53 protein-coding genes (2 of these 53 only partly in view) are annotated in these 56709 nt (G+C 66.6%); 35 read left to right on the top strand and 18 right to left on the bottom strand.

The genetic code is table 11. The features are described from left to right. The 6 genes from ABH915_RS16850 to ABH915_RS16825 form a co-directional block, all read left to right on the top strand. Positions 1–654, top strand: partial view of an ABC transporter ATP-binding protein gene (locus ABH915_RS16850; protein ID WP_370123421.1) — the 3' portion only. The gene continues 450 nt to the left of window position 1, outside the view; only the last 654 of its 1104 coding nucleotides appear in the window; the start codon falls outside the window, past its left edge; its stop codon occupies positions 652–654. After that, positions 654–1394, top strand: coding sequence for an ABC transporter permease (locus ABH915_RS16845; protein WP_370123418.1), 741 nt, complete (start codon positions 654–656; stop codon positions 1392–1394). The genes ABH915_RS16850 and ABH915_RS16845 overlap by 1 nt, the downstream gene beginning before the upstream one ends. After that, complete coding sequence (locus tag ABH915_RS16840; protein ID WP_370123416.1) at positions 1391–2137, top strand: ABC transporter permease; 747 nt, start codon at positions 1391–1393, stop codon at positions 2135–2137. The genes ABH915_RS16845 and ABH915_RS16840 overlap by 4 nt, the downstream gene beginning before the upstream one ends. Further along, positions 2134–3099, top strand: coding sequence for an ABC transporter substrate-binding protein (locus ABH915_RS16835; protein WP_370123413.1), 966 nt, complete (start codon positions 2134–2136; stop codon positions 3097–3099). The genes ABH915_RS16840 and ABH915_RS16835 overlap by 4 nt, the downstream gene beginning before the upstream one ends. Positions 3100–3230: 131 nt before the next feature. Further along, the gene (locus tag ABH915_RS16830) at positions 3231–4451 is read left to right on the top strand and encodes a pyridoxal phosphate-dependent aminotransferase (protein WP_018773782.1); all 1221 of its coding nucleotides are present in this window, start codon (positions 3231–3233) and stop codon (positions 4449–4451) included. A 70-nt stretch (positions 4452–4521) separates the two neighbouring features. After that, positions 4522–5376 carry a polyphosphate kinase 2 family protein gene (locus tag ABH915_RS16825; protein ID WP_370123411.1) on the top strand — a complete coding sequence of 285 codons (855 nt, stop codon included), beginning with the start codon at positions 4522–4524 and terminating at the stop codon, positions 5374–5376. Positions 5377–5401: 25 nt separating this feature from the next. Here the strand turns inward: ABH915_RS16825 and ABH915_RS16820 are convergent, their stop codons facing one another. After that, complete coding sequence (locus tag ABH915_RS16820) at positions 5402–5632, bottom strand: exodeoxyribonuclease VII small subunit (protein WP_370123408.1); 231 nt, start codon at positions 5630–5632, stop codon at positions 5402–5404. A 97-nt stretch (positions 5633–5729) separates the two neighbouring features. Beyond that, positions 5730–7016: an exodeoxyribonuclease VII large subunit gene (gene xseA, locus ABH915_RS16815; RefSeq protein ID WP_370123405.1), complete on the bottom strand. Its 1287-nt coding sequence runs from the start codon at positions 7014–7016 to the stop codon at positions 5730–5732. A gap of 257 nt (positions 7017–7273) precedes the next feature. On the opposite strand from xseA, the gene ABH915_RS16810 reads away from it, so the two are divergent. Continuing rightward, the gene (locus ABH915_RS16810) at positions 7274–8134 is read left to right on the top strand and encodes a hypothetical protein (protein WP_370123402.1); all 861 of its coding nucleotides are present in this window, start codon (positions 7274–7276) and stop codon (positions 8132–8134) included. A 9-nt stretch (positions 8135–8143) separates the two neighbouring features. Beyond that, the gene (locus tag ABH915_RS16805; RefSeq protein WP_018773787.1) at positions 8144–9232 is read left to right on the top strand and encodes a 4-hydroxy-3-methylbut-2-enyl diphosphate reductase; all 1089 of its coding nucleotides are present in this window, start codon (positions 8144–8146) and stop codon (positions 9230–9232) included. A gap of 112 nt (positions 9233–9344) precedes the next feature. Here ABH915_RS16805 and ABH915_RS16800 read toward each other — a convergent pair whose 3' ends face one another. Next, a complete protein-coding gene (locus ABH915_RS16800; protein ID WP_018773788.1) occupies positions 9345–10583 on the bottom strand; it encodes a DNA recombination protein RmuC in 1239 nt (412 codons plus the stop codon). A 198-nt stretch (positions 10584–10781) separates the two neighbouring features. On the opposite strand from ABH915_RS16800, the gene ychF reads away from it, so the two are divergent. From ychF to ABH915_RS16780, 4 genes are all read left to right on the top strand, one after another. After that, on the top strand, positions 10782–11867 hold the full coding sequence (ychF, locus tag ABH915_RS16795) for a redox-regulated ATPase YchF (protein ID WP_028275710.1): 1086 nt from the start codon (positions 10782–10784) through the stop codon (positions 11865–11867). A gap of 338 nt (positions 11868–12205) precedes the next feature. Then, a complete protein-coding gene (locus tag ABH915_RS16790; RefSeq protein ID WP_026537657.1) occupies positions 12206–13987 on the top strand; it encodes an ABC transporter family substrate-binding protein in 1782 nt (593 codons plus the stop codon). Positions 13988–14164: 177 nt separating this feature from the next. Beyond that, entirely contained in the window at positions 14165–15706 is a 1542-nt protein-coding gene (locus tag ABH915_RS16785) for an ABC transporter permease (protein ID WP_370123396.1), read from the top strand. 26 nt (positions 15707–15732) lie between these two features. Next, positions 15733–16851 (top strand): ABC transporter permease, encoded by a 1119-nt coding sequence (locus tag ABH915_RS16780; protein WP_370125032.1) that lies wholly within the window; start codon positions 15733–15735, stop codon positions 16849–16851. Positions 16852–16875: 24 nt separating this feature from the next. Here ABH915_RS16780 and ABH915_RS16775 read toward each other — a convergent pair whose 3' ends face one another. Then, entirely contained in the window at positions 16876–17502 is a 627-nt protein-coding gene (locus tag ABH915_RS16775; protein WP_370123393.1) for a PH domain-containing protein, read from the bottom strand. A gap of 77 nt (positions 17503–17579) precedes the next feature. Here ABH915_RS16775 and ABH915_RS16770 point away from each other — a divergent pair, with 77 nt between their 5' ends. The 5 genes from ABH915_RS16770 (at position 17580) to ABH915_RS16750 (ending at position 25246) form a co-directional block, all read left to right on the top strand. Further along, entirely contained in the window at positions 17580–19406 is a 1827-nt protein-coding gene (locus tag ABH915_RS16770; RefSeq protein ID WP_370123390.1) for a dipeptide ABC transporter ATP-binding protein, read from the top strand. A 304-nt stretch (positions 19407–19710) separates the two neighbouring features. Further along, a complete protein-coding gene (locus tag ABH915_RS16765; RefSeq protein WP_018773795.1) occupies positions 19711–21351 on the top strand; it encodes an ABC transporter substrate-binding protein in 1641 nt (546 codons plus the stop codon). A gap of 223 nt (positions 21352–21574) precedes the next feature. Continuing rightward, on the top strand, positions 21575–22504 hold the full coding sequence (locus ABH915_RS16760) for an ABC transporter permease (RefSeq protein ID WP_018773796.1): 930 nt from the start codon (positions 21575–21577) through the stop codon (positions 22502–22504). Continuing rightward, positions 22494–23489, top strand: a complete 996-nt coding sequence (locus tag ABH915_RS16755; protein ID WP_370123386.1) for an ABC transporter permease — start codon at positions 22494–22496, stop codon at positions 23487–23489. The genes ABH915_RS16760 and ABH915_RS16755 overlap by 11 nt, the downstream gene beginning before the upstream one ends. A gap of 11 nt (positions 23490–23500) precedes the next feature. Beyond that, positions 23501–25246, top strand: a complete 1746-nt coding sequence (locus tag ABH915_RS16750) for an ABC transporter ATP-binding protein (RefSeq protein WP_370123383.1) — start codon at positions 23501–23503, stop codon at positions 25244–25246. A 150-nt stretch (positions 25247–25396) separates the two neighbouring features. On the opposite strand, the gene ABH915_RS16745 is transcribed toward ABH915_RS16750, so the two are convergent. Continuing rightward, on the bottom strand, positions 25397–26350 hold the full coding sequence (locus ABH915_RS16745) for an SGNH/GDSL hydrolase family protein (protein WP_370123380.1): 954 nt from the start codon (positions 26348–26350) through the stop codon (positions 25397–25399). 282 nt (positions 26351–26632) lie between these two features. Here ABH915_RS16745 and typA point away from each other — a divergent pair, with 282 nt between their 5' ends. The 3 genes from typA to ABH915_RS16730 all read left to right on the top strand — a co-directional run bounded on the left by typA (position 26633) and on the right by ABH915_RS16730 (position 30179). Continuing rightward, on the top strand, positions 26633–28561 hold the full coding sequence (typA, locus tag ABH915_RS16740; protein ID WP_018773801.1) for a translational GTPase TypA: 1929 nt from the start codon (positions 26633–26635) through the stop codon (positions 28559–28561). Positions 28562–28588: 27 nt separating this feature from the next. Continuing rightward, a complete protein-coding gene (locus ABH915_RS16735; protein ID WP_370123377.1) occupies positions 28589–28975 on the top strand; it encodes a hypothetical protein in 387 nt (128 codons plus the stop codon). A gap of 394 nt (positions 28976–29369) precedes the next feature. After that, the gene (locus ABH915_RS16730; protein WP_370123374.1) at positions 29370–30179 is read left to right on the top strand and encodes a type IV toxin-antitoxin system AbiEi family antitoxin domain-containing protein; all 810 of its coding nucleotides are present in this window, start codon (positions 29370–29372) and stop codon (positions 30177–30179) included. 577 nt (positions 30180–30756) lie between these two features. On the opposite strand, the gene ABH915_RS16725 is transcribed toward ABH915_RS16730, so the two are convergent. Then, positions 30757–31005, bottom strand: a complete 249-nt coding sequence (locus ABH915_RS16725) for a hypothetical protein (RefSeq protein ID WP_370123371.1) — start codon at positions 31003–31005, stop codon at positions 30757–30759. Between the two features lie 150 nt (positions 31006–31155). Between ABH915_RS16725 and fdxA the strand changes: the two genes are divergently transcribed. From fdxA to ABH915_RS16700, 5 genes are all read left to right on the top strand, one after another. After that, on the top strand, positions 31156–31482 hold the full coding sequence (fdxA, locus tag ABH915_RS16720) for a ferredoxin (RefSeq protein WP_026266493.1): 327 nt from the start codon (positions 31156–31158) through the stop codon (positions 31480–31482). A gap of 12 nt (positions 31483–31494) precedes the next feature. After that, entirely contained in the window at positions 31495–32643 is a 1149-nt protein-coding gene (gene dapC, locus ABH915_RS16715) for a succinyldiaminopimelate transaminase (RefSeq protein ID WP_370123367.1), read from the top strand. A gap of 228 nt (positions 32644–32871) precedes the next feature. After that, complete coding sequence (locus ABH915_RS16710) at positions 32872–34155, top strand: citrate synthase (protein WP_018773807.1); 1284 nt, start codon at positions 32872–32874, stop codon at positions 34153–34155. A gap of 208 nt (positions 34156–34363) precedes the next feature. After that, complete coding sequence (locus ABH915_RS16705) at positions 34364–35047, top strand: TetR/AcrR family transcriptional regulator (protein WP_370123363.1); 684 nt, start codon at positions 34364–34366, stop codon at positions 35045–35047. A 47-nt stretch (positions 35048–35094) separates the two neighbouring features. After that, positions 35095–35706: a hypothetical protein gene (locus tag ABH915_RS16700; protein ID WP_370123360.1), complete on the top strand. Its 612-nt coding sequence runs from the start codon at positions 35095–35097 to the stop codon at positions 35704–35706. A gap of 83 nt (positions 35707–35789) precedes the next feature. Here ABH915_RS16700 and ABH915_RS16695 read toward each other — a convergent pair whose 3' ends face one another. Both ABH915_RS16695 and dapD read right to left on the bottom strand, forming a co-directional pair. Then, positions 35790–36587, bottom strand: coding sequence for a hypothetical protein (locus tag ABH915_RS16695; protein ID WP_370125031.1), 798 nt, complete (start codon positions 36585–36587; stop codon positions 35790–35792). A 164-nt stretch (positions 36588–36751) separates the two neighbouring features. After that, positions 36752–37762, bottom strand: coding sequence for a 2,3,4,5-tetrahydropyridine-2,6-dicarboxylate N-succinyltransferase (gene dapD, locus ABH915_RS16690; RefSeq protein WP_026266496.1), 1011 nt, complete (start codon positions 37760–37762; stop codon positions 36752–36754). 210 nt (positions 37763–37972) lie between these two features. Between dapD and dapE the strand changes: the two genes are divergently transcribed. After that, the gene (gene dapE, locus ABH915_RS16685) at positions 37973–39070 is read left to right on the top strand and encodes a succinyl-diaminopimelate desuccinylase (RefSeq protein WP_370125030.1); all 1098 of its coding nucleotides are present in this window, start codon (positions 37973–37975) and stop codon (positions 39068–39070) included. A gap of 108 nt (positions 39071–39178) precedes the next feature. Here dapE and ABH915_RS16680 read toward each other — a convergent pair whose 3' ends face one another. The 4 genes from ABH915_RS16680 to ABH915_RS16665 all read right to left on the bottom strand — a co-directional run bounded on the left by ABH915_RS16680 (position 39179) and on the right by ABH915_RS16665 (position 42457). Beyond that, entirely contained in the window at positions 39179–40015 is an 837-nt protein-coding gene (locus tag ABH915_RS16680) for an amino acid ABC transporter permease (RefSeq protein ID WP_018773813.1), read from the bottom strand. Next, complete coding sequence (locus tag ABH915_RS16675) at positions 40012–40662, bottom strand: amino acid ABC transporter permease (protein WP_018773814.1); 651 nt, start codon at positions 40660–40662, stop codon at positions 40012–40014. The genes ABH915_RS16680 and ABH915_RS16675 overlap by 4 nt, the downstream gene beginning before the upstream one ends. Positions 40663–40761: 99 nt before the next feature. Beyond that, positions 40762–41646: a glutamate ABC transporter substrate-binding protein gene (locus ABH915_RS16670; protein ID WP_018773815.1), complete on the bottom strand. Its 885-nt coding sequence runs from the start codon at positions 41644–41646 to the stop codon at positions 40762–40764. Positions 41647–41701: 55 nt separating this feature from the next. Next, the gene (locus ABH915_RS16665) at positions 41702–42457 is read right to left on the bottom strand and encodes an amino acid ABC transporter ATP-binding protein (RefSeq protein ID WP_026538555.1); all 756 of its coding nucleotides are present in this window, start codon (positions 42455–42457) and stop codon (positions 41702–41704) included. 214 nt (positions 42458–42671) lie between these two features. On the opposite strand from ABH915_RS16665, the gene ABH915_RS16660 reads away from it, so the two are divergent. The 4 genes from ABH915_RS16660 (at position 42672) to ABH915_RS16645 (ending at position 45779) form a co-directional block, all read left to right on the top strand. Beyond that, a complete protein-coding gene (locus ABH915_RS16660) occupies positions 42672–43565 on the top strand; it encodes a TIGR00730 family Rossman fold protein (RefSeq protein ID WP_370123353.1) in 894 nt (297 codons plus the stop codon). 48 nt (positions 43566–43613) lie between these two features. After that, positions 43614–43970, top strand: coding sequence for a DivIVA domain-containing protein (locus ABH915_RS16655; protein WP_370123351.1), 357 nt, complete (start codon positions 43614–43616; stop codon positions 43968–43970). Between the two features lie 101 nt (positions 43971–44071). Continuing rightward, entirely contained in the window at positions 44072–45358 is a 1287-nt protein-coding gene (locus ABH915_RS16650; RefSeq protein ID WP_370125029.1) for a hypothetical protein, read from the top strand. 253 nt (positions 45359–45611) lie between these two features. Continuing rightward, entirely contained in the window at positions 45612–45779 is a 168-nt protein-coding gene (locus tag ABH915_RS16645; RefSeq protein ID WP_079550332.1) for a DUF3117 domain-containing protein, read from the top strand. A gap of 123 nt (positions 45780–45902) precedes the next feature. Here ABH915_RS16645 and ABH915_RS16640 read toward each other — a convergent pair whose 3' ends face one another. Beyond that, positions 45903–46535 carry an O-methyltransferase gene (locus ABH915_RS16640; protein ID WP_018773821.1) on the bottom strand — a complete coding sequence of 211 codons (633 nt, stop codon included), beginning with the start codon at positions 46533–46535 and terminating at the stop codon, positions 45903–45905. Between the two features lie 272 nt (positions 46536–46807). Between ABH915_RS16640 and sigE the strand changes: the two genes are divergently transcribed. From sigE to ABH915_RS16625, 3 genes are all read left to right on the top strand, one after another. Next, the gene (sigE, locus tag ABH915_RS16635) at positions 46808–47461 is read left to right on the top strand and encodes an RNA polymerase sigma factor SigE (RefSeq protein WP_018773822.1); all 654 of its coding nucleotides are present in this window, start codon (positions 46808–46810) and stop codon (positions 47459–47461) included. A 104-nt stretch (positions 47462–47565) separates the two neighbouring features. Continuing rightward, positions 47566–48783 carry a hypothetical protein gene (locus ABH915_RS16630; RefSeq protein WP_370123346.1) on the top strand — a complete coding sequence of 406 codons (1218 nt, stop codon included), beginning with the start codon at positions 47566–47568 and terminating at the stop codon, positions 48781–48783. 81 nt (positions 48784–48864) lie between these two features. Continuing rightward, positions 48865–49260, top strand: a complete 396-nt coding sequence (locus tag ABH915_RS16625; protein WP_026538551.1) for a twin-arginine translocase TatA/TatE family subunit — start codon at positions 48865–48867, stop codon at positions 49258–49260. Between the two features lie 91 nt (positions 49261–49351). On the opposite strand, the gene ABH915_RS16620 is transcribed toward ABH915_RS16625, so the two are convergent. From ABH915_RS16620 to ABH915_RS16610, 3 genes are read right to left on the bottom strand one after another with little or no spacing between them, the layout of a single operon-like run. After that, a complete protein-coding gene (locus tag ABH915_RS16620) occupies positions 49352–50479 on the bottom strand; it encodes an Mrp/NBP35 family ATP-binding protein (protein ID WP_370123344.1) in 1128 nt (375 codons plus the stop codon). 11 nt (positions 50480–50490) lie between these two features. After that, positions 50491–51306, bottom strand: coding sequence for a DUF1003 domain-containing protein (locus ABH915_RS16615; RefSeq protein ID WP_370123341.1), 816 nt, complete (start codon positions 51304–51306; stop codon positions 50491–50493). Next, complete coding sequence (locus tag ABH915_RS16610) at positions 51287–52570, bottom strand: magnesium transporter MgtE N-terminal domain-containing protein (protein WP_026266502.1); 1284 nt, start codon at positions 52568–52570, stop codon at positions 51287–51289. The genes ABH915_RS16615 and ABH915_RS16610 overlap by 20 nt, the downstream gene beginning before the upstream one ends. Before the next feature lie 77 nt (positions 52571–52647). Here ABH915_RS16610 and ABH915_RS16605 point away from each other — a divergent pair, with 77 nt between their 5' ends. Then, a complete protein-coding gene (locus ABH915_RS16605) occupies positions 52648–53535 on the top strand; it encodes a general stress protein (RefSeq protein WP_370123338.1) in 888 nt (295 codons plus the stop codon). A gap of 122 nt (positions 53536–53657) precedes the next feature. On the opposite strand, the gene ABH915_RS16600 is transcribed toward ABH915_RS16605, so the two are convergent. Further along, a complete protein-coding gene (locus ABH915_RS16600; protein ID WP_370123335.1) occupies positions 53658–55241 on the bottom strand; it encodes an aminopeptidase P family protein in 1584 nt (527 codons plus the stop codon). A 124-nt stretch (positions 55242–55365) separates the two neighbouring features. On the opposite strand from ABH915_RS16600, the gene ABH915_RS16595 reads away from it, so the two are divergent. Beyond that, positions 55366–56211 (top strand): PHP domain-containing protein, encoded by an 846-nt coding sequence (locus tag ABH915_RS16595; RefSeq protein ID WP_018773829.1) that lies wholly within the window; start codon positions 55366–55368, stop codon positions 56209–56211. A 176-nt stretch (positions 56212–56387) separates the two neighbouring features. Here the strand turns inward: ABH915_RS16595 and ABH915_RS16590 are convergent, their stop codons facing one another. Beyond that, positions 56388–56709, bottom strand: partial view of a site-specific DNA-methyltransferase gene (locus tag ABH915_RS16590; RefSeq protein WP_370123331.1) — the 3' end only. 551 nt of this gene lie beyond the right edge of the window; 322 of the gene's 873 nt are visible here — the last part of the coding sequence; its start codon lies off the right edge, out of view; the stop codon is at positions 56388–56390.

Below are 56709 nucleotides of genomic sequence, written 5' to 3'. Positions count from 1 at the left end.
GCCCGGGCGCTCGCGGCCGATCCTCCGGTGCTGCTCATGGACGAGCCCTTCAGCGCCGTGGACCCGGTGGTCCGCGATGAACTCCAGAAGGAGCTGCTCCGGCTCCAGCATGACCTGGCCAAGACGATTGTCTTCGTCACCCACGACATCGACGAGGCTACCGTCCTGGGGGACAAAGTGGCCGTGTTCGCCGTCGGCGGCAAGCTGGCGCAGTACGCCGCCCCGGCGGAGATCCTGCGGGCTCCGGCGAACGAGTTCGTGGCCTCCTTCGTGGGCCGCGACCGCGGGTTCCGGCACCTTGCGTTCAGCCCCTCGGACGGTGTCACCATCCACCCCGTCCCCACCCTCACACCCGATCAGCTCCGGGCAGGGGGCAGCTCCGATGAATGGCAGCTGGTGGTCGACGACGCGCTCCGGCCCCTTGGCTGGGCAGGGCCCCGCACCGGCACCGGAGCCGGTCCGGCGATGGTTCCCGGAGGCTCCCTGTTCCGCAAGGGGGACACGCTCCGCCGGGCACTGGACGCAGCCCTGTCCTCACCCTCGGGCCTCGGCGTCGCCGTGGACGACGACGGCCGGGTGGCCGGAGTCATCGCAGCCGCCGAAGTCCTCGCCGTCATCGAGTCGGACCGCAGCGTCCGGCACGGAGGGCTCTGATGGAATGGTTCCTGGCCAACAGGGCGGAAGTCTTCAACCTCGCCGGCCAGCACCTCATCCTGGCCATCCTGCCGATGGTGTTCGGGGTCCTCATCGCCGTTCCGCTGGCCCAGCTCGCCCGGCAGAGCCGCGGGCTCCGGTCCGTGGTGCTCACCGGGTCCTCGCTGCTCTACACGATCCCCTCGCTGGCGCTTTTCATCATCCTGCCTACCATCCTCGGAACCCGGATCCTGGATCCGGTCAACGTGGTGGTGGCCCTGACCATCTACGCCGTCGCCCTGCTGGTGCGCGCCACGCTGGATGCCTTTGACTCGGTGGATGAAGACCTCCGGCAGGCCGCCGTCGCCATGGGGTTCAAACCCTTCGCCCGCTTCATGCAGATCGACCTGCCGCTGTCCTTGCCGGTGCTGTTCGCCGGGCTGCGCGTGGTCTCGGTGAGCAATATCTCGCTGGTCAGCGTCGCGGCACTGCTCGGCATCGGCAACCTCGGAATGCTCTTCACCTCCGGCCTCCAGCGTGACTTCGTCACCGAAGTGGTGGTGGGCATCATCGCCATCCTTCTCCTGGCGCTGCTGATGGACGCCGTCCTGGTGCTGCTTGAACGGCTGCTGACGCCCTGGACCCGGGCCGGGGCGGCCACGGGTGCCGGCGCCGGTTCAGCTGCGGGACCGGACAAGACTGGCCCCGCCGCCGCGGCGCTGCGGTTTTCGCGTCCCAAGACCGGAGGGGGAAACGCGTGAATAACGTCGTCACGGACACCTTCGCCTGGCTCAGCGACCCGGAGAACTGGTCCGGCAGTGCCGGAATCCCGGCGCGGCTGGCCGAACACCTGTTCTACACGGGCCTGGTGATGGTGATCGCCATCGCCATCGCCGTGCCCATCGGCCTGTTCGTCGGGCACACGGGCCGCGGGCGGGTTGCGATCGTGTCCTTCGCGGGCGCGCTGCGCGCCCTGCCCACCCTCGGCTTGCTCACCTTGTTCGTCCTGCTCGCCGGCATCGGGCTGATGCCGCCGATCTGGGCGCTCGTGATCCTGACCGTGCCGCCGCTGCTCGCCGGCACGTACGCCGGAATCTCCAGCGTCGACCGCAACGTGGTGGATGCCGCCCGCGCCATGGGCATGACCGAATGGCAGGTCCTGTTCCGGGCGGAATTCCCGAACGCGCTGCCGGTGATGTACGGCGGGTTCCGGACCGGGGTGCTCCAGGTGATCGCCACCGTTTCCGTGGTCGCCTACATCAACCTGGGCGGCCTGGGCCGGTACCTGTTCGACGGGCTCGTGCTCTCCGACTTCCCGCAAATGCTGGGTGGCTCGCTGCTGATCGCCGCCCTTGCCATCAGCGTCGACCTCGTCCTTGCCCTCATCCAGAGGCTGTTCCTGTCACGGGGCGCCTCGTCCAAGCCGAACCGCAGCCAGCAGGCTGCGGTTGATCTCACAGACCCCGTAATCGCGGAGACTGTTGTTCAAGGAGGTACGTCATGAAGGAATCCCGCCAACGAGGCCTTGGCCGGCGCGCATTCGGCGGCCTGGCCGTCGGCGTCGGCCTGGCCATGGCCCTGTCCGCCTGCGGAGGCTCATCAAACCCGCTGAGCTCGGCCCCGGCCAGCAGCGGTGCCGCCTCCGGTTCCGGCAGTGCCCTGGTGATCGGCTCGGCTGATTTCCCCGAGAGCCAGATCCTGGCCGAGGTCTACGCCGGCGCCCTGAACGCCGCGGGCGTCACCGCCAGCACCAAGCCGAACATCGGCTCGCGCGAGGTCTACATCAAGGCGGTCCAGGACGGCTCGGTGGACGTCGTTCCCGACTACAGCGGCAACCTGCTGCTGTATGTAAACAAGGACGCCACCGAGGTCTCCGCCGAGGACATCGCGAAGGCCCTCCCGACCAAGCTCCCACAGGGCCTGGCCGTGCTCGAGGCCTCCAAGGCCGAGGACAAGGACGCCATGGTGGTCACCAAGGCGACGGCCGAGAAGTACCAGCTGAAGTCCATCGAAGACATGGCGAAGGTCTGCGGCGATCTCGTCATCGGCGCCCCGGCGACCTTCGCCGAGCGCGCATACGGCCTGCCGGGCCTGGCGAAGAACTACAACTGCGTGCCCAAGAAACTCGAGCCGTTCAGCGACGGCGGCGGCGCCGTCACGCTCAAGGCGCTGCTCTCGGATCAGGTCCAGGTCGCGGACATCTACACCACCACCCCGTCCATCCCGGACAACGACCTCGTCGTGCTGGAGGACCCGAAGAACAACTTCATCGCCCAGCAGGTGCTGCCGCTGTACAACTCGGCCAAGATGACGGACAAGGCAAAGGAAACGCTCAACGCCGTGTCCAAGGTCCTCACCACGGAAGACCTCATCAACCTCAACCGTGCCGTGAGCGGCAGCCAGAAACAGAACCCGAAAGATGCCGCCGAGGCGTGGCTGAAGGAAAAGGGCCTCGCCCAGCAGTAGACCACTGGTGACCCTGCGACGCCGGTGCCCGGGCTCACAGCCTGGGCGCCGGCGTCGTTGTTGTTACCGCGGCGTCCGCGTGTGAGTCATGTCTCAGCAGAAGTACATCCTCCATATGGCATATTTGATGAATGGCAGAATTCAAGCAGTCCACCAAGCTTCATAATGTCCTTTACGACATCCGTGGACCGATCCTTCAGGCCGCCCAGCAGATGGAGGCGGAGGGTCATCGCATCCTCAAACTGAACATCGGAAACCCGGCCCCGTTCGGGTTTGAAGCGCCGGACGCGATCCTCGTGGACATGATCCGCCACCTGCCGCATGCCCAGGGCTACAGCGACTCGCGCGGCATATTTTCGGCCCGCACCGCCGTCTCGCAGTACTACCAGACCCGCGGGATCCAGAACATCCACGTGGATGACATCTACCTCGGCAACGGCGTCAGCGAACTGATCACAATGTCGCTCATGGCCCTGCTCGACGACGGCGATGAGGTCCTCATCCCCACCCCGGACTACCCGCTGTGGACTGCCTCGGTTGCCCTGGCCGGCGGGAAGCCCGTGCACTACCTCTGCGACGAGGAAACCGGCTGGCAACCCGACCTTGAGGACATGGAAGCGAAGATCACGCCGCGCACCAAGGGCATCGTGGTCATCAACCCGAACAACCCGACAGGTGCGGTGTACCCGAAGGCGACGCTGAAAAAGATCGTCGCCCTGGCGGAGAAGCACGGCCTGGTGCTCTTCGCCGACGAAATCTACGAGAAGATCCTCTACGAAGACGCGGTACACGTAAACCTCGCCTCGCTCACCGGCGACGATGTCCTGTGCCTGACCTTCAGCGGGCTCTCCAAGGCCTACCGGGTCTGCGGCTTCCGGGCCGGCTGGATGGCCATTTCCGGGCCGAAAAAGGACGCCGCGGACTACCTCGAGGGCATCAACCTGCTGGCCAACATGCGCCTCTGCGCCAATGTTCCGGCCCAGCATGCCATCCAGACCGCCCTCGGCGGCTACCAGAGCATCAACGACCTGATCCTGCCCGGAGGACGCCTCCTGGAGCAGCGGAACAAGGCCTACGACATGCTCAACGCCATCCCGGGCGTCAGCACGCAACAGGCCCGCGGGGCCATGTATCTGTTCCCGAAGCTGGACCCCGAGGTCTATCACATCCGCGACGACGAGAAGTTTGTCCTGGACCTGCTGCGCGAGCAGAAGATTCTCCTGTCCCACGGAAGGGCGTTCAACTGGGTCCGGCCGGACCACTTCCGGATGGTGACGCTGCCCAACGTCAAGGACCTCGAAGAAGCAATCAACCGCATGGCGGACTTCCTGAGCCGGTATAAGGGGAACTAGGCTTCGGTCAGCAGCGCAACGGGGCTCCTGCTCCGCCTACTGCGGCTGCGCCAACCGGAAAGAGGCATTGATGGCAGGCTCCGCGACATTCGATGACCGCCCCTGGAAACTCCTGAAGGTCGGGAAGGGCTTTAGCCTGGAGTCGTTGGACCCGGACTCGACGCCGGGCTACGACGGCGACAAGGCCGACGGCGAGCAGCTGCTCGCCGAACTCGACGGCAAGCTCACGCAACTGCAGGAGCAGCTGTTCGCCGAGTCCAGGACCGGCGGCAGGAAACGCGTGCTGCTGGTCCTGCAGGCCATGGACACCGCGGGCAAGGGCGGCATCGTCAACCACGTGATGGGCCAGATGAATCCGCAGGGCGTGCAGCTGAAGTCGTTCAAGGCGCCCACGCCCGAGGAACAGTCCTACGACTTCCTCTGGCGGATCGAAAAGGAAGTGCCGGCGGCCGGCATGGTGGGGGTCTTCGACCGTTCCCACTATGAGGACGTCCTGATCCACCGCGTCCACCGCTGGGCGGACGCCGAGGAACTGGAGCGCCGCTACCGGGCCATCAACGAGTTTGAGGCCCGGCAGGCAGCTGCCGGAGCGAAGATCGTCAAGGTCATGCTGCATATCAGCCGCGACGAGCAGAAAAACCGGCTCTTGGCCCGGCTGGATGACCCCGCGAAACAGTGGAAGTACAGCAGTGGAGACCTGAAGGAACGGGCTTTCTGGCCCGACTACATGGACGCGTACCAGAAGGCCTTTGAGAAGACCAACACGGAGTTGGCGCCGTGGCATGTCGTGCCGGCCAATAAGAAGTGGTACGCCCGCATCGCGGTGCAGCAGCTCCTCCTGGAGGCCCTCGACGACCTGAATCTCCAGTGGCCGGTTCCGGACCTGGACCTGGACCTGGAACGCGAGCTGGTGCAGCGGTCCTGACCTGCGGTCCTGGAAAGGCGGGCGCCTAGTTCTTATCCGCAGCCTGGTCCCGGGCTGCGGCGAGCCGTTTGCGGGCGCCTTCCAGGCATTGTTCGCAGCGCTTGGCGAGGGCCTCGCCGCGCTCCCACAGCGCGAGGGATTCCTCCAGGCTGGCGCCGCCTGCCTCCAGCTTGCCCACGACGGCGACCAGCTGCTCGCGGGCGTCCTCGTAGCTGAGGGCCTCGATGTCGGCGTTCGGGTTGGGTTCTGCTGCCATGTGGGTGCTCCTTGGTTGTCGCGGTCTCTGCCGCGGTGCTGCTGTTCGGTGGCGCCGTTCGGTGGCGCTGACGTGTGGCCGTGTTCGAACGCGGGGGTTATTCCTCGGCCGGTTCCTGGCCGCCGGTGGATTGGGCGGTGAACCGGCCGCCGGCCACCCGAACCGTGAGGTCCGTGCCGGCGGGCGCCTGTGAGGGGTGCCGCACCACATCCCGGTGCGTCGCGGGGCCGGTTCCGGCGCCGGCGAGCTGGACCACCGCGTAGCCGCGATCCAGCGTCTTTTGCGGCGAGAGTGCACGCACCTGCGCCTTGAGGTGGACCAGTTGGTCCGCTGCCCGCACGACGGCGGCGCTGATCGCCGAATGCGAGCGGACCTTGAGCCGTTCGACGTCCTCGTGGCGCTGGCTGATCATGACGCCGGGGGAGAGCAGCACGGGGCGGGAACGCAGGGACGCCAGCCGGTCGCCCTCGCGTTCCACGAGCCGGATGACCCCGCGGCGGAGCTGATCCCGTGCCTGCCGGACCCTGACAAGCTCCTCGGCGACGTCGGGAACAATCCTCTTCGCGGCGTCGGTGGGCGTTGATGCCCTGAGGTCGGCTACGTCATCGAGGATGGGCCGGTCCGCTTCGTGCCCGATCGCGCTCACCACGGGGGTGGACGCGTCCGCGACGGCCCGGATGAGCTCCTCGCTGCTGAACGGCAACAGGTCTTCAAGGGCGCCTCCGCCGCGGGCGATGACGATGACGTCGACCACGGGATGGGCATCGAGCTCCCGCAACGCCGCGATCATCTGGGCCACAGCGGTGTTCCCCTGGACCGCCACTTCGCGGATCTCGAATTCGACGGCCGGCCAGCGCAGGGCGGCATTGCGCAGCACATCCTTCTTGGCGTCAGAGTCGCGGCCGGTGATCAGGCCGATCCGGTGCGGGAGCAAGGGGAGCCGCTTCTTGCGGGAATCTGCAAAGAGGCCTTCGGCAGCGAGGGCCTGGCGCAGCCGCTCGATCCTGGCCAGGAGATCGCCGAGGCCCACGGGCCGGATGTCCTTCACGGACATGTTCAGCCGGCCCGTCTTGAGCCAAAATTCGGCCTTGATCAGGGCCACAACCCGGGAGCCGCGTTCCAGCGGGGCGGCCTGGCGGTCCAGCACTGTGGTCCAGACCGATGCCGGCAGCGAGATTTCGGCGTTGATGTCCCGGAGCGTCAGGTAGGCGTTGCTGCCACGCCGGTTGAGCTCGATCACCTGCCCCTCAACCCATGCCGAGGGCGCGCGGTCGATATGCATCTTGAGCTTCTGGGACAGCAACTGCAGCGGCCAGGGATTGTCCGGACTGGTTTGGGCCGCGGTGGCCGGTAGCGTGGTGGCCGCCGCCGCGTCCTCAGGCATGCGTGGGCTCCATGGCCGGGAATGCCTGGTGGAGTGCCTTGTGCATATGCGTGCGTGTCCTTTGCTGCGTGCCGTTTACGGCAAGTCCTTTACCACCGGGACGGCCGGCGGCCGGGTCCCGGGCGGGTGGGCCGGCCGGCAGCCGGAAGTTGTCTCGTTCAACTCTATCCATAGCTCTACCACCGGGGCCCGACTTTATGGCCGCGCCCGGCACCGCCCTAGGATGGGAGGGATGCCATCAACCTTCTAGGAATCCCTTGCGCACTTTTGTCTCTGCCGTCGCCGTCCTTATCGGGCTCCTGATGACAGCCGTCGCCGTTCCAGCCATGTGGGTGGACCAGAACATCGTCCAGGAAGACGGCTTCGTTGCCTTGACCGCACCGCTGGGCAAGGATCCGGCGTTCCAGCAGCGGCTGGCCGCGGCCGCCGTCGACGGCCTGGCCGCCAGTGCCGGCATTCCCGAAGCCTTCACGGAGCTGGCCCGGCCGGTCCTGGACAGCGCGGCGCGCTCGCTGACGGGACTGCCCGGCTACCCCGAGGCCTGGGCTGAAACCCTGCGTAAGAGCCACCGACTCACGTTCGCGGACCCCAGCACGCTGCCGCCGGAGGTTGACGGCACCTCCTCGCTCACCCTTGATGTCGCCCCGCTGGCCGGGCTGGTGGCCAAACAGGTCACTGAAGCGACCACCCTTCCGCTGGAGGCGCCTGGCCAGGTGCTGGTCCATATCGGGCAGTCCGACCAGCGCCAGATGATCGAACGCGTCACCGTCTACGCCCCGATGGGCTACGCCGTTGCGGTCGGCGCGGCCATCGCGTTCATGCTGGCGTTCGTTGCGGCCCGACGCCGGTGGACCGTGCTGGTCGGAATGGGCGTTGGAGCGCTGGTGCTCGCGGGGGTGTGGAAGCTGGCCAGCGATGCCGCCGGCGCCGCCGTCGCCGGGACCTCGAGCGGCAACGATGTGGCGGAGCTGTTCAAGAACGAGTTCGTCGCGGCGTGCTCTGCCAGTTTCGGCCAGTGGATCGTCGCTGCGGCAGTTGCGGGAGCTGTGCTGCTGGGCGCGGGAGTGGCTGTCCGGGCAGCCGGTGGCCGCAATCGGGGCAGGAGCGAACACCGGTAGCATGGGAGCATGACCACCACCGCTGTTTCCGTTCCGATGCCCTCCGTTCCGCGCCGGCGGCGTTCACCGGAAGACGTCCTGGCGGCGGCCCCGGTCGCCGGTCCCAAGAAGGTCCTCCTTGCAGCCCCGCGCGGCTACTGTGCCGGCGTGGACCGTGCGGTCATCGCGGTGGAAAAAGCCCTGGAACACTACGGCCCGCCGGTCTATGTGCGCAAGCAGATCGTGCACAACGTGCACGTGGTCAGCTCCCTTGAGGAGAAGGGCGCCATCTTCGTCGATGAAACCGACGAGGTCCCGGAAGGCGCTCTCGTGATCTTTTCCGCGCACGGAGTCTCGCCCGCCGTCGTCCAGTCCGCCGAGGACCGCGGCCTGCGCACCATTGACGCGACCTGCCCGCTGGTCACCAAGGTGCACCGCGAAGCCGTCCGGTTCGCCAAGGATGACTTCGATATCCTGCTGATCGGCCACGACGGCCATGAGGAAGTCGAAGGCACCGCTGGCGAGGCTCCCGAGCACATCCAGATCATCAACGGCCCGCACGAGGTCGACAAGGTCACGGTCCGAGACCCGGAAAAGGTCATCTGGCTCTCACAGACCACCCTCAGCGTGGACGAGACCATGGAGACGGTGCGCCTGCTCAAGGAGCGGTTCCCCACCCTGCAAGACCCGCCCAGCGACGATATCTGCTACGCCACCACCAACCGCCAGGTGGCCATCAAGAAGATCTCGCCCCAGGCGGACCTGGTGATCGTGGTCGGCTCCGCCAACTCCTCAAACTCCGTCCGCCTCGTGGAGGTGGCACTGGAATACGGCGCCAAGGCCTCCTACCGCGTCGACTTCGCCAACGAGGTTGACGAGACGTGGTTCGAGGGCGTCGCCACGGTGGGCGTGACGTCGGGGGCCTCTGTCCCGGAAGTCCTCGTCAAGGACGTGCTGCGGCTCCTCGCCGACTACGGCTACGGATCGGTCGAGGAAGTCGTCACGGCCGAGGAGGACCTCCTGTTCTCCCTGCCGAAGGAGCTCCGGGCCACCCTGAAGCAGGCCGGCGACGTCACCCGCGCCCTCGGCGGCCGCGGCACCCGCCCCGAACAGTCCTAGGTACTGAACAGTCCTAGGTACTGAACAGTCCTAGGTACTGAACAGTCCCAGGTACTGGACGGTCCTGGGCCCCGAACAGGCCGAGGTGCTGAGGCTTAAGCGCGCAGTACGCCTAGGCCGCGGACTCTTCTGACTCGTCACGGGGCTGAAGTTCCGGGGCCGCGACTGCCCGCGGCGTGACCTCGACGGCGGGGGGAGTGGCCAGTCCGGCGGCTTCCAGGGCGTTCAGCTTCCTGGCGGTGGGCAGGACCCGGGCCTCAAGGGTCCCGACCATGGAGTTGTACCGCTCCACCGAGGTCTTCAGCGAGGACCCCAGCTTGGTGACGTTCTCGCCGAGCGTGCCCATCCGGTCGTAGAGCTGCCGGGCGAGCTCAAAGAGTTCCCGGGCGCTGTCCGTCAACACGTCCTGCCGCCACGTGAACGCCACCGACTTCAGCACGGCCAGCAAGGTCCCGGGGGAGGCCAGGACCACGTTCTTGGCCAGTGCGTAGTCCAGCAGGGCCGGGTCGGCCGTGAGGGCGGCGGCAAGGATCGACTCCGCCGGCAGGAAGCAGACCACCAGCTCCGGAGAGTTGCCGGGGATGTCCCAGTACTTCTTGCTGCCCAGCGCGTCCACGTGGGCCTTCAGGGCCTTGGCATGGGCGGCCAGGTGCGCCTGCTGGCTGCCGGGCAGCTGCGAGGACTGCTGGCCGGCCTGGGCGGCGCCGAGGTCCTGGGCGGCGAGATACGACGCCAGCGGGACCTTTGCGTCGACCACCAGCTGCTTGTCGCCGGGCAGCTGCACCACGAGGTCGGGCCGGAGGGTGCCGTCCGAGCCGGAGCTGTGGGCCTGCCCGCTGTGGACCTGTTCGTGGAAGTCCACGTGCCGCAGCATGCCTGCCGCCTCGACCACCCGGCGCAGCTGGACCTCGCCCCACTGGCCGCGGGCGCTGTTCGAGCGCAGGGCAGACTCCAGCGCATGCGTGGACCGCAGCAGCTGCTCATCGGACAGGCGGGCCTCCTGCAGCTGCTGGGCCAGCTGGCCGTACTGCTCCAGCCGGTCGCGTTCGAGCAGGGACACCTGCTGCTGCACGGCGGTGAGCTTTTCCGCCACGGGCGCCAGCGCACGGAGCACACTGCCGTCGTGGTTCCGGGACTCGCCGAGCTCGCGGTTTTGGGCTGCGAGCAGGCGCCTCTCGGCGTCGGCGGCGGCGAACTGGGCGCTGACGTCGGACAGCCGGGCTGACACGGCGTCGAAGTCCTGTTCGACGGCCACGTAGCGCCGCCGCAGCAGGACATAGACGACGGCGGCGCCCGTTACGGCGCCCGTGAGCAGCATGAGCAGGGCGAGAATCAGTGAAAAAGCTTCCATGCCTTCACTGTGGCATGCCCCTGTGACAGTTTTGGCTCCGACGCCCGGAACACCCGGGACTCACCCGCTGCAACACCCCGGCGACACCCCGGGAACAACCCACACCGTCCCGCACACCTGACGGCACCCGGCCGCCCCACAGGCGCACGCGCCGGACGCAGCAACGGCCGGCGGCCGGTGCGGGTAGAATATATGCTCGTGGCTCTTACTATTGGCATCGTCGGACTGCCCAACGTCGGCAAATCAACCCTTTTCAACGCACTGACCCGAAACCAGGTCCTCGCGGCGAACTATCCGTTCGCCACGATCGAGCCCAACATCGGCGTCGTGAACCTGCCGGATGCCCGGCTTGAAAAGCTGGCCGGCATCTTCGGCTCCGCGCGCCTGCTGCCCGCCGCGGTGTCCTTCGTGGACATCGCCGGCATCGTCAAGGGCGCTTCCGAGGGCGAGGGCCTCGGCAACCAGTTCCTCGCCAACATCCGCGAGGCCGAGGCCATCGCGCAGGTTGTCCGCGTGTTCGATGACCCGGACGTCATCCACGTCGACGGCAAGGTCGATCCCAGCTCCGACATGGAGACGATCAACACCGAGCTGATCCTGGCCGATCTGCAGACCATCGAAAAGGCCATCCCGCGGATCGAAAAAGAAGTCAAGATCAAGAAGCGGGAGGCCGCCGAGCTGGCAGCCATCCTGGCGGCGCAGGCAGTACTGGAACGCGGCGACACCATCTTCTCGTCCATCAAGAGCGACAAGCTGGAGATGGAGCACCTCAAGGAACTCGGCCTGCTCACGGCCAAGCCCTTCATCTATGTCTTCAACTCCGACGAGGGAATCCTCGGCAGCCCGGAGAAACAGGCGGAACTGCGGGCCCTCGTGGCCCCGGCCGACGCCATCTTCCTGGACGCCAAGCTCGAGTCCGACCTGGTGGAGCTCGACGAGGCAGAAGCCCGCGAGATGCTGGAAATGAACGGCCAGGATGAATCCGGGCTGGACCAGCTGGCCCGCGTCGGCTTCCACACCCTCGGACTGCAGACCTACCTGACGGCCGGCCCCAAGGAAACCCGCGCGTGGACCATCCGCCAGGGCGACACTGCCCCGCAGGCGGCCGGCGTGATCCACTCCGACTTCCAGCGCGGCTTCATCAAGGCCGAGGTCGTCTCCTTCGATGACCTGATCGAGGCCGGTTCCATGGCCGAGGCGAAGGCCCGCGGCAAGGTCCGGATCGAAGGCAAGGAATACATCATGGCCGACGGCGACGTCGTCGAATTCCGTTTCAACGTTTGACGCCCGCCGCCCGGCAGCGCGGTAATTCTGCCAAGTAATTAAGGATTAACTGGAGGAGCCCCGATTCTCGGATCGGGGCTTTTCCTGTATGCGGGCGCTTTTATCTTTTTGTTACGCCGCCGTCAACGTTTTGTGGGAAAGCTCGCCCCGCGGAACCCGCCCAATGTTGCAGCTCCATAACGAACTTTACGGTGAGTCAACTTTGGTGGCTCCGAACGCTCTTTGGGGTTACGCTTCATGCCATGTGAGACGGGCCACACTGCCGCTGGGGGAGTGTGGACGTCTGTCTGGCGCCTTCGGCGCCGGTCTCACCCACACCACAGAAACAAGGAGGCGGAATGCGCTTGGGTCGTATTTCCAAAGCAGTGGGCGTGGCGGCAGCAGCTGCCATCGCCCTCAGCGCCTGCGCGGGCAACAGCGGCGGGACAACCCCGACGACTGCGGCGGCAGCAAGCAAGCAAGGCGGATCGGCAACCGTAGTAGAGGTCAACGCGTTTAATACGTTCAACCCGAATACGGCCGATGGAAACACTGACATCAACTCAAAGGTCAGCTACGCCACGCACTCGGGCTTCTTCTACATCGACAACAAGCTCAACGTTGTCCGCAATGAGAAGTTCGGCAAGATGGAAAAGGTCTCTGACGATCCGCTGACGGTGAAGTACACCATCAACGACGGCGTTAAGTGGTCCGACGGCACTCCCGTCACCGCGGCCGACCTGGTCCTGCAGTGGGCCGCCTTCTCGGGTTACTACAACGACGCCGATGCGGAAGGTAAGACTGGAACGTCCTACTTCTCCTACGCTGGCGACCCCACCGGCATCGCGCTCACCGACTTCCCGGAACTCGGTGACGACGGCCGCAGCATGACGCTGAAGTACTCCAAGCCCTTCGCGGACTGGGAAATCGCCATCGGCGGCCCCGGCATCGACATCCCCGCCCACGTCCTGGCAAAGAAGGCCGGCCTGGCGGACACCAAGGCGTTCATTGACCTGCTGAAGGGCATGCCCCGCGGCGATTCCAAGGCCCCCAAGCCGGCGAACGCCCAGCTCAAGGCTATGGCGGACATGTGGAACACCGGCTTTGACACCAAGACCCTGCCGGCTGATCCGAGCCTGTACCTCTCCAACGGCCCGTTCCTCGTCAAGAGCATTAACCAGGACCAGTCCCTGACCATGGTCAAGAACAAGGACTACAACTGGGGACCGGAAGCCAATCTGGACGAAATCACCGTCCGCTACATCGGTGAGGCACCCGCCCAGGTCCAGGCGCTCAAGAACGGCGAGGCCGACATCATCGCCCCGCAGGCATCCGCGGACACCGTGGAGCAGCTCAAGGCACTCGAAAGCCAGGGCGTGACGGTCGAGGTCGGCAACCAGCTCGCGTACGACCACATCGACCTGAACTACTCGGGCCCGTTTGCCGACAAGAACGTCCGCGAAGCGTTCATGAAGGCCGTCCCGCGTGCGGACATCGTCGACAAGATCGTCAAGAAGCTGGATCCGAAGGCTGCACCCCTTGACTCCCAGCTCTTCGTTCCGGACCAGGCCCCGTACGCCGAGTCGGCCAAGAACAATGGTTCCTCCGCCTACCAGGGTGTGGACATCGAGGGTGCCAAGAAGCTCCTCAACGGCGCCACCCCCGAAGTTCGCATCATGTACAACAAGGACAACCCCAACCGTGTTGACGCTTTCTCCCTGATCAGCGAGTCCGCCACCAAGGCCGGATTCAAGATCGTCGACGGCGGCCTCGGCAAGTCTGACTGGGGCAAGGCCCTCGGTGACGGCAGCTACGATGCCACCATCTTTGGCTGGAGCAACTCGGGTGTCGGCGTGTCCGGCGTCCCGCAGATCTTCAAGTCCGGCAACGACTCCAACTTCAACCAGTTCAGCGACCCTGCAGCCGACAAGCTGATGGACGAACTGATTGTCACCACCGATAAGAGCAAGCAGGACGGCCTCGTTGCGCAGATCGACAAGATGATCTGGGATTCGGCCTACGGCCTGCCGCTGTTCCAGTCGGTTGGCGTGGACGCGTACAGCGACCGCATCACCGGTGTGAAGTACATGCCGAACCAGACCGGCGTTTGGTGGAACTTCTGGGAATGGGCACAGAAGTAGCCCGCGACCCCAAGTAACACTGCTGGAAAGGCGTCGGGACCACAGCTTCTTCGGTCCCGGCGCCTTTCTGGCGATATCCTGGCGATGCCGTGGCCCGCCGCCACATCGGCGGGAACCGGCCAAACTCCGCGACCGGTCCGGGCAATCCCTGGACCCGAATTCCGAGGTTCTATTCCAATGGTGACCTACATCTTCCGGCGGCTCGTCACTGCCGCCCTCATCCTTCTCGGCGCGTCCTACTTCGTGTATCTCCTGACAGCGGCGTCCGGGGATCCCCTCGAGGAATTCCGCGCCAACCCCACGCCGCAGAAGCAGCAGCTCATGGACGCGAGGACCGAGCTCCTGCAGCTGGACACTCCGGCCCCGCTGCGGTACTTCAAATGGTTCGGCGGCGCTGTCCAGTGCCTCGTTCCGTTCGCCAACTCCTGTGACCTCGGGAAGAACATCGCCGGCCAGCCCATCACGGATGCCCTGGGCAACGCGCTAGTCCAGACCCTGACGCTCGTCACCGCGGCAACGGTGCTCGCCATCCTGATCGGGATCACCCTGGGCATCATTACTGCCCTGCGGCAGTACAGCACCCTGGATTACGGCGTGACGTTCATGGCATTCCTGTTCTTCTCGCTGCCGATCTTCTGGGTGGCCGTCCTGCTCAAGGAGTTCGGCGCCATCGGCTTCAACAACTTCTTGCGGAACCCCGAGGTGCCGCTGCCCGTGGCGCTCGGGATCGGCGTCGTCGTCGGCGCAGTGACAGCCGTCGCGTTGGGCGGGCCCATGCGGCGCCGGCTGCTCGCCGGCGCCGTGGTCTTCGGCTTCGTCGCCGCGGTGCTCATTTACTTCTCCGCCACCGAGTGGTTCAAGACCCCGGGCCTGGGCCCGGTGGTCATCGCCATCGCCGGCGTCGGCATCGCCTTCGCCGTGACCCTGCTCTCCGCCGGGCTGAAAAACCGCAAGGCCCTGCAGTCGGCCCTCATCGCCGTCGGCGTAGGCGTCGTGCTGTACTTCCTCCTCCAGCCGCTGCTCAACGAGGCCACCTTCCTGATGATCGTGGTGCTGTCGGTCGCCTTCGTCCTGATTGGCGCCGGGATCGGCTACCTGGTGGGCGGCTACGACCGCGGGCAGTCCATGCGGGCCGCGGGCATCACCTCGTTCCTCGTCGGTGTCCTGATCCTGCTGGACCGGTACATGCAGGCATGGCCCACGTACTTCAACAACAGCCGTGTGCGGGGCCGGCCGATCGCCACCATCGGTGCCAGCACGCCGAACATTGAGGGCGACTTCTGGGTCCTGGGCCTTGACTCCTTTACCCACCTGATCTTGCCCACCCTGGCCCTGATCCTCATTTCCCTGGCCAGTTACACACGCTTCACCCGGGCCTCGATGCTCGAAATCATGAACATGGACTACATCCGCACGGCCCGGGCCAAGGGTCTGAGCGAGCGGACCGTCATCATGCGCCATGCCTTCCGCAACGCCCTGATCCCGATCGCCACGATCGTGGCCTTCGACATTGGGGCATTGATCGGCGGTGCCGTCATCACCGAAACCGTCTTCTCGGTCCGCGGCATGGGCTTCCTCTTCCTGGACGGGATCGCGCACGTCGATCCCAACCCGGTCATGGGCGTCTTCATCTGCGTCGCCATCACGGCCATGGTCTTCAACCTCATCGCGGACCTCGCCTACTCCGCACTGGATCCGCGCGTAAGGGTAAAAGCATGAGCCAGCCAAGTCAGCAGGAAGTAATCATGGCCGAAGACGAAGCCTCGCGGATATCAGCCGCGGCCGGCATTGAGCCGGTCCTTGAGGCCAAGGGCCTCAGCCAGGGCCAGATCGTCCGGAAGCGTTTCCTCGGACACTCCGGCGCCATTATCGGCCTCGTGGTGTTCTCCTTCATCTTCATCCTGGCGTTCACTTCCGTGGGCTACCTGGGCATCCCCGGCTGGTGGAAGTACACGCACGAGGAAGTCTCCCCGCTCGTCAACGGTGGCGCGCCCACCTCCTCGTTGTGGCCGCTGGCCTGGGGCGAGCATCCGTTCGGCCAGGACCGGATCGGCCGGGACGTCTTCGCCATGACCATGCGCGGCGCGCAGCAGTCCATCACCATCATGATCGTGATCGGCCTCATCGCCGGCCTGATCGGCGTCGTGGTCGGCGCCATTTCAGGCTACTTCCGCGGCTGGTCCGAGGCCATCCTGATGCGCCTGACCGACGTCATCATCATCATTCCGGCCCTGCTGCTGGCCGCCGTCATGGCGCAGCTCGCCGGCCGCCGGGACCAGGGCAGCTGGTTCGCCTCCTTCGCCAGCACCAACGGCGTCCTGGCGCTCGGAATCTTCCTGGGCCTGATCAGCTGGGTCGCTCTGGCCCGGCTGATGCGCGGCGAATTCCTGTCCCTGCGCGAACGCGAGTTCGTGGATGCGGCCCGGATTTCCGGCGCCAGCAACGCCAGGATCATCTTCAAGCACATCCTGCCCAATGCCGTCGGCGTGCTGATCGTGAACGTGACACTGACCATGTCCGCCGCGATCCTCACCGAAACGGCGCTGAGCTACCTCGGCGTCGGCGTCAAGGCGCCGGACACGTCCCTGGGCCTGCTCATCTCGCAGAACCAGCAGGCCTTCGCCACGCGGCCCTGGCTGTTTTGGTTCCCGGGCATGTTCATCGTGCTGATCTGCCTCAGCATCAACTTCATCGGTGACGGCCTCCGGGACGCGTTTGACCCGCGGCAGAAGAAGTTCAACGCCAAGAAGGCGAAGGATCACGGGGATCCGGCCGTGCAGGCGGGCGCTGGCACCGGCCTCGACGCTTCCGCGCCCAAGGATCCCCGCGTCGACGGGCCTGCTGACGGAACACGGGGCCAGTAGGTGCCGGCCCCCTGCAGGACCGATCTAGCCGGCGGTAATCGCCAGGTAGCTCGCCGCCAGGAGCAGTACGACGGCGCCAATCGCCACCCAGCGGACGGTCACGGTTGCGGCCGTGCTGGCGGCGTCGCCGGCGAGCTGCCCGCCTTCCACCAGGTCATGCCACCGGGCCCGCACCAGCATGGCGGCCTGGCCGGAGTCCGTGGTCTTCAGATCTCCCGGACGGACCGACTTGCCGGGACCGTAGGTGGTTGCCGGCAGGCCGTGGAGGTCCTCCGGGCGGGCGTGGCGCCCGCCCCAGATGCCGGGGGCGGGCGCGGCCCAGGACGTGTAGCTCTTCTCGGCGGTGACCAGCGTCAGTGCAAAGCGGGTATCGACGTGCACCAGCGCGGCCCACGGCACCTCAATCGAGCGGAACGGGTTTTCCAGGGTGACGCCGGCGTCGTGGACTACAACGGACGGCATCCAGAACAGTTGCCAGCCCATGAAAGCGATGAAGGCCAGCGGGGCGACGCCGCCCAGCGCCCCCGGACCGGCCATGACGACCGTGACCACGACACCGAACGCGGCCACCGCCCAGGACAGCAACGCGAACCATTTGTTGGTTCGTGCTTTGAAGACTTCAACATTTCCGGCGTGCGGCGTAGAGCTCATGCCCCCAATAATTCAGTATTCCGAGCCGCAGCACTAATCCCCGGTGCACCGGCGGCCCGACGGAAGGATAGCCCATCATGACTGACTTCATCACCCTCGATCCGCCGGCCTCACCCGTGCCTGGCAAAGGTGAAACCGTCCTGGAGGTCCGGGACCTCAGCGTGGATTTCGGTGTGGACAAGAAATGGGTCCCGGCCGCGATCGGCCTGAACTACGAGGTCCGGGCCGGCGAAGTGCTCGCCATCGTGGGGGAGTCCGGGTCCGGAAAGAGCTCCAGTTCGATGGCTCTGCTTGGCCTGCTGCCGAGTAACAGCCGTGTGACAGGAAGTGTCAAGCTCGCCGGCCGTGAGCTGCTGGGAACCAACGAGAACAATATTCGCGCCGTGCGCGGCAAGGACGTCGCGGTGATCTTCCAGGAGCCGATGACGGCCCTGAACCCGGTCTACACCGTGGGGTCGCAGATTGTGGAAACTGTGCGTCTGCACAATGAAGTTTCCCCGGAAGAAGCGAGGCTCCGGGCCCTGCGGATGCTGGAACTTGTCGAACTGCCCGATCCGGAGAAGGCCTTCCGGTCGTACCCGCACCAGCTGTCCGGCGGCCAGCGCCAGCGCGCCATGATCGCGCAGTCGCTCTCCTGCGACCCGAAGCTGCTCATCGCCGATGAGCCGACCACGGCCCTCGATGTGACTGTCCAGGCCGAAATCCTTGACCTCATGCGCAACCTGCGGAACAAACTGGATAGTGCCATTGTGCTCATCACCCACGACATGGGAGTGGTGGCCGACCTCGCCGACCGGATCGCGGTCATGCGCAGGGGCGTCATCGTGGAGACAGGTACGGCAGCCCAGATCTTCCACAACCCGCAGCACGAGTACACCCGGGCGCTGCTGGCTGCGGTCCCTCACCTGGGACAGGGCAGCGCGGATTCCGCGGCGGACGTGGACGTCACCGCCGCCCTCGCCGCCGCGACCCACGTCGAGATCCTGTCCATTCCGGAAGACGAGCTGATCCGGCGCGAGCGCGAAAACGCCGCCGCCCTGGCCGCGGCCGAGGCGGCCAAACCGAAGGGGGAGCCGGTCCTGGAGCTTACCGATGTCGCCATCGAGTACCCGAAACAGGGCCGGGTGCCGGCCTTCCGTGCCGTGGAAGGGGCCAACCTGGTCATCTATCCCGGACAGGTGGTCGGCCTCGTCGGCGAGTCGGGTTCGGGCAAGACCACCATCGGCCGGGCCGCCGTCGGGCTGCTGCCGGTGGCGGCAGGCACCATGCGCGTCGTCGGGCAGGACATTTCCGCTGCCAAGAGGAACGGCCGGCAGCTCCACGAGATGCGCCGGCATGTCGGCATGGTGTTCCAGGATCCGTCGTCGTCCCTTAACCCCCGGCTGCCCATCGGGGAAAGCATCGGGGAGCCGATGTTCCTGGCAAAGGCCGCGAAGGGCGCCGAACTGCAGCAACGGATCGAGGCGCTCCTTGACCAGGTCGAGCTGCCGCGGAACTACCGCAACCGCTACCCGCACGAGCTCTCCGGCGGGCAGAAACAGCGCGTGGGGATCGCCCGTGCCCTTTCGCTCAAGCCGAAGCTCATGGTCGCCGACGAGCCCACCTCCGCCCTCGATGTCTCCGTCCAGGCCAAGGTGCTCGATCTGTTCCAGAACCTGCAAAAGGAACTGGGCTTCGCCTGCCTGTTCGTCACCCACGACCTCGCGGTGGTCGACGTGCTCGCGGACCGGATCTGTGTCATGCAGCGCGGCAGGATCGTAGAGCAGGGGACCCGGGACCAGATCCTCCGCAACCCCCAGGAACCCTACACCCAGCGGCTTCTGGCGGCGGTTCCGCTGCCTGATCCGGACAAGCAGCGCGAGCGCCGCGAACTGCGCGCGCAACTGCTGTCCGGTGCGAGCTGAGGCCTATCCGCAGGGCAGGAAAATGGGGGGAAACCCGGCGGATTCCAGTTAACCGCGGGTAACCCAGGTCACACGGCGGGCGAATACTACCAGTCGGTAGCGTGTGACTTGAAATACACTCCGCTTGACGTTAATCGTCATGAGATTGTCGGATCACGGTTTGGCAACAGGGTTCCAACATTTGGACGGTTTAGGGCTAGGCTACTTCCATATGTAGGCCACGTCACAGGGGATACCCCTGTGCCTGCTTACGGGGAAGCATAAGTTTTTCCCTCACGAACTCCCACAACTCATAGGAGGCGGAATGCGTTTTTCGCGCACTTCCAAAGCACTGGGCATGGTGGCTATCGCCGCCCTCGCCCTGACCGGATGCGGTGCCAGCGGCTCCGCGACCGGTAGCGGCAGTACCGGCGGCGACACCAGCAAAGTGATCCTCGCCGACGGCTCCGAACCCCAGCGTCCCCTCATGCCCGCCGACACCAACGAAGTCGGCGGCGGCAAGGTCATCGACATGATCTTCGCGGGCCTGGTCAGCTACGACCCCAGCGGCAAGCCGGTCAACGAACTCGCCGAGTCCATCGAAGGCAAGGACGGCCAGCACTTCACCATCAAGGTCAAGAAGGACCAGAAGTTCACGAACGGCGAAGCCATCACGGCCAAGTCCTTCGTCGATTCCTGGAACTTCGGTGCCGCAGCCAAGAACGCCCAGCTCAGCGGTGGCTTCTTCGAAAGCATCAAGGGCTACGACGAAGCCAGCGCAGAAGGCTCCACGGTTGAGACCATGTCCGGCCTGAAGGTCGTTGACGACCAGACGTTCACCGTGGAACTCAAGCAGCCGGAATCTGACTGGCCGCTTCGCCTGGGCTACACCGCGTTTGTTCCGGTTCCCTCCGGTGCCCTGAAGGATCCGAAGGGCTTCGGCGAGAAGCCGGTCGGCAACGGCCCGTACAAGCTCGCGGACGGCGGCTGGCAGCACAACGTGCAGATCCAGCTCGTTCCGAACCCGGACTACAGCGGCCCGCGCAAGGCCAAGAACGCCGGCGTGACGTTCAAGATCTACCAGAACGACGACTCCGCTTACCAGGACCTGATGTCCAACAACCTGGACATCCTGCAGACGATCCCGACCAGCGCGCTGAAGAACTTCAAGTCTGACCTCGGCGACCGCACCATCAACAAGCCGTACGCCGGCAACCAGACCATCGCCATCCCGGAATACCTGCCGGAATGGAGCGGCGAGGCCGGCAAGCTCCGCCGCCAGGCGATCTCCATGGCGATCAACCGCGAAGAGATCACCAAGGTGATCTTCAACGGCGCACGCCAGCCTGCCAAGGACTTCACGGCCCCCGTGCTTGACGGCTACAGCGACTCGATCGCCGGAGCTGAGAACCTGACTTTCAACGCCGACAAGGCCAAGGAAGCTTGGGCCAAGGCCGACGCGATCCAGAAGTGGGACGCGAACAAGACCTTCACCATTGCCTACAACGCCGACAAGGGCGGACACAAGGCCTGGGTTGAGGCTGTAGTCAACCAGCTCAAGAACACGCTCGGCATCAAGGTTGAAGGCAAGCCGTACGCCACCTTCAAGGAAGCCCGCAACGACGCCACCGCCAAGACCCTCACTGGCTCCATCCGTGCCGGCTGGCAGGCAGACTACCCGTCGCTGTACAACTTCCTCGGCCCGATCTACAAGACCGGTGCCGGCTCCAACGACGCCAGCTACGCCAACCCGACGTTCGACAAGGCCATCTCTGACGGCCTGAACGCCGCGTCGGTCAGCGACGGCAACAAGGCCATGAACAAGGCCCAGGAGATCCTCCTGACGGACCTGCCGGCCATCCCCCTGTGGTACCAGGTTGCCCAGGGCGGCTGGAGCGACAAGGTCACCAACGTCGACTACGGCTGGGACGGCGTCCCGCTGTACTACAACGTAACCGGTAAGTAACAACAAAACGACGGCGGGGGCCGCCCATACTGGGGCCTCCGCCGTCGTCGTGCTTCCCCTCCATTTATTCTCTTGATGCCCGGCTCTTTCGGGCGAACTTTTCGCAGCCCTGCCGCCGTGAGTGAACCGGCGCCGGCCTGCATCCATAGTGAAAAGGTTCTTTGATGAACAACTCCGCCGCATCCCTGGACAGGATGCCTGCCAACGAGGGTGTGACTCGCTGATGTCGACATACATCCTCAAGCGTTTCCTACAACTGATTCCCGTCTTCCTGGGCGCAACACTGCTGGTCTATTTCCTGGTCTTCAGCCTGCCCGGTGACCCCATCGTGGCCCTGTTCGGCGACAAGCCGGTGAACGAGGCGGTGGCAGCCAAGCTGCGCATGCAGTACCACCTGGACCAGCCGTTCTGGATGCAATACCTGCTCTACCTCAAGAGCATCTTCACGTTTGACCTGGGCCAGGACTTCTCCGGACGCCCCATCGCCGCCGTGCTCGGCGAGGTCTTCCCCGTCACGGCGCGGCTGGCCATCATGGCACTGATCTTCGAGGCCTTTTTCGGCATCGTTTTCGGCCTCATCGCCGGCCTGCGCAAGGGCAAGCTCTTCGACGCCACCGTCCTGGTCGCGTCCCTGGTCGTGATCGGCATCCCGATCTTCGTCCTCGGCTTCCTGCTGCAGTTCACCATCGGAGTCCAGCTCGGCTGGGCCAAGCCGACCGTCAGCTCCGCGGCGACCATCCCGGACCTCATCCTGCCGGCGATCGTGCTGGGACTGGGATCGTTCGCCTATGTCCTGCGCCTGACCCGCACGTCAGTCATCGAAAACATGAACGCCGACTATGTGCGCACTGCCACCGCCAAGGGCCTCTCCCGGTTCCAGGTGGTCCGCGTCCACATCCTGCGCAACTCCCTGATTCCCGTCATTACGTTCCTGGGTGCCGACCTCGGTGCCTTGATGGGCGGGGCAATCGTCACGGAAGGCATCTTCAACGTCCCGGGCGTAGGCAACCGGCTCTACCGGGCCGTGCTGTCCGGGGAAGGGCCCACGGTGGTCTCGATCGTCACCGTCCTGGTGCTGATCTACTGCCTCTCCAACCTGCTCGTTGACCTGCTTTACGGCTGGCTTGACCCGAGGATCCGTTATGACTCCTGATAACACCACCACCGCACGGCACTCCGATTCCCGCCGCCCGGTCCGCCGGACCGAGCACTTCGTGGCCGATGTCTCCGAGACCCCGCTCCAGGTAACGGACCGGGTCAAGGACGAAGCCGCACCGCTGAGCCTGTGGGGCGAGGCGTGGAAGAACCTGCGCAAGCAGCCGCTCTTCCTGATCTCCGCGTTCCTGATCCTGGTGGTCGTCGCGGTCTCCGTCTTCCCGGGATTCTTCTCGCAGATCGACCCGACCTCGGAGGCCTGCCAGCTGGCCAACTCCGACGCGGGCCCCGCCGCGGGCCACCCGCTGGGCTTCACCCAGCAGGGCTGCGACGTCTACGCCCGCGTCATCTTCGGTACGCGGTCCTCGGTGACGGTGGGCCTCTTCACCACCATCGGAGTGCTGCTGATCGGCGGCATCCTCGGGGCCGTGGCCGGCTATTACGGCGGCTGGATCGACTCTGTCCTGGCCCGCATCAATGACATCTTCTTCGCCCTGCCCCTGATCCTGGGCGCGATCGTGCTCATGCAGCTGCCGATGTTCCGGACGAACCGGACGGTTTGGACGCTGGTGCTCATCCTGGTTGCCTTCGGCTGGCCGCAGATTGCCCGCATCACCCGCGGCGCCGTCATCGAGGTCCGCAACGCCGACTTCGTCACGGCCGCCCGCTCGCTGGGCGTCTCGAAGTTCGGCGCCCTCATGCGCCACGTGATGCCGAACTCGCTGGCCCCGATCATCGTCGTGGCCACTATCTCCCTGGGCACGTTCATCGTGGCCGAATCCACGCTGTCCTTCCTGGGCATCGGGCTGCCGCCCAGCGTCATGTCCTGGGGCAACGACATCCAGGCGGCGCAGGCCTCGCTCAGGTCCAACCCGATGCCGCTGCTCTACCCGGCCATCGCGCTGTCCATCACCGTCCTGAGCTTCATCATGCTGGGCGACGCCCTGCGTGATGCGCTCGATCCCAAAGCCCGCAAGCGATGAAAGGGGACACCATGAGCGCCTCTGTTGACTTCCAGGAAGCTGGGTACGCCACTGAGCGCCCGCTGCTTGAAATCAAGGACCTGGCCATCGGGTTCACCACCAGCAACGGCGAGGTCAACGCCGTCCGCAACGCCCGCCTCACCGTCATGCCGGGCGAAACCGTCGCGATCGTGGGCGAGTCGGGTTCCGGCAAGTCCACCACCGCGCTGGCTGCCATCGGCCTGCTCCCGGGCAACGGGCGCGTCACGACAGGCCAGATCCTGTTCGACGGCGAGGACATCTCCAACGCCAGCGAAAAGCGGATGATCGAACTCCGCGGCAACAGCATCGGCATGGTCCCGCAGGACCCGATGTCCAACCTCAACCCGGTGTGGAAGATCGGTGACCAGGTCCGCGAGACGCTGAAGGCCAACGGACTGCCGAGCGGCCCCGACGACGTCGCCAAGGTCCTGTCCCAGGCCGGGCTGCCCGACGCCGGAAGCCGCGCAAAGCAGTACCCCCACGAGTTCTCCGGCGGCATGCGCCAGCGCGCGCTGATCGCGATCGGGCTCGCCTGCCAGCCGCGCCTGCTCATCGCGGACGAGCCGACGTCGGCGCTCGATGTGACCGTGCAGCGCCAGATCCTTGATCACCTGGACAAGATGACCACGGAACTGGGCACCGCGGTGCTGCTCATCACGCACGACCTCGGCCTCGCCGCCGAGCGTGCCGACCAGGTGGTGGTCATGTACCGCGGCCAGGTTGTCGAATCCGGGCCCTCGCTGGAGCTGCTGCAGAACCCGCAGCACCCATACACCCAGCGGCTGGTCGCCTCGGCACCGTCGCTGGCGTCCCGGCGCATCCAGGCCGCCAAGGAACTCGGCGTGGAAACCGACGACATGCTCGCCCCGGGCGAGACCGGCGTGGTTGAGCCGGCCAAGTCCGACGACGTCCTGCAGATCCAGAACCTCAGGAAGGTCTTCAAGCTGCGTTCGGGCCTGGGCAAGTCCACGGACTTCACCGCCGTCGACGACATCTCCTTCAACGTCAAGCGGGGAACCACGACGGCGATCGTGGGGGAGTCGGGATCCGGCAAGTCCACAGTGGCGCAGATGGTCCTGAACCTCCTGACGCCGACCTCCGGCAAGATCATCTTCGACGGCGTGGACACCTCCACGCTGAACAGCAAAGAGCTCTTCGCCTTCAGGCGCCGGGTGCAGCCGATCTTCCAGGACCCGTACGGTTCGCTGGACCCGATGTACAACATCTTCCGGACCATTGAGGAACCGCTGCGGACCCACAGGATCGGGGACAAGGCCAGCCGTGAGAAGAAGGTCCGGGAACTGCTGGACCAGGTGGCACTGCCGCAGTCCACCATGCAGCGGTACCCCAACGAACTCTCCGGCGGTCAGCGCCAGCGGGTCGCGATCGCCCGCGCCCTGGCCCTGGACCCCGAAGTGATCATCTGCGACGAGGCTGTCTCGGCACTGGATGTCCTGGTGCAGGCGCAGGTGCTGAACCTGCTCGCCGAACTGCAGTCCCGGCTCGGCCTGACCTACCTGTTCATCACCCACGACCTCGCGGTGGTCCGGCAGATCGCCGACCGCGTGTGTGTCATGGAGAAGGGCAAGCTCGTGGAAACGGGCTCAACGGACGACGTCTTCGAGTCGCCCCAGCAGGACTACACCCGGGCGCTGCTCAACGCCATCCCCGGCGCCGGCCTCATGCTGCCGCCGGAAATGGACGTGGCCAGAGCGGCTGCCTTCCGTAGGGCTTGAACGAGTCCGCCGCCAGCAGCAGTTGGCAGCAGAGGAGCCGGTGTCCTCCCCTTTGGGGGCGGACACCGGCTCCTTTGCTGTGCTGTGGTCCGTCCGGAACTGGAGCCGGTCCTGCGCAGTGGCCGGTCCTGCCTAGTGGCCCGTCCTGCGCTAGTGGGACAACCCGGCGCCAGCGGCCCGTCCTGCGTAGTGGGACAAGCCGGCGAGCATGCCCGGGTCAGCGTAGTCAAACCCCATGGACTGCAGCCGCTGGCCGAAAACGGCGCCCAGGGCCGCGTGGCCCTGCCGGTTCAGGTGGACACGGTCCGCCATCGAGCCTGTCAGGTTGTACCGGGTGAGCCAGTCGCCCGCGCTGACGAACGGCAGCCCGTGACGGTCCGCCACCCGCCCCAGAAGCGCGTCCACCTCGCTCCGGCGTCCTCCGCCGTAGTGGGCGCCGCGCCCGAGTGTGCCCACCATGAGTATCCGGGCCGCGGGGTAACGCTGCTGGATGCTCGCGATCAGCCGTTCCGCGTTGGCGACGATCTGCGCGTCGGAGGCGCCCCGTGCGGCATCGTTCCCGCCGCCTTCGATCACCACGAGGGGAGGAGCGCCGTAGGGGAGCTTCCAGTCGCCGCGCTGAAGCGCGTCAATGTAGTTGCCGGTCTTGCCGTTGGACGCCACGAAACCGGTGCCGCCCCGGCCACAGAAGAAGACCTTGTACCCAGCCGCGGCCAGACCCTGCCTGGGCCAGCCATAGGCCGGTTCCGACTGTGAGTCGCCAATCAGCACAGCGATGTTGCTGGTGTCCTTGACGATGATCTCGTTGCGGCCGTTGTCAGGATTGCGGTAGGTCGAGCCGCTCGGCAGGGTGGCGGGGTCGATGGTGGACCCGATGCGTGTCTTCGCCACGGATCCGGCCGCGACCGGCACTCCCGCGCCGATGGCCGCTCCGGACCCGCCGCCGGTCAGTGGCGCGCCCAAAGATCCCGCGTCGGAAGAGCCGACTTCGGAAGAGCCCGAGTCGGGCGCAGGTGAATACGAGGCCTGCCCGCAGCCGCCAAGAACCACGCCGGTGGCGATCATCATTGCGACGAAGCGGGACAGGGCCGAGGCGTTTCGCATGAATGTCTCCGGGCTTGCTTGCTGCTATCAGAGCAATGATGGTGCATGGGCCCCGGAAAATCCAGTGACTTTACTCACACGTAACAGACCACTTCCGTGCGCCCGTCACGCTCTGGCGACGGCCGGGCCGCCGGTCGCCGATCCGCATTTTAGGCCAATAAATGACCTAGCGTTTAGAATGGTAGTAGGTGCCCTGTGCCAAAGGGACTTATCTGTCGTGCGTTCCGGTTGGAAATGTCGCGATACCACAGCTGACTTCACCACTGAATCGAGCAATAACGCATGTCTGAAACCACCACCAACACCGCGGTAGCCACTGCATCGCGCAGTGACCTGCGCAACGTCGCGATCGTGGCCCACGTTGACCACGGCAAGACCACGCTGGTCGACGCCATGCTCAAGCAGACCAACTCCTTTGCCGAGCACAACCACCTCGAAGACCGCGTCATGGACTCCGGTGACCTGGAACGCGAAAAGGGCATCACCATCCTGGCCAAGAACACCACGGTGGCCTACAACGGACCGTCCTCCAACGGCGAAACCATCACCATCAACGTCATCGACACCCCCGGCCACGCCGACTTCGGTGGCGAGGTCGAGCGCGGCCTGTCCATGGTCGACGGCGTCGTCCTCCTCGTCGATGCCTCTGAGGGCCCGCTGCCCCAGACCCGGTTCGTGCTGCGCAAGGCCCTCGCCGCGCACCTGCCCGTGATCCTCCTGGTCAACAAGACCGACCGCCCCGACGCGCGGATCGAAGAAGTTGTCCACGAGTCCATGGACCTGCTCCTGGGCCTGGCCTCGGACCTCGCCGACGAAGTTCCGGACCTCGACCTGGACAAGATCCTGAACGTTCCGGTTGTTTACGCCGCCGCCAAGGTCGGCCGCGCCTCCCTCGAGCAGCCCGCCGACGGCAGCGCCCCCGAAAACGAGGACCTCGAGCCGCTCTTCCAGGCCATCATCGAGCACATCCCGGCCCCGACCTACAACCCGAACGGTGTCCTGCAGGCGCACGTCACCAACCTGGACGCCTCCCCGTTCCTGGGCCGCCTGGCGCTGCTGCGCATCTACAACGGCACCCTGCGCAAGGGCCAGACCGTCGCTTGGGCACGTGCCAACGGTGAGCTGAAGAACGTCAAGATCACCGAACTGCTGGCCACCAAGGCACTGGACCGTGTTCCCGCGGAATCCGCCGGCCCCGGAGAAATCGTTGCTGTTGCCGGCATCGAGGAAATCACCATCGGCGAGACCCTGACCGACGCCGAGAACCCGCAGCCGCTGCCGCTGATCACGGTTGACGACCCGGCCATCTCCATGACCATCGGTATCAACACCTCGCCGCTGGCCGGCAAGGTCAAGGGCGCCAAGGTCACGGCCCGCCAGGTCAAGGACCGCCTCGACAAGGAACTGATCGGTAACGTCTCCATCAAGGTTCTCCCCACCGAGCGTCCCGACGCCTGGGAAGTCCAGGGCCGTGGCGAGCTTGCACTGGCCATCCTGGTCGAGCAGATGCGCCGCGAAGGCTTTGAACTGACCGTCGGCAAGCCGCAGGTGGTCACCAAGACCATCGACGGCAAGGTCCACGAGCCGATGGAACACATGACCATCGACGTGCCCGAAGAGTACCTCGGCGCCGTCACCCAGCTGATGGCCGCCCGCAAGGGCCGCATGACCAACATGGCCAACCACGGCACCGGCTGGTGCCGCATGGAGTTCATCGTTCCGGCCCGTGGCCTGATCGGGTTCCGCACCAAGTTCCTCACGGACACCCGCGGCGCCGGCATCGCCGCCTCCATCTCCGAAGGCTACGAGCCGTGGGCCGGCCCCATCGAGTACCGCACCAACGGTTCGATGATCGCCGACCGCGCCGGTGTTGTGACCCCGTTCGCCATGATCAACCTGCAGGAACGTGGCTCCTTCTTCGTCAAGCCCACCTCCGAGGTGTACGAGGGCATGATCGTCGGCGAGAACTCCCGCGCCGACGACATGGACGTGAACATCACGAAGGAAAAGAAGCTCACCAACATGCGTGCAGCCTCCTCGGACACCTTCGAGAACCTGACGCCGCCGCGCGACCTGACCCTCGAAGAGTCCCTCGAATTCGCCCGCGAAGACGAGTGCGTTGAGGTTACCCCGGATTCAATCCGCATCCGCAAGGTCATCCTGGACACCAACGAGCGTGCCAAGGCCAACCGCGCCCGCGCCAAGGTCTGATCCCGGTCTCCGGGCTTCCGCCACAACGTGACTAAGAGAGCTGCCGGTACGGCAGGCGGCATTGCCGCCGCCGTGCCGGCAGCTCTTTTTGTTGCCCTGGCCGGCACCGCCCTGCACCGCCACGACCTGGTCCTGGGCGGCGTGGAGCTCCCGTGGGGCGCCGTCGCGGCCCTCGTGCTGCTGGGCTCGGTCCAGTTGTGGCTGGGGGCGGCGTTCTGTTCGGTCGTCCCGACGGCGGCCTGCGGAGTTCTCTGCTACGCGCTGACCGGCTGGTGGTCCACCTTGGAAGCGGGCAAGCGCCTGGTCATCGGCGACGCCGCAGGCAATATCTGGGTCTTCGGCATCGCAGGCATCACCGTGGCCATGCTCGCCTGGTGCCGGCGCTACAGGAGGCCGACCGGCCAGGACCGGTGATGACTGGCCAGGACGGGTGATGACTGGCCAGAACGGGTGATGACTGGCTAGGACGGGGCCCCATTGCCCCTGCTCCCCACGCGGGACATGCCCATTTTTCGTTGGCTCGAGTGGGCACAATGGCATCATGTCCGGCGCAGAGCTCGTCCCCGGGACATGTCCAGTCCTTATGATTGGGCCAGTCCAGCTCACCCATCCCGTCCGGGGACATGCCCATTTTTCGTTCGCCCGAGTGGGCACAATGGCATCATGTCCGGCCTTGGACTGCCGCGAGGGACATGTCCAGCCGCTGGCGGCGGCCGAGTCTTTCGCGATCCTGACCGGTCGGTGCAGTTTTCCACATAGCGCGGGATGTGACTATCCGGGCGCAGAGTGCGGCCCCCACCATGGGTGAATGGCCAACATCATCGAGGTCCTCTCGAATTACGACGGCGTCGCCCGCGCCAAATACATCACGGCCGCGGGGGTCTCCGACTTTCAGCTCAAGTCCGCGATGGCCTCGGGAACCGTGTCCCGGGTGGCCCGCGGCGTCTACGCGTTGCCCGGTGCGGACGCGCAGCTGATTTCCATTCGCTCGCTTCCAGCGGAGCCCGCGTGCGTCACCGCGGCCCACTTCAGCGGGCTGTGGGTTCTCAACGCCCCGGCCCGGCCGCATGTAGCCCTCACCCACAGCAGGAGCTACCAGGGCTTCGTCTGCCACCGCGCTTCCGTGCCACCCACTCTCCTAGACACGGTCATCCAATGCTTGCGTTGCTTACCCGAACCTGACGGGCTGATCATCGCCGAATCCGCCGTCGTGCTGAAGGGGCTCCCGCTAGGTTCGCTGCGTCAGCGGCTCGATGGCCGGAACGACTCCCGGGAGCGCCGGATCGTGTCGGCGATTGTCCCGCAGTCGCAGTCGCTCATTGAGTGCCTGGCCAGATTCCTGCTGCGGCGGGCCGGCTTCCATGTTGAATCGCAGGTCAACGTTCCGGGGATGGGACACCTGGACCTGATGGTCGATGGCCGCCTCGGCATCGAGACTGACGGGGCCGGATTCCACATGGACAAGGCGAGCTTCGAGGAAGACCGGCGGCGGTGGAACGTCACCACGCGCAGGGGAATCCCGACACTTGTTGTGACGTACCCGCTGCTGAGGGACCATCCCGAGGATTTCATCACCATGGTCCAGGAAGCCCTGAACAGGCTGGCTGCCGCCGCCTAGAGTCAGACTCCACCCCGAGCTTCGTGGGCCTTGCGATGCGCCTCGGCACTCCATCGTGATCCTGCACCGCGCCGAGCCTCCTCTGTGGAATTGTCCGTGCTGTGTCGATTCGCCACTGGATATGTCCGTTATTCCGTTAGTCCGCCACCGGACATGTCGCTTGTTCCGTTAGTCCGCCACCGGACATGTCGCTTGTTCCGTTAGTCCGCCACCGGACATGTCCCTTGCTCCGTCGATTCACCAATGGACATGTCCCACGCTGGCTGGCGGCGATGAGCATGGCGCCGAAATGTCCATCTCCAGCAGCGAGGGGAGGGCATGTCCATTGGTGGCCGGGGGTGGGGCTGGGCATGTGCGTGGTTGGCCGGCAGGGGAGGGCATGTCCATTGGTGGTCGGGGGTGGGGCTGGGCATGTGCGTGGTTGGCCGGCAGGGGAGGGCATGTCCATTGGTGGCCGGGGGCGGGGCTGGGCCTGTGCGTGGTTGGCCGGCAGGGGAGGGCATGTCCAACGGTCGGGTGGTGCGGAGGGCATGTCCACTTGGCGCGACCACCGACGCGACCACCCCGGAAGCTCGGGTCAGGGCGCCTGCACCCGCGGGGCGCGGCGCGGGGGGGGCGGCGGGACTTCCTTGGCTGCCACTACAAGGGGCAGTGCGATGACGACGTCGGAGCGGCGGGTGCGGACGGTGCACACGCCGTCGGCGCGGTTCACGAGCTCGCCGAGGGCATCCGTCAGGCCGCCATCGATCCTGTACCGGACCACAACGCGGGTCCCGAGCGGGGCGGCGGCGAGGAACTGCTGGGGCAAGGGCAAAGGCGAGCTCATCAGATCATAGTAAGACGCGGAGCCTGTGTGACGTCCGGCTAGGTTCGCGGGAACAGGCTGGGAGATAATAGGCTCAGAAGTCAGCAGCCCGGCTCAGGGCCTGGAAATCATCCGGCCGGTCGCCGGAACCAACGTGGAGAGGCCAGGGACGTGACGTACGTAATCGCGCAGCCGTGTGTAGATGTCAAAGACAAGGCATGCATTGAGGAGTGCCCCGTCGATTGCATTTACGAGGGTGAGCGTTCCCTGTACATCCACCCCGACGAGTGCGTGGACTGCGGTGCCTGTGAGCCGGTCTGCCCCGTGGAGGCGATCTACTACGAGGATGACACCCCCGAAGAATGGGCCGACTACTACAAGGCCAACGTCGAGTTCTTCGACGAACTCGGGTCCCCGGGCGGCGCCGCGAAGGTCGGGAACACCCACACCGACCACCCCATGATCGCCGCCCTGCCGCCGCAGAACCAAGACAACTAGGACGGCGCTACGGTGACATCCGCGGTGCGCACCTTCGGCCTGAGCCTGCCCGACTACCCGTGGGAGGCCATGGCGCCGTATCTCGCAACGGCAGTCCGGCACGCGGAGGGAGCCGTCAACCTTTCCATCGGAACCCCGGTGGACCCCACGCCGGACCTGATCCAGGAGGCGCTGCGCGCCGCCGCGGACGCCCCCGGCTATCCCACAGTCCACGGGACGCCGGCCCTGCGGGAGGCCATCGCCGGCTGGTTTGCGCGCCGGCGCGGCGTCCCCGGGCTCGATCCGCAGCATGTGATGCCGACGGTCGGTTCCAAGGAACTCGTCGCGTGGCTGCCTTTCCTGCTCGGTCTGAAGCCGGGCGACGTCGTCGTCCGCCCCACGGTTGCGTACCCCACCTATGACATCGGGGCCACTTTCGCCGGTGCGGAGCAGGTCGCCGCCGACAACCTCGACGAGCTCGACGCCGGCACCCGGGCCCGTGTGCGCCTGGTCTGGGTCAATTCACCGGCCAACCCCACCGGCAGCGTGCGGGACATTGCGTCGCTGCGGCTGATCGTCCGCCAGGCCCGCGAACTCGGCGCCGTCGTCGCGTCCGACGAATGCTACGCCGAACTCGGCTGGGGGGAGTGGGACGTCCAGCGCGGCGGCGCCCCGGTCCCCAGCATCCTGGATCCCCGGGTCGCGGAGGGCTCCCACGATGGCCTGCTCGCCGTCTATTCGCTGAGCAAACAGTCCAACGTGGCCGGCTACCGGGCGGCATTCGTCGCCGGCGACCCGGTGATCATGGCGAACCTGGTCAACAGCCGCAAACACGCCGGAATGATCGTTCCCTATCCGGTCCAGGAAGCGATGCGCGTGGCCCTCGGCGACGACGCCCACGTCCAGGCCCAGAAAGACCTATACCGGGGCCGGCGGGAACGGATCGTGCCCGCGCTGGAGGATTTTGGCCTGACAATCCATGAATCGAGGGCTGGCCTTTATCTGTGGGCCACCGCAGGCGAGGCGACGTGGGACACCGTGGGCCGGCTCGCGGACCGCGGTATCGTCGTCGGCCCCGGGGTCTTCTACGGCGACGCCGGCAACGGGTTCATCCGGGTGGCGCTGACCGCCAGCGACGAAAGGATCGACGCCGCCGTGTCGCGGCTGGCCCCGGAAGCGTAACAATGCTGTGACGCGTACCACATGTGGCGCGTTTTTGGCGCTTTGCAGACCCCCCGGATTAGTGCCACCCGCGAAGTGAAGGTACTTTTTAACTGACGATCAATGGTGGCTTTCCACAAGAAGGCAGCGCAGCCTTTGGAAATCCTGTCCGCACAGGATCCGCGGGCAGCTTCACCAGATGTTGGACCAGCTTTCGACAGAGGCCCCGATGCCTCATGAGGAGACTCCATGACTGAAACCACCAGCGCAACCCTGCGCCATGCCGGCGGCGAACTCGAACTCCCGCGCATCAAGGTTGTAGAAGGGAACGAAGGCTACGACGTTTCCAAGCTGCTGAAGCAGACCGGCGCCGTCGCCTTCGACCCCGGTTTCATGAACACCGCGGCCACCACCTCGGCCATCACCTACATCGACGGTGACGCCGGCATCCTGCGCTACCGCGGCTACCCGATCGAACAGCTGGCCCAGCACTCGAGCTTCCTGGAAGTCTCCTACCTGCTGATCTACGGCAACCTGCCGACCCCCACCGAGCTGGAATCCTTCGACCAGCGGATCCGCCACCACACCCTGCTGCACGAGGAGCTCAAGGGCTTCTTCAGCGGCTTCCCCCGTGACGCCCACCCGATGCCGGTGCTGTCCTCGGCCGTGTCGGCGCTCTCCACGTTCTACCAGGACTCGCTGGATCCGTTCAACGCCGAGCAGGTGGAGGTTTCCACCATCCGGCTCATGGCCAAGATGCCGGTCATCGCCGCCTACGCCCACAAGAAGTCGATCGGGCAGCCCATGCTGTACCCGGACAACTCGATGAACCTGGTGGAGAACTTCCTGCGCCTGAGCTTTGGCCTGCCAGCCGAGCAGTACGAGGTGGACCCGGTCATCGCCAAGGCCCTGGACCTGCTCCTGATCCTGCACGCTGACCATGAGCAGAACTGCTCGACGTCGACCGTCCGCCTGGTCGGCTCTTCGAACGCGAACCTGTTCGCCTCCGTCTCCGCCGGCATCAACGCCCTCTTCGGTCCCGCACACGGCGGTGCCAACGAGGCCGTCCTGAAGATGCTGCGCCAGATCCAAGCCGACGGCGTCAAGCCCGAGGACTACATGGAGAAGGTCAAGAACAAGGAAGACGGCGTCCGCCTCATGGGCTTCGGGCACCGCGTCTACAAGAACTACGACCCCCGCGCCAAGATCATCAAGGCCACGGCCCACGAGGTCCTGAGCAAGCTCGGCGGAAACGACGAGCTCCTCGACATCGCCATGCGCCTTGAAGAGAAAGCCCTGGGCGATGACTACTTCATCCAGCGCAAGCTCTACCCCAACGTGGACTTCTACACCGGCCTGATTTACAAGGCCATGGGCTTCCCCGAGAAGATGTTCACCGTGCTGTTCGCAATCGGACGCCTGCCGGGCTGGATCGCCCAGTGGCGCGAGATGATCAGCGACCCCAACACCAAGATCGGCCGCCCGCGCCAGCTCTACGTCGGCGAGCCGGAACGCAACTACCCGTCGCTGTAGCCCGCCCGCCGGCCACGGCGCACGCGCGATAGACAGTACGACGCCGGCCGCGCACCTTTTGCTGAGGTGCGCGGCCGGCGTCGTTCTTAGGGGCTCACCCGCTGTGAGCCGCGCCGCTGAGATCCGCGCCGATGTGACCCGCGCCACGTCCCCGGTGGAACCGGTGTGCCCCGGGGCGGCAGCGGCACGGACGTGCTAAAAAAGACCAGTGCCTAAATTTGTCGACGCCGTAATCCGGCGCCAGGAAATAGTTGACGCAGTCTTCAGGATCATCGCAACGGATGGTCTCGAGCGGGCCTCGCTGCGGGAAGTCGCAGATGAAGCGCAGCTGGCCGTCGGCTCGGTGCGGCACTATTTCGCCAGCAGCGACGAGCTGTTGACCCACGCGTTCGCGGTGGTGGTGGACCGGATCGTCGGCCGCCTCACCGACGCGGACTCCCGTCTGGGCGATACGCCGCCGGGGTCAGGGGAGCAGCATGCGGCCGTCCTGGCGCTGCTGGGTGAGTTTCTTCCGCTGGACGAGGAACGGGCGGTTGATGCCTGCGTCTGGATGGCCTTCAAGAATGCCGCCCGGACAAGGCAGTTCCTGGCCACGGAGGCCGACCGCAGCCACCGGGCGGTGGCCGCCGTCGTGGGCGGGCTCATCCTGGGCCTGGCGGGGGCTGCTTCTGTCGATGCCGCCGCTGACGCCAATGACGCAGCCGGCCTCGAGCAGCAGGTGCTGGTCACCGAAGCGGAACTGTTACTGGCAGTCCTGGACGGTCTGACGATGCACGCCCTCCTGCAGCCCGAGTGGATGACGGCCCTGATGTGCCAGGATGTGCTCGAAGCCCATCTGGAGGGCCTGAACCGCCGGCTGGCGGCCGGGCAGCCAGCCGTTACCGCCTCATAACAACAGGAATAGACTGAGATCGTACGTCTTGCCAAGGAGGCAATTGGATGCACCACACCGGCGGACCTGGCTGGCGGATCACGATGGATACTTCTGGTCCCATGCTCATTGCCCTCTACGTTCGTGACGCCGCCGGACTGGACACTGCGGGACACCCGGCGCTCTGCCACGCGACACCAAAGATCCGCGCCTCGGACCACTCGCACCTGATCGCCGAGGTTGGCGGCCCGGCTGCGCTTAAGACCGAATGGGAGGCCTGGTGGGAACAGCTGCTGAAGGCCCACCCGGAAATGTCTCCCGAGCTCTCCCCGCCGGGCTTCCGGGCGTTCAGTAATTCGCCGGCCCTCCGGCGCGTGCTGCAGGCCCATTTCGGGGCCGCTTTGACGTGGGCCCGGGAACGCCTCGGGGAATACGAGGCCCTCGAAGCGGAGCGCGAAGCCAACGGCAACAACGAGCTGCTGGCCGACATGGTGGAGGACCGCCTGCTTGACGTGGGACGCGCTTCAAAGGATTTCGGCCTGACGATCATCGAGCTCCCGCTTGCGGAGCCGCGGGCCTGGTATCTCGAGCCCGACAAGATCATCATGAGCCGCGAGCTGTTGTCCCAGCCGGAGCTGTTCCGCAGCTACGTGCAGCCGGTGGTCGATCTGCTCGTCTGAGGCCGCCCGGTGGCAACTGGCCCCGGTGGCGGCAGCGCCCGGTGAAAACAGGCCCCGGTGGCGGCAGGCCGCCCGGCAGGGGGTCAGGTGCCGGGCGTGTCGGCGACGGTTACCCTGACCTGGCCGGCCGGGACTTGTGCCGGCTGCCAACCGTCGCGGGACTGCCGGTTCCAGGCGCGGCCGTCGACCTCCACGCTGGTGATTTCGAGCTCCTTGGCGTTGGCCACCGCCCACTGACCCACAGCCCAGGCCTGGGTGCCTTCGGCCTCCACGAGCAGTGTCCGGCCGGTGGTGGTTGCCGGGACGTCACCCAGCGCAGCGGTCAGCCCCGCGGTGACGGCGGCAGGATCCCCGGCGGCGTCGGGTGAGCGCAGCGAGCAGTCCAGGCCTGCGGGCGTCTGGCCGCTCAGGGCGGCGGCGAAGGCGCGGGCCATGACCTCATGCTGGGCATAGGCCTCCGGGTACGCCGAGCGCTGGACGCGCTGGGCGGCAACGGTGATCTCCAGCGACTCGTACCCGGAGACCTCGACGAGCGCATCGTAGAACGCGTTGCTGGCGTGGTACGGGTCCATCACCTGCGCCGTGGTGCCCCAGCCCTGGGACGGCCGCTGCTGGAATAATCCGCGGGAGTCGGGACCGGCCTGGTCACCATGGCCGATGTTGCGCAGTTTGGATTCCTGCATCGAGGTGGCCAGCGCAATGCTGGCGGCCCGGGCGGGAAGCCCCCGCCGGACCGCGACGGCGGTGATGAGGGAGGCATTGGCCGCCTGGTCGGTGGCGAGGTCATCGCCCCCGCTGCCCGCGGCCGTGCAGCGTTCGGTGATCAACGTCTCCGACCGCTGCAGGAACGCCACCGCGGTGTAGATGGCGCCCGCGACCATCGCAAGGGTCAGCAGAAGGACGATCCGGCGCCGCCAGCTCCCTCGTCGTGCCACGAAAATACTCCCTCAGGCCCCAGCGGGCTGCGTCATCGGCTTTTTCGTCGGGGCGGCTTGGGCCGCCCGCGCGGTCTTCGCCGCCCGCCATACCGTACCAGCCGGTGCGGTCAGTTGGCGTGCAGGTCCGCGTTGAGCTCCACGGTCTGGCCCTTGCGGGGGAGTGCCTCGACCGCGCCGGTGGCGGAATTGCGGCGGAAGAGCAGGTTCGGAACCCCGGAAAGCTCCACGGCCTTGACGACCCGGCTGGTGTCTTCGCCTTCGGCATCCCGCGGGCTGATGACACGGACGCGTGTGCCGGCGGTGACGTAGAGCCCTGCCTCCACCACGGAGTCATCGCCGAGGCTGATGCCAACGCCGGAGTTGGCGCCGAGGAGGACCCGCTCACCGATGGCGATCTTTTCCTTGCCGCCGCCGGAGAGGGTTCCCATGATCGAGGCCCCGCCGCCGACGTCGGACCCGTCACCGGCGACGACGCCGGCCGAGATCCGGCCCTCAACCATGGAGGTGCCCAGGGTTCCGGCATTGAAGTTCACGAAGCCCTCGTGCATGACGGTGGTTCCCTCGGCCAGGTGCGCACCGAGCCGGACCCGGTCGGCGTCGGCGATCCGGACGCCGGAGGGAACCACGTAATCCACCATGCGCGGGAACTTGTCCACACCGAACACGGTGACGGTACCGCGCTTGCGCAGGCGCGCCCGGGTCAGCTCGAAGTCCTCCACGGCTGCGGGGCCGAAGTTGGTCCACACCACGTTGGGGAGCTTGCCGAAGATGCCGTCAAGGTTGATGGTGTTGGGCTGGACGAGCCGGTGGGAGAGCAGGTGCAGGCGAAGGTAGGCGTCCGCCGTGTCCGCGGGTGCTTCGTCCAGGTTGATCTGGGCAAAGACAACCTTCTGCTCGGTGCCGCGGTCCGGGTCGATGCCGGTTGCGGCGATGTCGATCAGCGACTGGTCCGCGTTCTCCACGTCGCGCAGGTTCGCCGCGGCGACTCCGAGCGCCGGCGCCGGAAACCATACGTCCAGCACGGTGGCGTCACCGTTGCGGGTGGACACAGTGGCCACCCCGTAGCCGAAGGCAGAGCGGGCGTCGGTGGGCACAGCGGAAGCAGCAGATTCAGTCATGGCCCAAGTCTAACGAGAGGCCCCTCGGGCGCTGAAACTCATGACACCCCGACCGACCCGCAGCGGGGCCCCTTGGGCGACGGTAAACGGCGCCTGCTGCGAGTCAGTTGGGACGGGGAGGCAAACAGATAAAGTGGGACGGTGACCCCCACGAACCCGCGCACCCCTGCCAGCGCCACCGCCAGCGTCCCCGTCCGTACACCGGTCCGTCTGGACCTCCGCCAGGACGTTGCCCTGCTCACGGCCGCCCTGATTGACATCAACAGCGTCTCCGGCAACGAGACGATGCTCGCTGACGCCGTGGAACATGCCCTCCGCCAGGTGCCGCAGCTGGAACTGGTGCGCGACGGCGACTCGATCATCGCCCGCACCAACCTCGGCCGCCCCGAGCGCGTCATCCTTGCCGGCCACCTGGACACCGTGCCGCTGCCCACCACCGAGGGCTCGCTCGGGACCGTGCCGGCGTACTGGCCTTCCGGGGCCCCGGGAGAGGGGATCCTTTACGGCCGCGGCGCCACCGACATGAAGGGCGGCGTCGCCGTGCAGCTGGCGCTGGCGGCCACCGTGTTCGACGGCGGGGCGGAGCCAGGCAAGGACGTCACGTTCGTCTTCTACGACCATGAGGAAGTCGAGGCCGTGAAGAGCGGCCTGGGCCGTCTGGTGCGCAATCACGGATCCCTGCTCGGCGGAGACTTCGCGATCCTGCTCGAGCCGACAGACGGGACGGTGGAGGGCGGCTGCAACGGCACCAGCCGCTTCGAGGTGACCACCAACGGCGAGGCTGCACATTCGGCCCGGGCCTGGATGGGCAGCAACGCCATCCACGCCGCGGCCCCGATCCTGGCCCGGCTGGCGGCGTACGAACCGCAGACCGTGACGGTTGACGGCCTGGACTACCGCGAAAGCCTCAACGCCGTGAAGATCCACGGCGGCACGGCCGGAAACGTCATTCCGGACCGGTGCGTCGTGGAAATCAACTACCGCTTCGCGCCGGACAAGACCCCGGACGGGGCCGAGGCCGTCGTGCGCGAACTGCTGGACGGATTCGACGTCGTTCGCACCGACAGCGCGGCCGGCGCGCGGCCCGGGCTGCACCACCCCGCGGCGGCGTCCTTCATCGCCGCCGTCGGCGCGGCGCCGAAGCCCAAGTACGGCTGGACCGACGTCGCACGCTTCAGTGAACTGGGCATTCCCGCGGTGAACTTTGGACCCGGCGATGCGCTGCTGGCGCACAAGGACAACGAGCACGTCGAGGCGGACGCCATCCGCGAATGCCTGCGGGCCCTGCGGACCTGGCTCAGCGCCTAGCAGCGCCCAGGACACAACACGCGGGTCGCTACGCCTGGAAATAGGGCGCAACGTACAAAGGGTCCGGAACCTCCGAGAGGTTCCGGACCCTTTGCGGGTGGGACGGTTTTACTTGGCGGCCGGAATCCCGGCGACCGGCACGTGCGCCACGCCGCCGGCGGCCCGCTTGGAGCCGCGGCGTTCGAGCCAGATGGCCAGGCGGGAGACTGCCAGGTCGATCGCGATGTAGATGGCCGCGGCCACGAAGAACACCGGGAACAGGTACTGCGGGCCCAGGAAGTCCGCCATGACCTGCACAGCCCGGAGCAGCTCGCCGTAGGCGACGATGTAGCCGAGCGACGTGTCCTTCAGCAGCACCACGAGCTGTGCGACCAGCGACGGCAGCATGCGCCGGATGGCCTGCGGCAGCTCGATGGTCAGCCGGGACTGGAAGCTCGTCAGGCCGATCGCCAGGCCGGCCTCACGCTGGCCCTTGGGCAGCGACTGGACGCCGGCGCGGATGATCTCGGCGAAAATCGCCGAGTTGTACAGGACCAGGCCGGCCACGACCGCGACGAACGAGCTGGTGGCAAAGACGAGCAGCACGAACAGCATCATGAGCACCACGGGCATGCCGCGCAGGAATTCCAGCACGACCCGGGTGGGCACCCTGACCCAGGCGTTGTCCGAGATGCGCAGCAGGCACAGGAGCAGGCCCAGCGGGAAGGCAATCACGGCCGCCACCGCCGCGGCGGCGAGCGTGGCGCCGATGCCGGCGGCGATCAGGGCCCAGACCTCGGGCAGCTGGAAGACCGCCCAGCGTTTGGGGTCGAAGATTCCCTGCTGGGCGAGGGTCATGACCGCCAGGACGAGAAGGCCGCCGATCACGATGACGCCGATGATGGAACCGATCAGCGAAACCCGGCGGGCCTTGGGGCCTGGGACGTCGTAGAGAACAGAGCTCATCGCGCGATTGCCACCTTTCGTTCAACGACACTGGCGAGGTAGCCAAGCGGGATGGTTATCAGCAGGTAGAAGAATGCGACGCCGACCAGAACCCACATGACGGCGTCGCCGTTGGCGTTGGCGAGCTGCTTGCCTTGGCCGAAGAGTTCGAGCACATAGAACGCGCCGGCTACAGAGGAGTTCTTGACCAGGGCGATCAGGATGTTGATCAACGGCGGGATCACCGTGCGCAGGGCCTGCGGCAGGATGATCAGGGAGAGCACCTGGCTGAACTTCATGCCGATGCTGCGGGCGGCCTCCGCCTGGCCCACCGGGACACTGTTGACGCCGGAGCGCACGGCCTCGGCGATGAAGGCCGCGGTGTAGGCGCTCAGGGCGATGATGGCGGCGACCTCAAACTGCTGGAACGTGACGCCGAGGCGGGGCAGAACCACCGCCGCGAAGAAGAATGCGATGGTCAGCGGGGTATTCCGGACGATCTCGACGTACACCATGCTGAAGCCGCGCAGCGCGGCAACGGGCGAGACGCGGGCGGCCGCCAGAACGGTACCGAAAATCAAGGCGATAATCCCCGAGACCAGGGACAGGAAGAGGGTTCGGAGAAAACCGTCCCAATACTGGGGGAGGTTTTCAATGATGACGTCCATAAGTTCCTTCAGCTGCGTTGAGGGGATTCCAGGCGAAAGACGGGAGTGGCGGCCGCCGGGCTGCGATGAAATCGCTGGCCCGGCAACCGCCACAGCCGGCTAGTAGCGGTCGATCGTGGGAAGCGCGGGCGCGGTCTTGATGACGGTGCCGGCGGTGTCCTCCCAGGCCTTCTTGTAGGACCCATCCTTGTCGAAGGCCTCCAGCTGGTCATTGATCCACATGCGGAAGGCGGTGTCGTCCTTCTTCAGGCCGATGCCGTAGGGCTCCTTGGTGAAGGTCTGGTCCGATGCCAGCTTGAAGGCGTCCGGCTCCTTGGCCACGAAACCGGCGAGGATGACGTTGTCGGTGGTGATCGCTTCGACCTGCTTGTTCCGCAGCGGCTCAAGGCAGGCGGAGTAGGTCGCAGCCGGAACCAGCACTGCGCCGTACTTCTCCACGATCGTGGAGGCCGGCGTGGAACCGGTCACTGAGCAGACGTTCTTGCCCTTGACGTCCTCGGGCTTGGTGATGGAGTTGTTGTCCTTGTTCACCATGAGGGCCTGTCCGGCCTCGTAGTACGGGCCGGCGAAGTCGACTTCGGCCTTGCGCTTGTCGTTGATGGTGTAGGTGGCAACGATCATGTCCACCTTGCCCTGCTTGATGAACTGCTCGCGGTTGGCGGAGACAGTTTCAACCCACTCGATCTTGTCGGCGGGGATGCCCAGCTTGGCGGCAATCAGCTTGCCCATTTCGACGTCGAAGCCGACCGGCTTGCCGTCGAGGCCCTTCTGGCCGAAGAGAGGCTGGTCGAACTTGGTGCCGATGGTGATCTTGCCTGCGGAAGAAAGCTTGGCCATGGTGGAATCGGCGGCAAAGCTCGGCTTCTCGGCTACGGGCGGGTTGGTGGTAGTGGAGGAGCTGCCGCCACAGGCACTCAGGCTGAGCGCCAGTGCTGCGGATGCGGCAACCAGAAGGGATTTCCTTCGGGTCAAAAATGCCTTCATGACATTCCTTTCATTGGGCCGCCGTCAGGCGGCCAGGGTGCGAACTCGTAGTCGGTCAGTGTGTCAGCAGCTTGGACAGGAAATCCTTGGCCCGGCTGCTCTTGGGATTGGTGAAGAACTCTTCGGGGGTCGCGTCCTCGACGATCTGGCCGTCGGCCATGAACACGACGCGGTCGGCGGCCTTGCGGGCGAAGCCCATCTCGTGGGTGACCACGATCATGGTCATGCCCTCCTTGGCGAGCTGGACCATGACGTCCAGGACCTCGTTGATCATTTCCGGGTCGAGGGCCGAGGTGGGCTCATCGAAGAGCATCACCTTGGGCTTCATGGCCAGGGCGCGGGCAATGGCAACGCGCTGCTGCTGGCCGCCGGAGAGCTGGGCCGGAAGTTTGGGGGCCTGATGCCCGACGCCGACGCGCTCGAGCAGCGCCATGGCGTCCTTGTCGGCCTCGCCCTTGGGGACACCCTTGACCTTGATCGGGCCGAGGGTGACGTTTTCGAGGATGGTCTTGTGGGCGAAGAGGTTGAAGGACTGGAAGACCATACCGACGTCGGCGCGCAGCTTCGCCAGTTCCTTGCCCTCGGCGGGCAGTTCCTTGCCATCGATCTTGATGTCGCCGTCGTCGATGGTCTCGAGACGGTTGATGGCGCGGCAGAGCGTGGACTTGCCGGAACCCGAAGGGCCGATGACAACAACAACCTCACCCTTGCGGACGTTCAGGTTGATGTCCTTCAGGACGTGCAACTGGCCGTAATGCTTGTTCACGGCCTTCAGGGAGACGAGAGCATCGCCGGGCACTTGAGTAGTCATAGAAAGAATCTAGCGAAGATTGACGGAATATGACCGCAATCACTCTGTTTAGGACAGATCGTGATTCAAGAGATACCTGCACGTCAGCGTCCCTTACGGGCCCGCCGCAGGACTCCCGCAGGGGTCCCGCGGCGGTCCCGGGCCTCCTCTGGCCGCCGCTCCCGCGCCGACGCGCCGACGCGGCGGCGACGGAGTTCCGCGCTAGCCTATGGGCATGAGTAGCGATCCGCAGCATGGCCCCAAGCAGAACCCCGAGCAGAACCCGGAACAGAATCCCGCCGGAAAGCCGGCCCGCGAGACCCGCAGCACACCGGCGCCCAACGGGATCCGCCACAAGGGCCCGCTTGAGCTGCGCCGCAAGGCCGCCAAGGTCACGATGTCCGACCAGACCCTGCTCGACACGAAAGGGCCGGGCCAGTTCGTCCACACCGACCCCTGGCGCGTGCTGCGGATCCAGAGCGAGTTCGTGGAAGGCTTCGGCGCGCTGGCCGATCTCGGTCCTGCAGTCAGCGTCTTCGGCTCCGCCCGCACCGTGCCGGGCAGCGCGAACTACGAGCTCGGCGTCGAGGTCGGACGCCGGCTGGCCGAAGCCGGACTCGCCGTGATCACCGGCGGCGGCCCCGGCTCGATGGAGGCCGCCAACATGGGCGCCGTGCAGGGCAACGGGGTCTCCGTGGGGCTCGGAATCGAACTGCCTTTCGAACAGGGCATGAACCAGTGGGTGGACCTGGGCATCAACTTCCGGTACTTCTTCGCCCGCAAGACCATGTTCGTCAAGTACGCCCAGGGCTTCATCGTGCTCCCCGGCGGCCTCGGCACCCTGGATGAGCTCTTCGAAGCCATGGTCCTGGTCCAAACCCGCAAGGTCACCTCCTTCCCGATCGTGCTGGTGGGAACCGCTTTCTGGAGCCCCATGCTCGAGTGGGTCCGTAACACCCTCGTCGCGGACGGAATGGTTTCGGCCGAAGACCTGGACCTCGTGCAGGTGGTGGACGACCCCGCGCGGGCCGTCGAGCTGGTAGTGGAAGGCGCCGCCCGCCACCGGAACCCGAACGGCAGCTCCACCAACGGGACCGGCACCGCGAACATCAAGGGAACGCGGGGCTGATTCGTCCGCCTGAGCGCTCCGGCGTCCGGCTTCTGGCACGATGGTCTAGTGAGTCTCTTCCTGGTTTTCCTGGCGATTGTGCTGATCGGCGTCGCCGTCCTCCTGGGCACCGGCCTGGCGCCGAAAATCTTCCGGCGCCGCCGGGGCGGTGGTGCGGGCGGTTCCTTTGACGACGGCTTCGACGAGCCGGTCGCATCCCTGCCGCCGGTCCTGCTGCCCGAGCGCGCGGCCCCCGCGGACATTGACCGTCTGCGCTTCGCCGTCGGACTCCGCGGCTACCGGATGGACCAGGTGGATCAGGTCCTGGATGACCTGCGGGAGCAGATCACCGCCAAGGACCAGAGGATCGAGGCACTCGGGGAGGAACTGGAGCGCCTCCGCCCGCCGACTGAACAGCGGCCGTGAGCCGCGTGGAAGACCCGGAGGCCGTTGCGGCGCCTGTTGCCCCGGAACCACAGGGGTTGAATGCGGTGCTGTGGAGCCGCATCGCCGCCGCGGGAGCCGGGATGGCGCGGTGGCCCTGGTGGGCGCAGGTGGCCCTCCTGTACATCGCCGCCCGGCTGGTCAGCGCCTGCATCTTCATGGCCGCCGCCCTGCACCAGGGCGTGAATCCGTGGTTTCCCGCCAAGCCCGACTATTGGAACTTCATCAACATCTGGGACGCCCGCTGGTACGCCCAAGCGCTGCAGGCGGGGTATCCGGCGCTTCTGCCGACCGACGACGCCGGCACCGTTCAGGAGAACACGTGGGCCTTCTACCCGCTGTTTCCCGTGCTCGGCCGGGTGGTGTCTGGGCTGACAGGCACGGGTCCGGCCTGGTCCCTGACGGCCATCGCCGTTCTCTCCGGAGTGGGTGCCGCCCTCGTGGCGTACAGGATTTTCCGGCACCGGGCCACGCACCGCACGGCGCTCTGGGGGACCGTGTTCCTGGCGGCTTTCCCGGTGGCGCCGGTGCTGCAGGTGCCCTACGCCGAATCCCTCAACCTGCTGCTCCTCGGCGCCGCGCTGCTGCTCGTCATGGAGCGCCGGTACCTGTGGGCCATGCCCGTCGTGGTCCTGATGTGCCTTTCCCGGCCTACCGGGGTTCCGTTTGCCGCGATGATGGGCCTGTTGCTGCTCTACCGTTTCTGGCAGCGCCTCACCGCGCAGCCCCTCGCCGCACAGCGCCCCACAACACAGCCCTCCACAACGCAGAGTCCCGCGACACGGCCCCCCACAACGCAGAGTCCCGCGACACGGGGCGTCACAGTGCAGCGCGGGGACGGAGTCGACGTTCCCGGCAACGCGGAGCTGTGGTCCCTGGGCGGGCTCACCGCCGTCAGCGGCATTGGTGCGCTGCTGTGGCCGGCCATCGCCTGGGCCGCGACCGGCGATCTGGGCGCCTACACCAAGACCGAAACCGCATGGCGCGGCGATGACCTGGTGCCATTCAAGCCATGGTTCGACGCCGGCATCATGCTCTTCGGGCCGACGCTTGGCGTGCTGGCTCCCTTCGTGTTCGTTGCCGCGTTCACGCTGTTGATGATGTCCCGGCCGGTCGTGGCCCTGGGCACTGAGCTGAGGCTCTGGTGCTGCTGCTACATGGGGTACCTGCTGGTCTTCCTGCACCCCCAGACCAGCACCTTCAGGATGCTGCTGCCGCTGTTCCCGCTCGCCCTCAGCGCTGCCCTTCTCTCACGTTCCCGCGCCTACCGCGGCACCGTGGTGGTCATGTTCGTGCTGCTGCAGATCGTCTGGATTGTGTGGCTGTGGGCGTGGGCGCAGCTGCCGGGCGGAGGGGACTATCCGCCGTGACGCACAGCACCTTTTCGCGGCGTCGGCCCGGCCTGGCGGGACGCGCTGGAAAGTCCAACGATTAGCTACGGGCGCATTGTTACGCGATAATAGAGGATAAGCAAGGACAAGAAGCACACAGTTTGTAAGCGCATTATTTGTGGGTTTGCCTGTCACGGCCGCCTTCTGGAGCGTCGCCGGGCGGGTTGATTGGCCAAGCGGACGCAGCCCGGCCGGGCTGGTAAGTCAGGGACTAATAAAGGGGATATTCCTTATGGCGGCAATGAAACCACGCACCGGCGACGGCCCTATGGAAGTGACGAAAGAGGGACGCAGCCTGATCATGCGTGTTCCGCTCGAAGGCGGGGGGCGGCTTGTAGTCGAACTCAATGCCGCTGAGGCGACGAACCTCAAGGAATGCCTCGTCGGCGTCACCGAATAGCGTCACGCCAAGAGCTTCGCAACAGGGCGGGGTCCCGGCCACCAGGCTGCGGACCCCGCCCTTTGCTGTCTGCGCCCGGACCCCCGCGCGGGCTGTTACTTCTGGGCTGCCAGCTCGTGGCGGTTACTTCTTCACGGCGATTAGCAGGCCGTCGCCGGTGGGCAGCATGGCGGACGCGAGGCGGTCGTCGTCGCGGATGGACTTGCCGATCTGGCGCAGCACCACGGTGGTGGCTTCCCGGGCGGCCGGGTTCGCGACCCGGTCCTTGTCGAGGGCATCGTTGACGATCAGCAGCCCGCCGGATTTGAGCAGCCGCACGGCTTGCTCCACGTAGCTGGGGTAGTTCGGCTTGTCCGCGTCAATGAACACGAGGTCATAGGCGCCGTCCGTCAGCCGGGGCAGGACATCACCGGCCCGGCCCGAAATGGTGCGGGTGCGGTTGGCGGGGCTGCCGGCCTCCTGGAACGCTTCGCGCGCGGCCTTGAGGTGTTCGACGTCGACGTCGATGGTGGTCAGGACAGCCTGCGGGCCGAGCCCGCGCAGGATGCACACGCCGGACACGCCCGCACCGGTGCCGATCTCCACGGCGGTCTGTGCCTTGGACGCCGCCGCCAGCACCGTCAGCACGGCGCCCACGCCGGGGCCGATCGGGGTCACGCCAAGCTCGAAGGACCGTTCGCGCGCGTGCAACAGGACCTCATCCTCGGCAGGCAGATCTTCTGCGTAGGACCAGCTCGTGGACTTATCGGCGCTCATGGGATATCGCTTTCTGGGCGGCAGGGGAGTGTTCCCTACAGCGTACTGTGTCCGGCGCGACGGGACGCGGAGGCGGCAGCATCGTGGCCCCGTCCGGAGGACGCCGTTCTGCCTTCGGCGGAAGACCGCGGTGGATCAGGAAATTCCCAGCTTATTTTGAAATGATGGGTATCCGCTCATCCGCGTGGTGATCGGCGTCGAATGAAGGGTGCAGGAACCTGTGCAAGCAGGCACAATTCAGGCGTAGGTACCATCCACGAGGGGAGTGGACGATGTCGATTCTGGCACCTGTCCCGGCAGCTGAGGCAACAGATTCAACCGGCCAGTCCCGGACCGCGGCGGAAGCCGAATGGGTCCGGCCGACCTGGGAGGAAGTGGTGACCAACCACTCCGCCAAGGTCTACCGCCTTGCGTACCGGCTGACCGGAAACAAGTACGACGCCGAGGACCTCACCCAGGAGGTGTTCGTCCGGGTGTTCCGTTCGCTTGAGAACTTCAAGCCCGGCACGCTGGACGGCTGGCTGCACCGGATCACCACCAACCTGTTCCTGGACCAGGCGCGGCGCAAGAGCAGGATCCGCTTTGATGCCCTGGCCGACGACGCCGAGTCGCGGCTGCCGGGCCGGGAGCCCGGGCCGGAGCAAAGCTTTGAATTCAACAACCTCGACGTCGATGTCCAGGCAGCGCTCGAGGAACTTCCGCCCGACTTCCGCGCCGCCGTCGTGCTGTGCGACCTCGAAGGGCTCTCCTACGACGAAGTCGCCGCCGCGCTGGACATCAAGCTCGGGACCGTCCGGTCCCGGATTCACCGCGGCCGGACAATGCTCCGTGAAAAGCTCGCGCACCGCGACCCCCGGCCGGCGCAGCCGGCCAAGCAGTCCCTCAAGCCGCGGCTCAAGATGCCGCGCATCGCCGGCCTCCTCTGAACCGGTCAATGGGTCTGCTGAGACGTTTACTGGGAGCACCAGGCTGCAAGTTCTGGGGCAGGCCCGGCGCTACCCGGAAATGGGATGCCGGACGCCACGACCACGTGGAATCGTGCGCCGAATGCCGTGCCCGGCTACAGCGCGAGCGGCAGTACCTTGAGAAGCTCCGCGGCGCCGCCGTGCCCGAGGCCAGTGAGGACCTGACCGCACGGCTCCTGGCACGGACCGGGCAGTTGGCCGCGGAACGGGCCACGGCGGAACGCGCCGAAGCGGCGGACACCGCGGAACTAATGGAAACAACGGAACTATTGGACACAGCGGAACGGCCGGACGCGGCGGACGCGGTCGGGGGCGGTCATCATCCGTGGCCGCCAGGCCGGTTCCCGGCAGGACACCCCGTGCCGGATCGGGCAGGGACCGCCGGGGCGGTCGCCCATGGCGCGGCCGCTGCCGCAGTTCCACACGGCGCCCGCCGCCGCGGCCCGCGCCTGCCGGTGCTGGCCGTCGGCGGAGCCGTGGCCGCCTTGGCCCTCATGACCGGCACCGCCTACGTCATGGGAGGCGACGACGCGGTGCCCGCCGACGGCGCACAGGCTGCCGCCCTCGCCCAGCCGGATGCCGCCGGGCTGCCCGCCAGCGGTGAACCGCTCGGTGCAAGGGAGCTGTTCGACGCCAGCGGAACCGGCATCCCCGGCATCTTCGGTGGCCCCGGCGCTGAGGGAACCGGGCCCCGTGTGGCGTTTGGGCCCGGCGGTGAGCCCGACTTCACCCCCGCCGGGACGCTGGACACCGGTCAGCTTGCCGCGTTCCGCTCGCAGGGATGGACATGTCCGGAGCTGCGCGAGCTCGGATTCCACCTCATCTGGGCCCGGGCCGGCGTCGTCTCCGGGGACGAGGTCCTGGAACTTCGCCTCACGGATGGCCGGCACTTCGCCACGGTCCTCGAGCAGCACGCCTCGACGCGGGCCCCCGCCGCGCCCCCCGCACCCGCCCGGGCCGACGTTTCGCCCATCAACGTGCTGACCGGACACGCCGCCGTGGCGGACGGCTTCATCCCGGCCAGGGCCGGTACGCCGTCGGCCGTCTCCGAACCGGGAAATGGCGTTCTCTGGGTCAATGCCGCCCCGCCGTACCGGGCCATTTACCAGACTTCGGCAGCCACCTACACGTACATTTCGGATCTGCCCGCCGATCAGGCCGACGACGGCGTCGCCGCCCTGACCCGGGTCAGCGGCGGCACTCCCGTGCCGGCCTCGCGCAACGGATTTCCGGAACGGATCGAACGCGGACTGAGCCGAATCCTGGAGCACCTGGCACCGTGAGGCAGGGACGGGCCGGACATGGCCGGCATTCGGACTTCGCGGAATCGTCGCCAGCCCGAGCGAGAGGGTAACCTTCCTAAAGTGCTTGGAATCAATGGACCGGAGTTCTTACTTCTGCTGATCATCGGCCTTCTGGTGATTGGTCCCAGCAGGCTGCCCGAATACACCCAAAAACTTGCCAATATTGTCAAGGAAGTGCGCCGGATGGCCTCGGGTGCGCGGGAACAGATCAAGGAAGAAGTCGGCATCGATATCGATGAGGTCGACTGGAAGAAATACGATCCGCGCCAGTACGATCCCCGCCGGATCATCAAGGAAGCGCTCCTTGACGATGACACCAAGCCGATGAGCGCAGGGGCACCCGCAGCGGTGTCCACGGCCGCTGCCGCGACTGCGGTCGCCGAGCACCGCCCACAGCGGGTTCTCGAGCGGCTGCCCGAGGGCGAACCGGCACCCTTCGACTCAGAGGCGACCTAGGACTTTCCGCGGCGGACGTCCCGCGGTGCCTGGGCAGGGATGCGGCCGGGGCCAGCCGGCATCCGGGTCGGACCGCCGGTGCGGGGCGCTGTCAGCGGGGTTGCAGGCCCAGCGGCATGCCCTTGAGGCCGCGGGGAACCGACGCCAGCCTGCCGGCGATCCCCGCCAGGGCCACGGCCGCAGGCGTTTCCGGACGGCCCAGCACCAGCGGCACCCCGGAATCCCCGCCCTCACGCAGCAGGACTTCGAGCGGAATCTGGCCCAGCAGGGGCACGTCCTCACCCACGGTGGCCGAGAGGCGTTCGGCGAGCACGGCGCCGCCGCCGCTGCCGAACAGTTCCATCCTGCCGCCGTCGGGCAGTTCAAGGTAGGACATGTTTTCCACGACGCCGGCCACGGTCTGGCCCGTCTGGGTGGCGATCGCACCCGCCCGCTCGGCCACATCCGCGGCGGCCGCCTGCGGGGTGGTCACGACGAGGATCTGCGCCTTGGGCAGCAGCTGGGCGACGGAGATCGCGATGTCGCCGGTGCCCGGGGGCAGGTCCAGGAAGAGGGCGTCGAGGTCGCCGAAGTAGACGTCCGTGAGGAATTGCTCCAGCGCCCGGTGCAGCATCGGGCCGCGCCACGCCACGGGCTGGTTCCCGGTGACGAACATGCCGATGGAGATGACCTTGACCCCGTAGGCCACGGGCGGCAGGATCATGTCGTCCACCCGTGTGGGGGCCTGTGTGATGCCCATCAGCGCCGGAACGGAGAAACCGTACACGTCCGCGTCCACGATCCCCACACGGAGCCCCTGGGCGGCCAGGGCGCACGCCAGGTTGACCGTCACCGAGGACTTGCCCACGCCGCCCTTGCCGCTCGCGACGGCGTACACCCTGGTCAGCGAGCCCGGCGCGTTGAACGGGATGCCGCGCTGGCCGCCGGCGCCCCGCAACCGCTCCTTGAGGGCGTCGCGCTGCTCCTGCGTCATGACTTTCAAGTCCACGTCCACGCCGGTGACGCCCGGGACGGCGGACAGGGCAGCCTCGGTGTCCGCCGTGATGGTGCCGCGCAGCGGGCAGCCCGCGATCGTCAGCAGCACCGCGATCCGCACGCGGCCGCCGTCGCCGATCTCCACGGACTCCACCATGCCGAGATCGGTGATGGGGCGGCGGAGCTCAGGGTCGATCACGGTGGCAAGTGCGCCGTGCACTGCCTGTTCCAGCGGGGTGCTCATGCGGGCGATGCTCAGCTTTCGGGGATGGTGCGGTGTGCGGGCTGGCGGGTGGGATCGGCCGCGGCCCCAGAGTGGTTCGCCGACGGGTTCGGCAGTTTCCCCGCCGGGTTCCCCGACGGGTCCTCCGCACGATCCTTCGACGGGTCATCCCGCTTGCCGCCGGCCTTGACGCGCGGGATCTGTTGGGTCCGGGGGCCGCGCTTGTCGCGCCGCTCCTTGAGTTTCTCCTTGACCTTTTCGCGTGGGTTCTCGTGGGCGCCGGTGGAGGGATCGTGGGTGCGCAGTTCTTCCTGGGCCTCCAGCATGTCCTCCAGCAGGCTGCGCAGTTCGGCGCGGACGTAGTCGCGGGTGGCTACCTCACGCAGCGCGATGCGCAGGGACGCAAGTTCCCGGGTCAGGTATTCGGTGTCGGAGAGATTGCGCTCGGCCCGCTGGCGGTCCTGCTGGAGCGAGACCTTGTCGCGGTCGTCCTGCCGGTTCTGGGCCAGCAGCAGCAGGGGCGCGGCGTAGGAGGCCTGCAGGGACAGCATGAGGGTCAGCAGCGTGAAGCCCAGCGCCCGTGAATCGAACTGCCATTCCTCCGGCGCCCACGTGTTCCAGCCCAGCCAGAACAAGCAGAACACCGTCATGTACATCAGGAACGCGGGGGTGCCCATGAAACGGGCGAAGCCTTCCGTGGCATGGCCGAAGGCGTCCGGGTCGGGACGGAAATTGGGCAGGATCCGCTGCCGGCCGCTCAGGGGCGTGTCGAGGCCGCCGGTGGTCCTGCCGCCAGGGCGGACATTGGAGGTCCGTGGTGCTGTGGAATCAGCCAATGCGGCCTCCAAGCTTTCTTATCGGGGCGTCGTCCTCGTGGGCGCGCCAGTCGTCCGGCAACAGATGGTCAAGCACGTCGTCAACAGTCACCGCCCCCACAAGCCGTCCGTCGTCGTTGACAACCGGAAGGGAGTTGAGGTTATACGTTGCCAGCGCGCGGGCGACCTCGCTGATGTGGGCCTGGTCGGAGACCGGCTCCAGGCTCTTGTCCACCAGGTTGCCCAGCGGCTCCGGCGGCGGATAGCGCAAGAGCTGCTGGATGTGGACGACGCCGAGGAACCGTCCCGTCGGCGTCTCCAACGGGGGCCGGGCGACGAAAATCGAGGACGCCAGGGCGGGGGAGAGTTCCTCCCGGCGTACGTGCGCGAGTGCCTCGGCGACGGTTGCTTCCGGGGGCAGGATCACCGGCACGGGCGTCATGAGCCCGCCGGCGGTGTCCTCGTCGTATTCGAGCAGGCGGCGGACGTCCTCGGCGCCTTCGGGCTCCATCAGCTGCAGGAGCTCTTCAGCCTGGGCGCTGGGGAGTTCGGCGAGGAGGTCGGCGGCGTCGTCCGGATCCATCTCTTCCAGGACGTCGGCGGCGCGGTTGACGTCCAGGGCGGAGAGGATTTCCACCTGGTCACCTTCGCGCATCTCCTGCAGGACGTCCGCGAGCCGTTCGTCCTGGAGTTCGCTGGCAACCTCGAAGCGGCGTTTGTCGCTCATTTCCTGCAGGGCCTCGGCGAAGTCGGCCGGTTTAAGGTCCTCGTGCGTGGCCACGAACTGGGTGGCGGCCTGCGGCTCGGTCTTGGCGCCTTGCCGGGCATCGGCCCAGTCGATGATGAGGGTTTCATTGCGGCGCAGCCGGCTCAGGGGTGAGAGGGAGTGGCCGCGTCGGACGAAGAGCTTGCTGACGAACCAGTCGCCGGAGCGGTGCCGGTCCATGGCGATGTCCTCGATGGTCGCATCGCCGCTGCCGTCCGCGAGGGTCACCCGGCGGTCGAACATTTCGGCCACCACGAGGGTTTCCGCGCCGCGTTGCTCGAAACGGCGAAGATTGACCAGCCCGGTGCAGATGATCTGGGTCTGGTCTATGGACGTAATCCGGGTCATCGGCACGAAGACGCGCTTCTTGCCGGGGACCTCGACAACGATGCCCACCACGTGCGGGGCGCCCCTGGTTCCGCGGGAAAGCACCACGACGTCGCGCAGTCGACCCAGACGGTCGCCCAATGGGTCGAAGACGTCCAGTCCGAGGAGGCGCGCGACAAACACTCGCGAAAGATTCGTGCTCACTCCTACAGGCTACCGAGTCTGCTCTCTTTTAGCTGAATTTCCAGCCGCACACCAGCCGGATGGGTGAGAATGGGCATATGTCAAACATTTTTGGTGCGCCCAGGGCCGGTGCCCCCAACGGCTCGGACGAGGCCCGCACCGTCCCGAGAGGCGACGTTGTCGGTTCCTACAACTCCTACCTGGATGCCCAGAAGGCGGTGGACTACCTGGCTGACCAGCAGTTCCCCGTGCAGATGGTGTCGATCGTGGGCAATGACCTGAAGATGGTGGAGCGGGTGACCGGCCGGCTGACCTACCCCCGCGTCGCCCTCTCCGGCGCCCTTAGCGGCATGTGGTTCGGCCTGTTCGTCGGCGTCATGCTGTCCTTCTTCTCCACGACCCCCGGTTATTTCTCGATTGTGACGTCAGTGCTGATGGGTGCCGCGTTCTTCATGCTGTTTGGCATCGTCACTTACGCCATGCAGCGCGGCAAGCGTGACTTCACCTCAACCAGCCAGGTGGTGGCGACCAATTACGACGTCGTGGTCTCCTTCGAGGCCGCCGGCGAAGCGCGGCGCCTGCTTCACCAGCTGCCTATGACGGCGCATGACGCGTCCGGTGCCGCTGCCGGCGGTTACGCGCAGCACGATTACCGCCATCAGGCGCCGCCGCAGCCCGGCCCGCCGCAGCCGGGGCCGCAGAGCCATGCGCCGCAGCGCCCCGCGGGATGGAACGACCCCTACGGCCAGAGGACGCCGGAGACCGGCGGAGACGCGGCCGGACAGTACCAGGGCGGTGCGCCCCAGCAGGAGGGCGCCGCAGGCCCCGCTCCGACGGCACCCGCCGCGGCGGAGGAGACGGCCCGCCCCGCCGGCCGGGTTTCTGGGGTGAGCTATCCGGACCTCCCGGACGGCCGCCCGCAGTACGGGGTCAGGGTCACGGACAGCGAGAAGCCCGCGGCAGGCCAGGACGGCCAGCAGCGCTGATCCAGGCAGCACAACAGCAGCAAAAAGGGAGGGTTCCGGTGCCGGAACCCTCCCTATTTGCTGCTATTTGCTGCTATTTGCTGCTATTTACTGCTATTTGCTGTTTTTACTGTCTGGTTGACCTACGGCGTCTGGCCGTCGGCTTCCAGGTAGATGCCGGCCATCCAGGACTCGACGTCGTCGGCCTTGCGCGGCAGTGCAGCGCTGAGGTTGACCGGACCGTCGGCCGTCATGAGGATGTCGTCCTCGATCCGGACACCGATGCCGCGGTATTCCTCGGGGATGCCGATGTCTTCGTTCTTGAAGTACAGGCCGGGTTCGATTGTGAACACCATGCCGGGCGTGAGCACGCCGTCGAGGTAGAGTTCCCGCTTCGCCTGGGCGCAGTCGTGGACGTCGAGGCCGAGGTGGTGGCTGGTGCCGTGCGGCATCCACCGGCGGTGCTGCTGGCCCTCGGTGCTGACGGCTTCCTCGACGGAGACCGGCAGGAGGCCCCATTCGGCGAGCCGCTCGGCCAGTACCGTGGTGGCTGCGGTGTGGATGTCCCGGAACTTCGTGCCCGGCTGGGCAGCGGCAAAGCCGGCGTCGGCGGCGTCGAGCACTGCCTCGTAGACCTTGCGCTGGACCTCGGAGAACTTGCCGTTGGCCGGCAGGGTGCGGGTGATGTCCGCAGTGTAGAGCGAGTCGGCCTCAACGCCGGCGTCCAGGAGCAGCAGTTCGCCGGCATTGATCTTGCCGGTGTTCCGGGTCCAGTGCAGCACGGTGGCGTTGTTGCCGGAGGCGGCGATGGTGTCGTAGCCGAGCTCGTTGCCTTCCTCGCGGGCCCGGGCGAAGAACGCACCTTCCACGACGCGCTCGCCGCGGTGGTGGGTGAGCGCCCGCGGGATCGCCTTGACCACCTCAGTGAAGCCGGCCACGGTGGCGGCGACGGCGATCTTCATCTGTTCGATTTCCCAGTCGTCCTTGAGCAGACGCAGTTCCGAGAGGGCCTCGGTGAGTTTCTCGTCAAGGGCGTCGAGCACACTCAGGTCGAGGTTGTCGGGGTCCTTGGCAGTGTTGTAGCGGGCGGTGTCGACGAGGGCGTCAATGTTCTCGTCAACCTTGCGGCCCAGCCTGATGGAGATGCCGCCGATCTCGGGCGCGCCGACGTTCTTGGTGATGGCGAGTTCGAGTTCGGCGATGTCCGCCGTGTCCAGTCCGAGCTTGGCCTTGAACTCGGCCAGGGTCGGGCGTGCACCGATCCAGAACTCCCCGGAGCGGGAGTCGGCGTAGAACTGCTCGGTGTCGCGGCCGGCCAACGGGCGGAAGTACAGCGTGGCGCGGTGGTTTCCGCCGTCGTCGCCGGTGCCCTCCGCCACCGGTTCCAGGATCAGGACCGCATCGGGTTCGTGGTCCAGGCCGAGGCCGGTCAGATGCGCGAAGGCAGAGTGCGGCCGGAAGCGGTAGTCGCAGTCGTTCGAGCGGACCTTCAGCGGGCCGGCGGGGATGACCAGGCGTTCACCTTTGAACTGTCCTGAGATGGTGCGGCGCCGGGCTGCGGCGTGGCCCGCGACGGCGTCCCGCTCGGGGAGCTGTTGCGTGGCCGGCGCCCAGTTGCTGGCCATGAAGGCCTTGAAGGCGTCGGAACTGGGCCGCTGCGAGCGGTTGTTGACGCGCTCCTCGAGGGGCTGGGAAGCGGAGACTAGGGTGTTATCTGCATCGTTCACCGTCCCATAGTCTCACCAGCGCCGCGGCTTAGGCCAACGGCGCGCGCGCGCCACAGGGCGGGCTGCGGGGCCCCGGCATAACGGAGCCGGGGCTTTGGATCCTGCCATCTACTAGGCTGGTGAGGTGAGGATCGACCTGCATGCGCACTCCAACGTTTCCGACGGCACCCAGGCACCGGCTGACGTCATGGAGTCCGCCGCCGCTGCGGGCCTCGACGTCATCGCCCTGACCGATCACGATTCCACTGCCGGGTGGGCGGAGGCCGCCGTCGCTGCCCGGAAAGCCGGGGTCGCCCTGGTCCCGGGCATGGAGATCTCGTGCCGCACCGCGGAAGGCATCAGCGTCCACCTGCTCAGCTACCTCCACGATCCCGCACATCCCGGACTGCTGGAGGAAATCACCAAGTCCAAGGATGCCCGGCACACGAGGGCGCAGAAGATGGTCACCCTTTTGTCCGAGGACTACCCGCTGACATGGGACGACGTGATTCACCACGTCGCGCCGGGCGCCACCCTGGGCCGCCCGCACATCGCCGACGCGCTCGTCGCGGCCGGTGTGGTGGAAGACCGGGCCGAGGCCTTTGGTTCCATCCTCACAGCACGTTCGCGCTATTGGGTCCAGCACTATGCGCCGGAGCCGGCGCTCGCCGTCGAGCTGGTCCGTGCAGCAGGCGGCGTTCCGGTGTTTGCCCACCCGGTCGCGTCCGCCCGCGGCCGGATCGTGGGGGAGGGGACCTACCGGGAGATGGTCGACGCCGGTCTGGCAGGCCTGGAAATCTACCACCGGGACAATCCCGAGGAGGGCCGGACGTTCCTGCGCCGCATCGCCGAACGTTATGGCCTGCTCGTTACGGGGTCCTCCGATTACCACGGCGCAGGAAAGCCGAACCTGCTGGGGGAGAACCTGACCTCCGCAGAAGTCTTTGCCCGGATCGAGGAACTGGGCACGGGCTCATCGGTGGTGCGCTGAGAACCCACCCGCTGAGACCCAGTTCGCTCAGACCCTGGACCCTCGGTTGCGCTATCACTTAGCGTCCCTATGAGTCCCCTCCGGGCCCGAATAGCCGCCACAAGTGATAGCGCAACGGCGGGTTGGCTCGGAGGGTAGGGGCAACGGGCGGTGTGGGGCGGGCCGAGGGTGGCGGGTCAGACGGTCGGGAAAGACGTGAACTGGGCCTTCGCGGACAGGCGCTTGGCCATGACGTCGATGGCTGGCTGGTTCTGGTCCACGCACACGAACCTGCGGTCGAGTTTCGCGGCCACGGATCCGAGCGTGCCGGAACCTGCGAAGAAGTCCAGGCACCAGTCGCCCGGCCGGCTCGAGGCGGCAACCACGCGGCGGATAAGCCCCTCCGGCTTCTGCGTCGGGTAGCCGGTCTTCTCCTTGCCGGTCGGCGAAACGATCGTGTGCCACCACACGTCGGTGGGCAGCTTGCCGAGCTCGCGCTTGGCGGGGGTGACAAGTCCG

Source organism: Arthrobacter sp. MW3 TE3886 (genome assembly GCF_041262145.1).
In the GTDB taxonomy this organism is placed as follows: domain Bacteria; phylum Actinomycetota; class Actinomycetes; order Actinomycetales; family Micrococcaceae; genus Arthrobacter.
This window is presented reverse-complemented; position numbering and strand designations above follow the sequence as displayed.

Bases quoted from the DNA above. Each gene is read 5' to 3' on its own strand.
- ABH915_RS16845 (WP_370123418.1), top strand. From the start codon at position 654: ATGGAATGGTTCCTGGCCAACAGGGCGGAAGTCTTCAACCTCGCCGGC.
- ABH915_RS16835 (WP_370123413.1), top strand. From the start codon at position 2,134: ATGAAGGAATCCCGCCAACGAGGCCTTGGCCGGCGCGCATTCGGCGGC.
- ABH915_RS16830 (WP_018773782.1), top strand. From the start codon at position 3,231: ATGGCAGAATTCAAGCAGTCCACCAAGCTTCATAATGTCCTTTACGAC.
- ABH915_RS16825 (WP_370123411.1), top strand. From the start codon at position 4,522: ATGGCAGGCTCCGCGACATTCGATGACCGCCCCTGGAAACTCCTGAAG.
- ABH915_RS16820 (WP_370123408.1), bottom strand. From the start codon at position 5,632: ATGGCAGCAGAACCCAACCCGAACGCCGACATCGAGGCCCTCAGCTAC.
- xseA (WP_370123405.1), bottom strand. From the start codon at position 7,016: ATGCCTGAGGACGCGGCGGCGGCCACCACGCTACCGGCCACCGCGGCC.
- ABH915_RS16805 (WP_018773787.1), top strand. From the start codon at position 8,144: ATGACCACCACCGCTGTTTCCGTTCCGATGCCCTCCGTTCCGCGCCGG.
- ABH915_RS16800 (WP_018773788.1), bottom strand. From the start codon at position 10,583: ATGGAAGCTTTTTCACTGATTCTCGCCCTGCTCATGCTGCTCACGGGC.
- ABH915_RS16790 (WP_026537657.1), top strand. From the start codon at position 12,206: ATGCGCTTGGGTCGTATTTCCAAAGCAGTGGGCGTGGCGGCAGCAGCT.
- ABH915_RS16785 (WP_370123396.1), top strand. From the start codon at position 14,165: ATGGTGACCTACATCTTCCGGCGGCTCGTCACTGCCGCCCTCATCCTT.
- ABH915_RS16780 (WP_370125032.1), top strand. From the start codon at position 15,733: ATGGCCGAAGACGAAGCCTCGCGGATATCAGCCGCGGCCGGCATTGAG.
- ABH915_RS16775 (WP_370123393.1), bottom strand. From the start codon at position 17,502: ATGAGCTCTACGCCGCACGCCGGAAATGTTGAAGTCTTCAAAGCACGA.
- ABH915_RS16770 (WP_370123390.1), top strand. From the start codon at position 17,580: ATGACTGACTTCATCACCCTCGATCCGCCGGCCTCACCCGTGCCTGGC.
- ABH915_RS16765 (WP_018773795.1), top strand. From the start codon at position 19,711: ATGCGTTTTTCGCGCACTTCCAAAGCACTGGGCATGGTGGCTATCGCC.
- ABH915_RS16760 (WP_018773796.1), top strand. From the start codon at position 21,575: ATGTCGACATACATCCTCAAGCGTTTCCTACAACTGATTCCCGTCTTC.
- ABH915_RS16755 (WP_370123386.1), top strand. From the start codon at position 22,494: ATGACTCCTGATAACACCACCACCGCACGGCACTCCGATTCCCGCCGC.
- ABH915_RS16750 (WP_370123383.1), top strand. From the start codon at position 23,501: ATGAGCGCCTCTGTTGACTTCCAGGAAGCTGGGTACGCCACTGAGCGC.
- ABH915_RS16745 (WP_370123380.1), bottom strand. From the start codon at position 26,350: ATGCGAAACGCCTCGGCCCTGTCCCGCTTCGTCGCAATGATGATCGCC.
- typA (WP_018773801.1), top strand. From the start codon at position 26,633: ATGTCTGAAACCACCACCAACACCGCGGTAGCCACTGCATCGCGCAGT.
- ABH915_RS16730 (WP_370123374.1), top strand. From the start codon at position 29,370: ATGGCCAACATCATCGAGGTCCTCTCGAATTACGACGGCGTCGCCCGC.
- ABH915_RS16725 (WP_370123371.1), bottom strand. From the start codon at position 31,005: ATGAGCTCGCCTTTGCCCTTGCCCCAGCAGTTCCTCGCCGCCGCCCCG.
- ABH915_RS16710 (WP_018773807.1), top strand. From the start codon at position 32,872: ATGACTGAAACCACCAGCGCAACCCTGCGCCATGCCGGCGGCGAACTC.
- ABH915_RS16700 (WP_370123360.1), top strand. From the start codon at position 35,095: ATGCACCACACCGGCGGACCTGGCTGGCGGATCACGATGGATACTTCT.
- ABH915_RS16695 (WP_370125031.1), bottom strand. From the start codon at position 36,587: ATGGTCGCGGGCGCCATCTACACCGCGGTGGCGTTCCTGCAGCGGTCG.
- dapD (WP_026266496.1), bottom strand. From the start codon at position 37,762: ATGACTGAATCTGCTGCTTCCGCTGTGCCCACCGACGCCCGCTCTGCC.
- ABH915_RS16680 (WP_018773813.1), bottom strand. From the start codon at position 40,015: ATGAGCTCTGTTCTCTACGACGTCCCAGGCCCCAAGGCCCGCCGGGTT.
- ABH915_RS16675 (WP_018773814.1), bottom strand. From the start codon at position 40,662: ATGGACGTCATCATTGAAAACCTCCCCCAGTATTGGGACGGTTTTCTC.
- ABH915_RS16670 (WP_018773815.1), bottom strand. From the start codon at position 41,646: ATGAAGGCATTTTTGACCCGAAGGAAATCCCTTCTGGTTGCCGCATCC.
- ABH915_RS16665 (WP_026538555.1), bottom strand. From the start codon at position 42,457: ATGACTACTCAAGTGCCCGGCGATGCTCTCGTCTCCCTGAAGGCCGTG.
- ABH915_RS16660 (WP_370123353.1), top strand. From the start codon at position 42,672: ATGAGTAGCGATCCGCAGCATGGCCCCAAGCAGAACCCCGAGCAGAAC.
- ABH915_RS16650 (WP_370125029.1), top strand. From the start codon at position 44,072: ATGGCGCGGTGGCCCTGGTGGGCGCAGGTGGCCCTCCTGTACATCGCC.
- ABH915_RS16645 (WP_079550332.1), top strand. From the start codon at position 45,612: ATGGCGGCAATGAAACCACGCACCGGCGACGGCCCTATGGAAGTGACG.
- ABH915_RS16640 (WP_018773821.1), bottom strand. From the start codon at position 46,535: ATGAGCGCCGATAAGTCCACGAGCTGGTCCTACGCAGAAGATCTGCCT.
- sigE (WP_018773822.1), top strand. From the start codon at position 46,808: ATGTCGATTCTGGCACCTGTCCCGGCAGCTGAGGCAACAGATTCAACC.
- ABH915_RS16620 (WP_370123344.1), bottom strand. From the start codon at position 50,479: ATGAGCACCCCGCTGGAACAGGCAGTGCACGGCGCACTTGCCACCGTG.
- ABH915_RS16605 (WP_370123338.1), top strand. From the start codon at position 52,648: ATGTCAAACATTTTTGGTGCGCCCAGGGCCGGTGCCCCCAACGGCTCG.